Annotated in this window: 63 protein-coding genes (1 of these 63 running past the window's edge); 44 read left to right on the top strand and 19 right to left on the bottom strand. The window is 67.2% G+C overall.

From position 1 onward, the window contains the following. On the top strand, positions 1-243 hold the 3' end of the coding sequence (locus tag K5Q19_RS06115; RefSeq protein WP_292942216.1) for an amidohydrolase family protein. Its footprint begins 987 nt before the window's first position; the window shows 243 of its 1,230 coding nt (coding positions 988-1,230); its start codon lies beyond the left edge, outside the window; the stop codon is at positions 241-243. Positions 244-305: 62 nt separating this feature from the next. On the opposite strand, the gene K5Q19_RS06110 is transcribed toward K5Q19_RS06115, so the two are convergent. From K5Q19_RS06110 to K5Q19_RS06100, 3 genes are read right to left on the bottom strand one after another with little or no spacing between them, the layout of a single operon-like run. Continuing rightward, the gene (locus K5Q19_RS06110) at positions 306-1,658 is read right to left on the bottom strand and encodes an SPOR domain-containing protein (RefSeq protein WP_292942214.1); all 1,353 of its coding nucleotides are present in this window, start codon (positions 1,656-1,658) and stop codon (positions 306-308) included. A 29-nt stretch (positions 1,659-1,687) separates the two neighbouring features. Next, positions 1,688-2,209 (bottom strand): hypothetical protein, encoded by a 522-nt coding sequence (locus K5Q19_RS06105; RefSeq protein ID WP_292942212.1) that lies wholly within the window; start codon positions 2,207-2,209, stop codon positions 1,688-1,690. Positions 2,210-2,225: 16 nt separating this feature from the next. Then, positions 2,226-2,954 (bottom strand): ParA family protein, encoded by a 729-nt coding sequence (locus K5Q19_RS06100; protein WP_292942210.1) that lies wholly within the window; start codon positions 2,952-2,954, stop codon positions 2,226-2,228. Between the two features lie 293 nt (positions 2,955-3,247). On the opposite strand from K5Q19_RS06100, the gene K5Q19_RS06095 reads away from it, so the two are divergent. Further along, positions 3,248-4,363, top strand: coding sequence for an SPOR domain-containing protein (locus K5Q19_RS06095; protein ID WP_292942209.1), 1,116 nt, complete (start codon positions 3,248-3,250; stop codon positions 4,361-4,363). Between the two features lie 6 nt (positions 4,364-4,369). Beyond that, positions 4,370-5,629 (top strand): DUF418 domain-containing protein, encoded by a 1,260-nt coding sequence (locus tag K5Q19_RS06090; RefSeq protein ID WP_292942207.1) that lies wholly within the window; start codon positions 4,370-4,372, stop codon positions 5,627-5,629. Here K5Q19_RS06090 and K5Q19_RS06085 read toward each other — a convergent pair. Next, the gene (locus K5Q19_RS06085) at positions 5,574-6,257 is read right to left on the bottom strand and encodes a TIGR02281 family clan AA aspartic protease (RefSeq protein WP_292942205.1); all 684 of its coding nucleotides are present in this window, start codon (positions 6,255-6,257) and stop codon (positions 5,574-5,576) included. The two genes, K5Q19_RS06090 and K5Q19_RS06085, sit on opposite strands and share 56 nt — an antisense overlap. Before the next feature lie 96 nt (positions 6,258-6,353). On the opposite strand from K5Q19_RS06085, the gene K5Q19_RS06080 reads away from it, so the two are divergent. The 4 genes from K5Q19_RS06080 (at position 6,354) to K5Q19_RS06065 (ending at position 9,387) form a co-directional block, all read left to right on the top strand. Further along, a complete protein-coding gene (locus tag K5Q19_RS06080) occupies positions 6,354-7,148 on the top strand; it encodes a transglutaminase family protein (protein WP_292942203.1) in 795 nt (264 codons plus the stop codon). A gap of 135 nt (positions 7,149-7,283) precedes the next feature. Next, positions 7,284-8,018, top strand: coding sequence for a L,D-transpeptidase family protein (locus tag K5Q19_RS06075; protein ID WP_292942201.1), 735 nt, complete (start codon positions 7,284-7,286; stop codon positions 8,016-8,018). Between the two features lie 67 nt (positions 8,019-8,085). Next, on the top strand, positions 8,086-8,778 hold the full coding sequence (locus K5Q19_RS06070) for a VIT family protein (protein WP_292942199.1): 693 nt from the start codon (positions 8,086-8,088) through the stop codon (positions 8,776-8,778). After that, a complete protein-coding gene (locus tag K5Q19_RS06065) occupies positions 8,779-9,387 on the top strand; it encodes a LysE family translocator (protein ID WP_292942197.1) in 609 nt (202 codons plus the stop codon). Positions 9,388-9,510: 123 nt separating this feature from the next. Here the strand turns inward: K5Q19_RS06065 and K5Q19_RS06060 are convergent, their stop codons facing one another. Continuing rightward, positions 9,511-10,296, bottom strand: coding sequence for an SDR family oxidoreductase (locus K5Q19_RS06060; RefSeq protein WP_292942195.1), 786 nt, complete (start codon positions 10,294-10,296; stop codon positions 9,511-9,513). Positions 10,297-10,578: 282 nt separating this feature from the next. Between K5Q19_RS06060 and K5Q19_RS06055 the strand changes: the two genes are divergently transcribed. Further along, positions 10,579-11,025: a hypothetical protein gene (locus K5Q19_RS06055; protein WP_292942193.1), complete on the top strand. Its 447-nt coding sequence runs from the start codon at positions 10,579-10,581 to the stop codon at positions 11,023-11,025. A 103-nt stretch (positions 11,026-11,128) separates the two neighbouring features. On the opposite strand, the gene K5Q19_RS06050 is transcribed toward K5Q19_RS06055, so the two are convergent. The 8 genes from K5Q19_RS06050 to K5Q19_RS06015 form a co-directional block, all read right to left on the bottom strand. Further along, positions 11,129-11,860 carry a sigma-70 family RNA polymerase sigma factor gene (locus tag K5Q19_RS06050; protein ID WP_292942191.1) on the bottom strand — a complete coding sequence of 244 codons (732 nt, stop codon included), beginning with the start codon at positions 11,858-11,860 and terminating at the stop codon, positions 11,129-11,131. Beyond that, positions 11,857-13,950: a flagellar biosynthesis protein FlhA gene (locus K5Q19_RS06045; RefSeq protein ID WP_292942189.1), complete on the bottom strand. Its 2,094-nt coding sequence runs from the start codon at positions 13,948-13,950 to the stop codon at positions 11,857-11,859. The genes K5Q19_RS06050 and K5Q19_RS06045 overlap by 4 nt, the downstream gene beginning before the upstream one ends. 6 nt (positions 13,951-13,956) lie before the next feature. Next, a complete protein-coding gene (locus K5Q19_RS06040; protein ID WP_292942187.1) occupies positions 13,957-14,763 on the bottom strand; it encodes a lytic transglycosylase domain-containing protein in 807 nt (268 codons plus the stop codon). 65 nt (positions 14,764-14,828) lie between these two features. Next, complete coding sequence (locus K5Q19_RS06035) at positions 14,829-15,194, bottom strand: flagellar protein FlgN (protein ID WP_365758607.1); 366 nt, start codon at positions 15,192-15,194, stop codon at positions 14,829-14,831. Continuing rightward, entirely contained in the window at positions 15,191-15,496 is a 306-nt protein-coding gene (gene flgM, locus K5Q19_RS06030; protein WP_292942185.1) for a flagellar biosynthesis anti-sigma factor FlgM, read from the bottom strand. The genes K5Q19_RS06035 and flgM overlap by 4 nt, the downstream gene beginning before the upstream one ends. A gap of 161 nt (positions 15,497-15,657) precedes the next feature. Further along, entirely contained in the window at positions 15,658-16,164 is a 507-nt protein-coding gene (locus K5Q19_RS06025; protein WP_292942183.1) for a flagella basal body P-ring formation protein FlgA, read from the bottom strand. Between the two features lie 55 nt (positions 16,165-16,219). Continuing rightward, positions 16,220-16,651 carry a hypothetical protein gene (locus K5Q19_RS06020; protein ID WP_292942181.1) on the bottom strand — a complete coding sequence of 144 codons (432 nt, stop codon included), beginning with the start codon at positions 16,649-16,651 and terminating at the stop codon, positions 16,220-16,222. Continuing rightward, on the bottom strand, positions 16,648-17,316 hold the full coding sequence (locus tag K5Q19_RS06015) for a MotA/TolQ/ExbB proton channel family protein (RefSeq protein ID WP_292942179.1): 669 nt from the start codon (positions 17,314-17,316) through the stop codon (positions 16,648-16,650). The genes K5Q19_RS06020 and K5Q19_RS06015 overlap by 4 nt, the downstream gene beginning before the upstream one ends. A 202-nt stretch (positions 17,317-17,518) precedes the next feature. On the opposite strand from K5Q19_RS06015, the gene flgB reads away from it, so the two are divergent. From flgB to K5Q19_RS05950, 13 genes are read left to right on the top strand one after another with little or no spacing between them, the layout of a single operon-like run. Further along, complete coding sequence (gene flgB / locus K5Q19_RS06010) at positions 17,519-17,866, top strand: flagellar basal body rod protein FlgB (RefSeq protein WP_292942177.1); 348 nt, start codon at positions 17,519-17,521, stop codon at positions 17,864-17,866. 2 nt (positions 17,867-17,868) lie between these two features. Beyond that, complete coding sequence (gene flgC / locus K5Q19_RS06005; protein WP_292942175.1) at positions 17,869-18,282, top strand: flagellar basal body rod protein FlgC; 414 nt, start codon at positions 17,869-17,871, stop codon at positions 18,280-18,282. Then, on the top strand, positions 18,282-18,572 hold the full coding sequence (locus K5Q19_RS06000; protein ID WP_292942173.1) for a flagellar hook capping FlgD N-terminal domain-containing protein: 291 nt from the start codon (positions 18,282-18,284) through the stop codon (positions 18,570-18,572). The genes flgC and K5Q19_RS06000 overlap by 1 nt, the downstream gene beginning before the upstream one ends. 16 nt (positions 18,573-18,588) lie before the next feature. Then, positions 18,589-19,398, top strand: a complete 810-nt coding sequence (locus K5Q19_RS05995; protein ID WP_292942171.1) for a flagellar hook-basal body complex protein — start codon at positions 18,589-18,591, stop codon at positions 19,396-19,398. A 30-nt stretch (positions 19,399-19,428) separates the two neighbouring features. Then, entirely contained in the window at positions 19,429-20,169 is a 741-nt protein-coding gene (gene flgF, locus K5Q19_RS05990) for a flagellar basal body rod protein FlgF (RefSeq protein WP_292942169.1), read from the top strand. 32 nt (positions 20,170-20,201) lie between these two features. Then, positions 20,202-20,990 carry a flagellar basal-body rod protein FlgG gene (flgG, locus tag K5Q19_RS05985; protein WP_292942167.1) on the top strand — a complete coding sequence of 263 codons (789 nt, stop codon included), beginning with the start codon at positions 20,202-20,204 and terminating at the stop codon, positions 20,988-20,990. Between the two features lie 14 nt (positions 20,991-21,004). After that, on the top strand, positions 21,005-21,754 hold the full coding sequence (locus K5Q19_RS05980; protein ID WP_292942165.1) for a flagellar basal body L-ring protein FlgH: 750 nt from the start codon (positions 21,005-21,007) through the stop codon (positions 21,752-21,754). Between the two features lie 2 nt (positions 21,755-21,756). After that, positions 21,757-22,866: a flagellar basal body P-ring protein FlgI gene (locus K5Q19_RS05975; protein ID WP_292942163.1), complete on the top strand. Its 1,110-nt coding sequence runs from the start codon at positions 21,757-21,759 to the stop codon at positions 22,864-22,866. After that, positions 22,863-23,192, top strand: a complete 330-nt coding sequence (locus K5Q19_RS05970) for a rod-binding protein (RefSeq protein ID WP_292942161.1) — start codon at positions 22,863-22,865, stop codon at positions 23,190-23,192. The genes K5Q19_RS05975 and K5Q19_RS05970 overlap by 4 nt, the downstream gene beginning before the upstream one ends. Before the next feature lie 3 nt (positions 23,193-23,195). Further along, positions 23,196-24,536, top strand: a complete 1,341-nt coding sequence (gene flgK / locus K5Q19_RS05965) for a flagellar hook-associated protein FlgK (RefSeq protein WP_292942159.1) — start codon at positions 23,196-23,198, stop codon at positions 24,534-24,536. A gap of 7 nt (positions 24,537-24,543) precedes the next feature. Beyond that, entirely contained in the window at positions 24,544-25,467 is a 924-nt protein-coding gene (locus K5Q19_RS05960) for a flagellar biosynthesis protein FlgL (RefSeq protein WP_292942157.1), read from the top strand. 21 nt (positions 25,468-25,488) lie between these two features. Beyond that, on the top strand, positions 25,489-26,352 hold the full coding sequence (motA, locus tag K5Q19_RS05955; RefSeq protein ID WP_292942155.1) for a flagellar motor stator protein MotA: 864 nt from the start codon (positions 25,489-25,491) through the stop codon (positions 26,350-26,352). A gap of 2 nt (positions 26,353-26,354) precedes the next feature. Further along, a complete protein-coding gene (locus K5Q19_RS05950) occupies positions 26,355-27,194 on the top strand; it encodes a flagellar motor protein MotB (RefSeq protein WP_292942153.1) in 840 nt (279 codons plus the stop codon). Between the two features lie 171 nt (positions 27,195-27,365). Here the strand turns inward: K5Q19_RS05950 and K5Q19_RS05945 are convergent, their stop codons facing one another. Both K5Q19_RS05945 and K5Q19_RS05940 read right to left on the bottom strand, forming a co-directional pair. Further along, positions 27,366-28,403: an alcohol dehydrogenase catalytic domain-containing protein gene (locus K5Q19_RS05945; RefSeq protein ID WP_292942151.1), complete on the bottom strand. Its 1,038-nt coding sequence runs from the start codon at positions 28,401-28,403 to the stop codon at positions 27,366-27,368. A 242-nt stretch (positions 28,404-28,645) separates the two neighbouring features. Beyond that, positions 28,646-28,870, bottom strand: coding sequence for a 4-oxalocrotonate tautomerase family protein (locus tag K5Q19_RS05940; RefSeq protein WP_292942149.1), 225 nt, complete (start codon positions 28,868-28,870; stop codon positions 28,646-28,648). 98 nt (positions 28,871-28,968) lie between these two features. Between K5Q19_RS05940 and K5Q19_RS05935 the strand changes: the two genes are divergently transcribed. The 3 genes from K5Q19_RS05935 to alr all read left to right on the top strand — a co-directional run bounded on the left by K5Q19_RS05935 (position 28,969) and on the right by alr (position 32,540). Beyond that, positions 28,969-29,529: a TetR/AcrR family transcriptional regulator gene (locus tag K5Q19_RS05935; RefSeq protein WP_292942147.1), complete on the top strand. Its 561-nt coding sequence runs from the start codon at positions 28,969-28,971 to the stop codon at positions 29,527-29,529. A gap of 219 nt (positions 29,530-29,748) precedes the next feature. Continuing rightward, complete coding sequence (locus tag K5Q19_RS05930; protein ID WP_292942145.1) at positions 29,749-31,269, top strand: amidohydrolase family protein; 1,521 nt, start codon at positions 29,749-29,751, stop codon at positions 31,267-31,269. Then, positions 31,269-32,540: an alanine racemase gene (gene alr, locus K5Q19_RS05925; RefSeq protein WP_292942143.1), complete on the top strand. Its 1,272-nt coding sequence runs from the start codon at positions 31,269-31,271 to the stop codon at positions 32,538-32,540. Before K5Q19_RS05930 ends, alr begins: the two co-directional genes overlap by 1 nt. An 84-nt stretch (positions 32,541-32,624) precedes the next feature. Here the strand turns inward: alr and K5Q19_RS05920 are convergent, their stop codons facing one another. Beyond that, the gene (locus K5Q19_RS05920) at positions 32,625-33,506 is read right to left on the bottom strand and encodes a flagellin (RefSeq protein WP_292942141.1); all 882 of its coding nucleotides are present in this window, start codon (positions 33,504-33,506) and stop codon (positions 32,625-32,627) included. A gap of 232 nt (positions 33,507-33,738) precedes the next feature. Between K5Q19_RS05920 and K5Q19_RS05915 the strand changes: the two genes are divergently transcribed. The 19 genes from K5Q19_RS05915 to K5Q19_RS05825 all read left to right on the top strand — a co-directional run bounded on the left by K5Q19_RS05915 (position 33,739) and on the right by K5Q19_RS05825 (position 49,354). After that, entirely contained in the window at positions 33,739-35,028 is a 1,290-nt protein-coding gene (locus K5Q19_RS05915) for a sigma 54-interacting transcriptional regulator (RefSeq protein ID WP_292942140.1), read from the top strand. Further along, the gene (gene fliE / locus K5Q19_RS05910; RefSeq protein WP_292942138.1) at positions 35,025-35,393 is read left to right on the top strand and encodes a flagellar hook-basal body complex protein FliE; all 369 of its coding nucleotides are present in this window, start codon (positions 35,025-35,027) and stop codon (positions 35,391-35,393) included. The genes K5Q19_RS05915 and fliE overlap by 4 nt, the downstream gene beginning before the upstream one ends. 3 nt (positions 35,394-35,396) lie before the next feature. Then, a complete protein-coding gene (gene fliF / locus K5Q19_RS05905) occupies positions 35,397-37,130 on the top strand; it encodes a flagellar basal-body MS-ring/collar protein FliF (RefSeq protein WP_292942136.1) in 1,734 nt (577 codons plus the stop codon). Further along, the gene (locus K5Q19_RS05900) at positions 37,127-38,143 is read left to right on the top strand and encodes a flagellar motor switch protein FliG (RefSeq protein ID WP_292942134.1); all 1,017 of its coding nucleotides are present in this window, start codon (positions 37,127-37,129) and stop codon (positions 38,141-38,143) included. The genes fliF and K5Q19_RS05900 overlap by 4 nt, the downstream gene beginning before the upstream one ends. Then, positions 38,136-38,738, top strand: a complete 603-nt coding sequence (locus tag K5Q19_RS05895; RefSeq protein ID WP_292942132.1) for a FliH/SctL family protein — start codon at positions 38,136-38,138, stop codon at positions 38,736-38,738. The genes K5Q19_RS05900 and K5Q19_RS05895 overlap by 8 nt, the downstream gene beginning before the upstream one ends. Beyond that, positions 38,732-40,054: a FliI/YscN family ATPase gene (locus tag K5Q19_RS05890; protein ID WP_292942246.1), complete on the top strand. Its 1,323-nt coding sequence runs from the start codon at positions 38,732-38,734 to the stop codon at positions 40,052-40,054. The genes K5Q19_RS05895 and K5Q19_RS05890 overlap by 7 nt, the downstream gene beginning before the upstream one ends. Then, a complete protein-coding gene (locus K5Q19_RS05885; protein WP_292942130.1) occupies positions 40,051-40,482 on the top strand; it encodes a hypothetical protein in 432 nt (143 codons plus the stop codon). The genes K5Q19_RS05890 and K5Q19_RS05885 overlap by 4 nt, the downstream gene beginning before the upstream one ends. A 42-nt stretch (positions 40,483-40,524) precedes the next feature. Next, positions 40,525-41,841 carry a hypothetical protein gene (locus K5Q19_RS05880; RefSeq protein ID WP_292942128.1) on the top strand — a complete coding sequence of 439 codons (1,317 nt, stop codon included), beginning with the start codon at positions 40,525-40,527 and terminating at the stop codon, positions 41,839-41,841. Positions 41,842-41,871: 30 nt separating this feature from the next. After that, positions 41,872-42,477 (top strand): flagellar basal body-associated FliL family protein, encoded by a 606-nt coding sequence (locus K5Q19_RS05875; protein ID WP_292942126.1) that lies wholly within the window; start codon positions 41,872-41,874, stop codon positions 42,475-42,477. Between the two features lie 8 nt (positions 42,478-42,485). Then, positions 42,486-43,370 (top strand): FliM/FliN family flagellar motor switch protein, encoded by an 885-nt coding sequence (locus tag K5Q19_RS05870; protein WP_292942124.1) that lies wholly within the window; start codon positions 42,486-42,488, stop codon positions 43,368-43,370. A 27-nt stretch (positions 43,371-43,397) separates the two neighbouring features. Next, entirely contained in the window at positions 43,398-43,658 is a 261-nt protein-coding gene (gene fliN / locus K5Q19_RS05865) for a flagellar motor switch protein FliN (RefSeq protein ID WP_292942122.1), read from the top strand. Further along, entirely contained in the window at positions 43,658-43,927 is a 270-nt protein-coding gene (locus K5Q19_RS05860; protein ID WP_292942120.1) for a flagellar biosynthetic protein FliO, read from the top strand. Before fliN ends, K5Q19_RS05860 begins: the two co-directional genes overlap by 1 nt. 58 nt (positions 43,928-43,985) lie before the next feature. After that, entirely contained in the window at positions 43,986-44,723 is a 738-nt protein-coding gene (fliP, locus tag K5Q19_RS05855; RefSeq protein ID WP_292942244.1) for a flagellar type III secretion system pore protein FliP, read from the top strand. After that, positions 44,723-44,995: a flagellar biosynthesis protein FliQ gene (gene fliQ, locus K5Q19_RS05850; RefSeq protein ID WP_292942118.1), complete on the top strand. Its 273-nt coding sequence runs from the start codon at positions 44,723-44,725 to the stop codon at positions 44,993-44,995. Before fliP ends, fliQ begins: the two co-directional genes overlap by 1 nt. Positions 44,996-45,005: 10 nt before the next feature. Then, a complete protein-coding gene (gene fliR / locus K5Q19_RS05845) occupies positions 45,006-45,797 on the top strand; it encodes a flagellar biosynthetic protein FliR (protein ID WP_292942116.1) in 792 nt (263 codons plus the stop codon). Then, on the top strand, positions 45,790-46,923 hold the full coding sequence (locus tag K5Q19_RS05840; protein WP_292942114.1) for a flagellar type III secretion system protein FlhB: 1,134 nt from the start codon (positions 45,790-45,792) through the stop codon (positions 46,921-46,923). The genes fliR and K5Q19_RS05840 overlap by 8 nt, the downstream gene beginning before the upstream one ends. A 111-nt stretch (positions 46,924-47,034) precedes the next feature. Continuing rightward, complete coding sequence (gene fliD / locus K5Q19_RS05835) at positions 47,035-48,474, top strand: flagellar filament capping protein FliD (protein ID WP_292942112.1); 1,440 nt, start codon at positions 47,035-47,037, stop codon at positions 48,472-48,474. Beyond that, the gene (locus K5Q19_RS05830) at positions 48,453-48,851 is read left to right on the top strand and encodes a flagellar protein FliS (RefSeq protein ID WP_292942110.1); all 399 of its coding nucleotides are present in this window, start codon (positions 48,453-48,455) and stop codon (positions 48,849-48,851) included. Before fliD ends, K5Q19_RS05830 begins: the two co-directional genes overlap by 22 nt. Positions 48,852-48,991: 140 nt before the next feature. Further along, positions 48,992-49,354 (top strand): hypothetical protein, encoded by a 363-nt coding sequence (locus K5Q19_RS05825; protein WP_292942109.1) that lies wholly within the window; start codon positions 48,992-48,994, stop codon positions 49,352-49,354. A 50-nt stretch (positions 49,355-49,404) separates the two neighbouring features. Here K5Q19_RS05825 and K5Q19_RS05820 read toward each other — a convergent pair whose 3' ends face one another. The 3 genes from K5Q19_RS05820 to K5Q19_RS05810 all read right to left on the bottom strand — a co-directional run bounded on the left by K5Q19_RS05820 (position 49,405) and on the right by K5Q19_RS05810 (position 52,621). Continuing rightward, positions 49,405-50,298, bottom strand: a complete 894-nt coding sequence (locus tag K5Q19_RS05820; protein ID WP_292942108.1) for a cobalamin B12-binding domain-containing protein — start codon at positions 50,296-50,298, stop codon at positions 49,405-49,407. 242 nt (positions 50,299-50,540) lie between these two features. After that, complete coding sequence (locus K5Q19_RS05815; protein WP_292942106.1) at positions 50,541-51,464, bottom strand: sensor domain-containing diguanylate cyclase; 924 nt, start codon at positions 51,462-51,464, stop codon at positions 50,541-50,543. Between the two features lie 506 nt (positions 51,465-51,970). Beyond that, complete coding sequence (locus tag K5Q19_RS05810) at positions 51,971-52,621, bottom strand: helix-turn-helix transcriptional regulator (RefSeq protein ID WP_292942105.1); 651 nt, start codon at positions 52,619-52,621, stop codon at positions 51,971-51,973. Between the two features lie 649 nt (positions 52,622-53,270). Between K5Q19_RS05810 and K5Q19_RS05805 the strand changes: the two genes are divergently transcribed. Continuing rightward, on the top strand, positions 53,271-53,714 hold the full coding sequence (locus K5Q19_RS05805) for a P-loop NTPase fold protein (protein WP_292942104.1): 444 nt from the start codon (positions 53,271-53,273) through the stop codon (positions 53,712-53,714). Positions 53,715-53,717 lie beyond the last annotated feature (3 nt).

Genomic DNA, 53,717 nt, shown 5'->3' with positions numbered 1-53,717 from the left:
GGCCGCATCGATCTGGCCCGCGCTTTCGCACTCCTCGCGGGCAATCCTGCCGCGCTGCTCGGCGTCCCCGCCGGGCGGCTCGAAGTGGGCCTCGAAGCCGATCTTGCGCTGGTCGAGCCGGAACGGCCATGGATCGTCGATCGCAGCAAGATGGCGGCCACAGCGGGCAACACCCCGTTCGATCGCCGCCCGGTCGAAGGCCGCGTCACCGCCCTGTTCAAGGGCGGCAGCCGCATCGCCTGAAACGAGACCGGCCCGCCTCCCCCCGAGGGAAGCGGGCCAGCATCAACGCAAAGGCCTGAAGATCAGCGCTGCGCCATGCGCGTCGGCATCGGGCGACCCTGCGGGCTTGTCATCGCCGGATCGGCCATCACGAGGCAGACGCCGCCCTTGGCCTTGACCGACCGGCACATCTGCCGCGCCGAAGCGAAGCCGTTGAAGCCCATGGCCTGAACGCGCCAGAACTGGCGGCCGTTCACCGCAACTTGCGTGATCTGGCTGTGATAGCCGGCAAGGCTGCGGTTGCGCGCGGTGAAGTGCCGCCAGGCGCGCTGTGCGCCCTCGTTCGAGGCAAACGAGCCGAGCTGGACGACATGGTTGCCGCGCACACCGGCCGCAGCCGCAGGCTGCGCGCTGCGCGCACCACGCACCGGCTGGACGACCGGCTGTGAAACCATCGCTTGCACTGCCGGAGCGGGAGCGGCAGCAGCCGAAGGCGCCACGTCGATCGCGGCGATCTTCGCCTCGGTCGGCGCGCTGGAAGCATCGGCCAGCGCCGGCTGGGGTGCTGCGGCATCGGTCTGGGGGGCAGGCATGGCCGTTGCGGCCGCCTTGGCGAGTTCCGCCGCGTCGCCGCTGGCTGCCTGCTGCGTGGCGGACATGGCCACCGCTTCCTCTGCCAGCTGCGCCGGTGCGGGGAAGTTCGCCAGCGCCAGCGCGGTCGGCTGGCCGCCATCGGCATTGGCCGGCGCGCCGAGCAGGCTCGCAACGCGGCGGCGGGTGTCTTCGGGCCGCGCCATGAATGCCCAGGTCTGCAGGCGCTCGGCCAGCTTGTCCGCCGGGACATCCTGCTGCGCCATCAGCTTGGCTTCGCTCCAGCTGCCATCAAGCGCATAGGCATAGGCGAGGTTCTGGCGCACTTTGGGGGTGTTTTCGCCACCCCGCAGCGCGTCGGTCAGTGCGGCGATGCCGGTCTGGGTCTGTCCAGCCATCGCCATGGCCAGGCCGTAGTCCGAAGCGGGAATGCTGTCGCGATAGGTGTTGAGCGTATCGATCGCTGCGTTGCCATGCCCGAGCGCGATATCGGCAAGCGCGAGGCTCAGCGCGGCCTTTCCGCCGTCCTCGCCAAGCTGCATCGCCTCATCGAACGCCTGACGCGCCGCTTCGAAGCGGCCTGCGCGCAAATAGGCCGAGCCGAGCAGCGTGCGGTATGCGGCATTGCGGGGGCTGGCGAGCACAGCCTGCTCCGCCAGCGCGATCGCCTTGTCCGGGCTGCCCTTGCCAAGCGCTGTCTGCGCATTGGAGGCGAACTTGGCATGGTTCGGCCCGCCCGCAGCGCAACCGGAGAGAAGACCGGCCGCCAGCGCGGTGGTCAGGCAGATCCGGGCGAGCCGGTAGGCGGCTTTCCGGTCAGTCTTGCTGTCGAGTGCGGTGGTCATGGCATGAAGTCCCGGTTGATAGGCTTGCATCAGGAGCGAAGGGCGCGGCGAGCAAGGTCGTCGAGACCGGGCCTCGCTTCGAGGAAACGGTCGAGAGCTTCGACCACGAGTTGTTGGGCGCTGCGGTTGTCGAGCGTGCAGGCAAGGCGCAGGCGCAGATGGCGCGACGAGTCCAGACGGAGCGTGAAGGCCGCCTTGCGCCCTTCCTTGAGCGCGGTGCCCCGCTCGCGGCGGTTCAGCGACGCGGCCGGGGCCGGGACCTTGAGCACATCGGCCAGCGATTCGATCTGCCGCAGCACTTCCGGCTGGGCCGGTTCGGGCAGCGGGTCCGCCGCAATCGCGATGACATCGGCAGCAGGCGCCGCCTGAGCCAGGTCTTCGCCATGGTCGTTCCAGCCGAGGTCATCGGCATCGACGGCCGGGCCAAAGCCCATGCGCTGGCGGTCTTCGGCGGTCAGGGGGATCAGTTGCGGGCGCATCGCCGGACGGGCCGCACCCTTGCGGGCGAGCAGGCTCGGGCTCAGCGAGGCGAAAGGCTTGGGTTCGCTCATCATCGGCGTCCTTCGCTCAGGAGCCGATCACGCGGCGGCCGAAGCCGCCTGCGCCGCGCGGTGCGCCGGGCATGGAGGGCACGGCATGGCCGGGCTGCGGCACCGCGAACACGGTGCGGCGGAAATTCTTCTCGAGCCGCTCGGAAACATAGGTCCACAGCGCCGCAACTTCGGCAGCGGACTTGCTCGAGGGATCGACTTCCATCACCGTGCGGCCATCGATCATCGATGCGGCAAAATCGGTGCGGTGGTGCAGCGTGATCGGCGCGACGGTGCCGTGCTGCGAAAGCGCAACCGCGGCTTCGGAGGTGATCCGCGCCTTGGGCGTCGCGGCATTGACCACGAAGATCAACGGCTTGCCCGCGCGCTCGCACAGATCGACCGTGGCACCCACGGCGCGCAGGTCATGCGGGCTCGGACGCGTCGGCACGACAATGAGTTCGGCGACCGAGATCACCGACTGGATCGCCATGGTGATCGCGGGCGGGGTATCGATCACGGCCAGCTTGAAGCCCTGCTGGCGCAGGATGGCGAGATCGCTGGCAAGGCGCGCCACGGTGGTCTGCGCAAAAGCCGGGTATTCCGCCTCGCGCTCGTTCCACCAGTCGGACAGCGAACCTTGCGGGTCGATGTCGATGAGAACGACCGGGCCGGCGCCCGCGCGCTGCGCCTGAACGGCAAGGTGACCGGACAAGGTCGTCTTGCCGGACCCTCCCTTCTGCGATGCCAAAGCCAGTACGCGCAAAGTAACCCCCCTATGGGCGAGACGAAAAAACCGAATGGTGTCTTGCAGGGGGATCGCAGAAGACCCTCAAATTTTGGTTAACATCCACGCGTCCGGTGCAGGTGATTTTGCGCAATGGGGGTCTGAACCCCGCGCCAAGATCCTGTCTTTTCGGCATTAACCATCTGCGCTAATCACCTTGGAGCTTGTGAGGCGCATTGGGCATGCGCAGATGTCCTTGCGCACTGCAGTGCAGCACGGCAGGGTTAACCCTGCTTTTCAGGCAATGGGTTCCACAGGAGAATCGACCGGACATGCGCGGACTTGCTCTCCTTGTGGCGGCGTCGCTCGGCGTTTCGGGCATCACGCAGCCGGTTTCGGCCGCGCCCGGCGCGCAAGGCGTACCCACACCTCCCGATGCGGCGACCGCCGCCGCAGTGCGAACCGGGGTCGATGCGTGGTCCGCCGGAAACTACGAGGCCGCGGTCAAGGCGTGGCAGGCCCCTGCGGCCAAAGGCGATGCCGATGCGCTGTTCAACCTTGGCCAGGCCTACAAGCTCGGCCGCGGCGTCCCCAAGGATCTCGTCAACGCCGAAGCCTACTTTGGCAAGGCCGCCCGGCTCGGCCATATCGCGGCGGCAGACAATTACGGCATCCTGCTGTTCCAGACCAATCGCCAGCAGGCCGCGATGCCCTGGCTGCAATCCGCCGCCGACCGGGGCGAGCCGCGCGCGATGTATGTGCTGGGGATCGCATCCTACAACGGCGATTATACGCCCAAGGATTGGGTGCGCGCCTATGCCCTGATCACGCGCGCCGCCGCCGCAGGCCTCCCGCAGGCGACCGGCAGCCTCGCCACGATGAACCAGACAATCCCGCTCGCGCAGCGCCAGATGGGCGTCAGCCTCGCCAGCGAACTGGACCAGAAAGCCGCCGAAGCCCGCGGCCGGGAACTGGCTGCGGCAGACCTTGGCGGGCAAGGCGCGCCGGTGCCGACCGCTGCAACGGCCAGAACGCCGCCGGGCGCGCTCGAGAAAGTCGATCTGCCGCCATCCGGCCCGTCCGAACCCGCCGTGGCCTATCAGCCGCCGATGAACCCTCCTGCCCCGCCCAAACCGAAACCGGTGCCGGTGAAGCCTGCCACGCCCAAGCCCGCTCCGCCCAAAGCGGCCCCGGCTCCCACTGCCGTGGCGACGACCAGCCGCAGCGGGGCCTATCGCATCCAGCTCGGCGCGTTCGGCGTAAAAGCCAATGCCGATGCGCTCTGGGCGCGCGTGCGTTCCCGGCCCGAAATCGCCGGTCATGCCCGGCAGGATGTGCCCGGCACCGTCACGCGTCTGTTTGCCACAGGCTATTCGCAGGACGGCGCGCAGCGCGCCTGCGCCGCGCTCAAGGCCGGGGGCCTGGCCTGCCTCGTGGTGGCGCCCTGACGTCACATGTCCGCCCCCAAGCCGGAACGCATCGGCGCGCTTGATTTCGTGCGCGGGGTTGCCGTGCTCGGCATTCTAGCGATCAACGTGACCGGGTTCTGGGGGCCGCTGCTCGCCACCTTCAGCCCCGCGCTGCCCCGCCTCGAATCCGGCCCGGATTTGGGCGGCGCGCTGTGGTTCGCCGCCGCCTACGTCCTGTTCGAAGGCAAGATGCGCGGCCTTTTCACGCTCCTGTTCGGAGCAAGCATGATGCTGTTCGCCGATGCGGCCGAGCGGCGCGGCGCCAATGCAGACCTCATGCAAGTGCGCCGCCTGCTCCTGCTGATGCTGTTCGGCTATGCGCACTACGCGCTGCTGTGGTGGGGCGACATTCTCTTCCCTTACGCCGTCTGCGGCATGCTCGCCTTCGCCCTGCGCCGCCTCGCGCCCGAACCACTCGCCGCTGCCGCGCTGCTGCTCTTCCTTGCCAGCCATGGCCTTGAAATGATCGGAGATCTCGCCGCCATCGCCACCGAAAGCCGCGTGCTCGCCGGACACGGCACTCCCGCCGAAGCCGCCGAACAGACCGCCATGATGGGCCGCATCGCCGCCTCCATCGCAGCCGACAGCCGGGTGCTCCACGCCCCCTTCCTCGAAGCCGTCCGGATCCGCCTGACCACCGCGCCCCTGCTCCCGCTCGAAACCCTCGGCGCGACCTTCTTCGAGACCTTTCCGCTCATGCTGCTCGGCATGGCGCTGCTGCGGATGGGGCTGTTCACCGGCGAGTGGGAGCCTGCAACCCTGCGCCGCATCGCGTGGATCGGCATCGCCGCCGGCGGCGCGATGAGCGCCGCGCTGATCGGCTGGGCGGCGCTGCACCGGTTCCCGCCCGGGGCGATGTTCGCGGTCATGGGTTCGCTCGCCGCGATCCCGCACCTCGCCATGACGCTCGGCTATCTGGCCGCGCTGCTGCTGCTCTGGCCACGCCTGCAAGGCAGTCCCTTAGGCACGCATCTGGCCGCTGCCGGGCGCTGCGCCTTCACCAACTATCTCGGCACCACTGTCGTGATGATCGCACTCTTCGCCGGCTGGGGCCTCAGCCTTGGCGGGGTGCTGCCCCGCGCCGCGCTTCCGCTCGTCGTCCTTGGCGGATGGGCACTGATGCTGGCCTGGCCGCGCTGGTGGCTCGCCCGCTTCGGTCAGGGCCCGCTCGAAGCCCTGTGGCGAAGGCTCACCTGGCTGGGAGTTCCCCGCTTGCCGCCTCCACTTGCGGACGGTGCGGTGTAAGGATCAGCACGCCATCTTCCACCCGCCAGCCCTTGAGGCGGGTCAGGAAATTCATCCCAAGCACGTTGGGCCCACCCTCCGCAGGCAGCACGATCGCATCGAGATCGCGCGCCACCACCGATCCGAAGCGCAGTTCGTCGATCCGCGCCGGAACCGCCGACACGCTGCCATTCGCGGTCTCGACCGTGGCGTCCGGCCGCATGCCATCAGGTTCCACCCCGGCTGCCTGCGCCACGTCGCCCGATAGCGCCGTCACCGTTGCGCCGGTATCGACCATCAGCCGCAGCGGCACCCCGTTGAGCCTTGCCTTGATCCAATAGTGTCCGTCGGCGGCCAGCGGAATGCGCGTCTCCCCGCCCGAAACGGTCTGCGCCGGGCCGCCAAGGCTGTGGAGCGCCGCATCGAAACTCGGGTCCATCCGCACGAAACGCAGGACCGCAAGGCCGAACACCGCCAGCATCAGCAGGTTCCCGGCAAACCGCACCGCACCCCCGGACCGCCGCCCGCGCCCCGCCAGCGCGCCGCCGATGACCACCAGCAGCAGCGCCAGACACGTCGCGGCAAACAGCGGCGAAAGCTGCCCCAGCCACGGGGCGCCGCTTTCCAGCCAGGTATAGATCTGCGTCATGAGCGACCCTCTAGCCACGCGAACCTTTCATCGTGCTGAAACCCGTCCTATCCACCATTGCGCAGCGGCCATCACGGCCTCCGCCCCGGGCAAACCATGCACCTTTCCATCACGACCCGTCTGGTCTGGCACTGTGCCGAGCCGACCGACATCCTCCTCCAGATCGAAGTCGCGGCAACGGGAGGCCAGCGGCTCCTGACCAGCGCGCTCGATAGCACACCTTCGGGCCATTTCACGCGAGTACCCGCGCAGGACGGGATTGGCGAACGGATCTGGCTGCATCAGGAAGGCGATTGCGCGGTTACTTATGCGGCGCAAGTCGAGGTGCTTGGCCGGACAGAGCCGCTCGAAACCCTCGCCGCACTGCCGCCGCACCGCCTGCCGGGCGAGACGGTGCCCTATCTGATGGATTCGCATTATTGCCCCGCCAACCGCTTCTCGCCCTTTGTCGACGAGGAATTTGCCGCGTTCGAAGGCGGCGCAAAAGTGGCGGCAATGCGAGACTGGATCGCGGCGCACTATCGCTATGTGCCCGGAGTAAGCGATGCCTCGACCACCGCGATCGACAGCTTTGTCGAACGCCGCGGCGTCTGCCGCGATTATGCGCACACGCTGATCTGCTTTGCCCGCGCCGCCGCGATCCCCGCGCGGTTTGCCAGCGGCTACGGCGCCAAAGTCCATCCGCAGGATTTCCATGCGGTGGCCGAAGTGTGGCTGACGAGTGCCGAGGGCGTGGGTGGCTGGCATATTGTCGATGCGACCGGCATGGCTGATGCTGCCTCGTTTGCGCGGATCGCGGTGGGCCGCGATGCGGCAGACACCAGTTTCCTGACCAGCTTTGGCCAGGCCGACCTGCGCGAGCTGGCGATCGAGGTACACGAAGTCGCCTGAGCTCAGCACCCGCATTAACCATCCGGCTTAAGGATCGGAGCCCGCCCCGTCCCTTGCCGGGACGCGGCCCGAATGCCGCTCGCCAACCCTTTCGTTTACGCTACTCTGCAAGCGAAAGGAGCGTCCAGAATCGCCATGTCCGGCCTCAAGTCCCCCCTCGATCTTGTCCGCTCCCGCTGGGTCACCGCGCCGCTCGGCTTCATCGCCATGTCGCTCGGCTGTCTGCTGGCGTTCAACGTCGGCAAGGATGTCGCGCAAGTCCTGTTCGGCGGTTCGCAGGCCGAAGCCCATGTCGCCCCCGCCATCAAGCCGCTCGCCAAGCCTGCCACGCTCACACCGCCCGCGCCTCCCGCCAACAGCCCCTTTGTCGTCAAGTCGATCCTCAAGATCGATGAACCCATCAAGTTCGGCCAGTTCTTCTGGGACGAAAGCGCCGCCGCAACCGGCCCCATCGTCGTGACGGTCGATCTCGAAGCCCGCACCATCTCGGTCTTCCGCGACGGGCACGAGATCGGCGCCGCCGCCATCCTCAAGGGCTATGGCAGCAAGCCCACCCCCACCGGCATGTTCCCGATCAGCCAGAAGGACGCCGACCACGTCTCCAACATCTACGATGCACCGATGCCCTGGATGCTGCGCCTCACCAATGATGGCGTCTCGATCCATGGCAGCAAGGTGGAGCGCGGCTATGCCACCAACGGCTGCATCGGCGTGCCGGACGAGTTTGCCAAGCGCCTGTTCGGCGTCGCCAGCCTGGGCGACAAGGTGATCGTCACCGATGGCAAGCGCCTCGGCGTGGGCCAGCCGATCATCGAGAACCACGCCCCCGCACCCACCGGCCCCGCCGTCCTCGCCCAGCAGGATTCTTGATCTGGATCGTTTTTCCGCTGTCCCGCGCGTGCCATGAAGCCCATGGACGGGATGAGGAGAACACCGGATGCGACCCCACGATGAACGCCACCTCGTCAGCCGCATCGGCTGGCTGCGCGCTGCGGTCCTCGGCGCGAACGACGGGATCGTCTCCACCGCCAGCCTGATCCTCGGCGTCGCCGCCTCGGGCGCGGAGCGTCAGGCCCTGCTCGTCGCGGGCGCGGCGGGCCTTGTCGCGGGCGCGATGTCGATGGCGGCGGGCGAATATGTCTCGGTCTCCAGCCAGTCCGATACCGAAGCCGCCGACCTCGCGCGCGAACGCGCCGAACTCGCTGCCGATCCGGTCCACGAAGCCGCGGAGCTCGCCGCGATCTACGAGGAACGCGGCGTCGATCCGGTGACGGCCAAGGAAGTCGCCCGCCAGATGATGGCCAAGGATGCGCTGGCCGCCCACGCGCGCGACGAGCTGCACCTCAACGAAACGACCGCCGCCCAGCCTGTCCTCGCCGCGATGGCCTCCGCCGCCATGTTCACCGGCGGCGCGTTCCTGCCGCTGCTGCTGGCCGCCTTCCTGCCGCTGGGGCTCATGGTGACCGGCACGGCGGTCGGCTCGATCCTCTTCCTCGCCCTCCTCGGCGCCTTCGGTGCACGCGCGGGCGGCGCGGCGATGGGCAAGCCGGTGCTGCGCGTCGTCGTCTGGGGAGCGCTGGCCATGGCAATCACCGCTGGCATCGGCCGCATGGTGGGAACCGCCGTCTAGGTGGCAGGCGAACTCAACCTCACCGGCTTTGCCCTCGCGGTCCTGCTGATCGAGCTGACGCCCGGGCCGAACATGGCCTGGCTCGCAGGCCTCGCCGCCACCGAAGGCAAGCGCAGCGGCCTCTCCGCCGTCGCCGGCGTAGCGCTTGGCCTGCTGGCCAACGGCGTGCTCGCCGCGCTCGGCCTTGCCACCCTGCTGACCGCCATGCCCGCGCTGCTCCATGGCCTGCGCCTTGCGGGCGCCGCGATGATGGTCTGGCTCGCCATCGAGGCATGGCGCGGCGCGGAAAAGGCCCCGCCGCCCACCGCCACCCGCCGCGCCTTCGCCACCGGCGCGCTGCTCAACCTCTTGAACCCGAAGGCCTACCTGTTCTTCGTGGTCGTCGCGCCGGAGTTTCTGGGTGGCCGCACGCTGGGCCTCACCGAAGCGCTCACCCTCGCGCTTGTCAGCACCGCCATTGCCACCGCAATCCACCTCGCCATCGTGCTCGCCGGCAGCCGCGCGCAAGCCTGGCTGGCAGACCCCGCCCGCACCAAGTGGGTGCGCCGGGGCTTCGCCGTGGTCATGCTCGGCGTCGCCGCCTCGTTCCTCGCGATCAAGACCGGCTAGGCACTCACAACCCCAACGCCCCCTACACGTCGCCCCGTGCTTGACACGGGGCTAGGCTTTTCTCCCAGCGCAGCGCCAACAAAGAAAAGCCAAGGCCCGTGTCAAGCACGGGCCGACGATGCCTCAACGCGGCGCCATCCGAATCCCGCCATCCAGCCGGATCGCCTGCGCATTGAAATAGGAATTACGCACCAGTTCCATCGCCAGGCTGGCAAACTCTTCCGGCAGCCCTAGCCGCTTGGGGAACGGCACCGAGGCGTTCAGCCCCGCGCGCACCTTTTCCGGCACGCGGCCCAGCAGCGGCGTATCGAAGATGCCCGGCAGGATCGCATTCACGCGGATGCCAAGGTCCATCAGATCGCGCGCCATCGGCAGCACGAGGCCAACCACGCCCGCCTTCAGCGAGCCATAAGCCACCTGCCCGATCTGCGCATCCTGCGCCGCGACCGAACCCGTCAGGATGATCGTCCCGCGTTCGCCATCTTCCTCAAGCGGCTCGGCATGCGCCATGCCCAGCGCCGAAAGGCTCGCCACGCGGTAGCTCGCGATCAGCACGCCGTTCGCGGCGAAGGCATAGTCCTCGGTCGAAAGCCGGGTGAACTCGCCCGTCTCCTTGTTGCGGCCCACGGTCTTGCCCTTGCGGTGCACCACCGCGCAGTGGACGGTGATCCGCTCCTGCCCATGGGCGGCGCGCGCCTTGGCAAAGCCCTCGACCACCGACTCCTCGCTGGTGATATCGACATGGCAGAACAGCCCGCCAATCGCCTTGGCGACTTCCTCGCCCGCCTCATCATTCACATCGAAAATCGCAACCTTCGCCCCCGCCGCCGCGAGCGCATAAGCCGTCGCCCGCCCCAGCCCCGAAGCCGCGCCGGTCACCACGGCCGCCATACCCTGTTCGATCTTCATGGCATCTCTCCTTTAACCGCGCGATTAAGCCGGAGGAGGATCGGGTGCAAGTGGCACAAATGCTAAAGGCCTTTGTCGCAGCTCATCCCGGATTTGGCGAGGGACTTGGGAGAACCCATCGGATCCGCTGTAATTTTGGCAGCTACTCAGCATTAGTCGGTGAAAGCGGAATATCGGCGATCAACTCAATACCCGCCATTGAGCCCACTTCACCGACAGAATTTGACACAAAGGTGCTAGATCACCAAGAATGTCCCCGCTGTCGACTGTGAGGGAGGGGTCATGACGGAAGTGCCTGAACCGGAAGCGGGTTCAACAAACGATACGATTCGTTGGGCTTGGGACATCCACAAGGACGCGGATGCGCTACTGCACTCCCGCCTTCAAGGCTTCATGGCCTTCAACGCTATCCTAGGAGGCGGTTACTTTCTCTCTTCTAGAATCACTCAAGCTCCACCAGATGAAATTATGCGGTTCATTCCGCCGATAATTGCATTCTTTGGGTTATGCCTTGGGCTCGTTTTCATCACCTACACTCGCAGGATAGTGCAAGGCATCAAGCGCCTAAAAAGCAATTATTTGCTTCATGACCCCGTGTACAAAATATATTACGGCGACTATCCGACGGAGGATGGCGTGAAGTACTGGTTCGCGCATGGAATGCCGTCGGCACTTATTGCGCTTTGGGTCATACTGCTAGCGATAGGTTCGCTATTGGCCACGCGTTGATAGTGAAACGGATAACGGTGTAGGTGCATCCGGACTTTCCGTTCCCCCCGATCTCGGTCGTTGAACCTAGTTTGGCAGTCCACCAAAAGCAGCCCTCACCCCCCTAAAGCACATCAAACTCATCCCCAAGCGCGCTGCGCAGTTTGTCCAATGCCTGCGCCTTCAGCTGGTGCACACGCGGCACGCTGACCGACAGCACTTCGGCGATTTCCGCCAGGTTCAGTTCCTCCACGAAATAGAGCTGGATCACCCGCTGCAGCCGCTCCGGCAGGCCGGCAATCGCCGCCACCACTTGCGTCCGCGATTGCTCGTCGGCCAGCAGTTCGAAGCTGTCCGGCCGGTCGTCGGCGAAGGCCATGTCGCTGTCCGAATAGGTATCGTCGATGGGCTCGAAGCGCATCGGCTCGCTCGAGGCGCGCAGTTCGCTTAAGCCGGCGGTGGTCATGCCCATCGCTTCGGCGAGTTCGTCCTCGCTCGGCGCGCGGCCCAGCGTGGCGGTGAGGGTCTGCGCCGCGCCCGCCAGCAGCTTGCGCCGGTCGCTCGCGCTGCGCGATAGCGGGGTGGAGCGCCGCACCAGATCGACCATCGCGCCGCGCACGCGCAGCTTGGCATAGGCGGCAAAGCCGTCCTCGGTCGGCGCATTGTGCTTCTGCGCGCATTCGGTGAGCGCGACGAGCCCGGCCTGCACGAGGTCTTCGACTTCGATGCCCGCCCGGCCCGATCCGTGGACGTGCCAGGCAAGGCGGCGCACCATCGGCAGGAAGCGGCGGATGCGGTCCGCCGTCCCGCCCTGATAGGCGCGCGCGGCGGCAAAGCTGCGGTGATCATGGTTCATGCGGCAAGATCCTGTGGGCCGGAGTCCATCTGGTCAGGGTTTCCGCCCACCACCTCGATCACTTCGATCGGCTGGCTGGGCGGCAGTTCGGAAATCGAAAGCACCGCGCATTGCGGCGCACGCTGGCGCAGCAGCGCGGCAAGGGCGCGGCGGGCGCGCGGCTGGACGATGAGGGCAACCGGGGCAGCGGCAGGCCCGCGCTCGGCAATGATCGCGGCAATCCGCTCGCCGATGGAACGCGCGAGATCGGGCTCGATCACCGGCTGTCCGGTCACGGGATCGTGCATCCCGCCCACGATCATCTGCTCCAGGGCGCCATCCAGCGTCAGCACCGCCAGCCGTTCATTCGGCCCGCAGATGCGCGAAACCAGCAGCCCGCCGAGCGACGCGCGCACCAGATCGACCAGCTTGTCGTGGTCATTGGTCTGCAGCACCGCTTCGGCCAGCGCGGAAAGGATCGGCAGCGGATGCGCGATGCTCACCCCGTCTTCCAGCAGCGCGTGGAACAGCCGCGTCATCGCGCCCAGCGTGATCGGCTGCGGATGGACGGTCTCCACCAGCCCCGGCGCACGATCCCGCACGCCATCAAGGATCGCGCGGACTTCATCCGGGCCAAGCAGCGCCTGCGGCCGTTCGCCGAGCACCTGGTTGAGATGGGTGGCGACAACCGTGGAGGCGTCCACAGTCAGGAACCCTTCGGCAATCGCATGGTCGCGCTGCCCCGGTTCGATCCAGATCGCCGGGCAGCCGAAGCTCGGGTCCACGGTCGCCTCGCCGCGCAGGGAATGATCCGGGTTGGCCTCGCCCGCATCGATGGCGAGCACTTTCTCTGCCTTGATGCTCGCCCCGCCCAGCGCCACGCCGCCCAGCACGATGCGATAGGCATCGGGCATCAGGTCCAGACTGTCGCGCACGCGGAACTGCGGCACCACGAAGCCGAAGCTCTGCGAAAGCTGCTTGCGCACGCCGGTGATCCGCGCAACCAGCGGCGCCCCGCGCTTCTCGTCGACGAGATGCACCAGACCATAGCCCAGTTCGATGGTCACGAGCGTGTGGTCGGAAACCTCCTCCAGCGTGATCTTCGCCGGATCGACCTGCTCCACCACCACTGGCGGCGGCACGGCAAGCCGGGCCTCGCGCTTTCTCAGGCTCCACCAGATCCACCCGGCCATGGCGGCAGCGGGCATGAACACCATCTGCGGCATGGCCGGGATCATCCCGATCACGCCGAGGATCACCGCCACCGGCAGCCACGTGCCGGGGGAGGCAAACTGCCCGCCGATCTGCCCCGCAAGGTCGCGGGTATCCGAAACGCGGGTCACGATCACCGCCGCTGCAATCGAAAGCAGCAGCGAAGGCACTTGCGCCACCAGCGCATCGCCCACCGCCAGCGTGATGTAGCGGCTCGCCGATTCCTGCGCGGTCAGCCCATGGCTCAGCATGCCAAGGCAGAAACCGGCGATGATATTGACGCCAAGGATCAGCAGCGCAGCGACCGCGTCGCCCTTCACGAACTTGCTGGCACCATCCATCGAGCCGTAGAAATCGGCCTCGGTCGCCACTTCGCGGCGCCGCGCCTTGGCTTCGTCCGCCGTCAGCAGGCCCGCCGCCAAGTCCGCGTCGATGGCCATCTGCTTGCCCGGCAAGGCATCAAGGGTGAAGCGCGCCGAAACTTCCGAAACGCGCCCCGCGCCCTTGGTCACGACCATCAGGTTGATGATCATCAGGATCATGAAGACAAACAGGCCGACCGCGAAATTGCCGCCGATCAGGAATTCGCCGAAGCTTTCGATCACATGCCCCGCCGCCGCGCCGCCTTCGTGGCCATTGACCAGCACGATGCGCGTGGAAGCCACGTTGAGCGCCAGCCGCAGCAGGGTGGCGAAGAGCAGCACCGAAGGGAACGAGGAGAAATCGAGCGGCTTCAGCGCATTCATCGCCGCCATCAGGATCGCGACCGAAAGCGCGATATTGAGGACGAAGAACCCGTCGAGCAGAAACGCCGGGATCGGCATGATCATCAGCGCGATCAGGATCAGGATGCCGCCGGGCAGCGCCAATGCGCCGGGAGAGCCGAAGCGTTTCAGCATGGCGCGTCAGACCCCCAGTGCCCGCAGCTGGCCATAAGCCGCGCGGACATGCGCCGGGGCGGCGCCGGGCTGGCCGAGCGCAAAGGCATCACGCAAGGTATCGGCCATCGAGCGCGCGGGCGGTGCATCGGGCGCATTCGCCGCCGCGTTGAACGCCTGCTGGATCGGCCCTCCCTGCGGCGTTGCCGCAGCATAAGTCGGCAGCGGCGCATCCGGCGCGTTCATGGCGCTCGCCATCCGCCCGCGCAGCAGCTCCATCACCTCACCCACCGAGCGCGCACCGCCAGCGCCAAAAAACACGCCGCGATTGGCCGCCGCCGCCTTGGGCAGCAAGGCTGCTGCGCTTTGCGCCGGATTGCTGCCGAGCGCGCCAAGGAAGCGACCGGCCCCTTCCGCACCCAGAAAGTGCGCGAGGTAGAGTTCGCTCGGATCGGGATCGCGCCCGAGAATGCCGGAAAGGAAATCGCGGTTGTCGTTCGCCAGTTCCCCGGCCATCAGCGCGGACAGCTCCGGGTCCGACCGCAGCGCGAGGAGCTGCCCGCGCGAGGCAGCGTCGCTCCCGCCGGGAAGCCCATAGGCCGCGCCATGCTTGTCCAGCATCGAAAGCCAGGTCTGCCCGGTAAACTGATAGAGCCCCGTCGCGCTCGAAGTCGCTGCACGTGCCTGCGGGTTCAGACCGGATTCCAGCCGCGCCTGCGCCATCAGATACGAAAAGTCGGTGCCGGTCGCCGCCGCCGCACGCGCAATCGCGCCCCGCACATCGGGCGCGGGGCGCGGTACTGGCGATGCAGCAATCGTTGCAGGTTCGCTCACTTGGGTCCCTTTCCAAGCCTCCGCCAAGCGGGGGCCAGAAGGGCATCAGCAAGCAGCGTGCCAAATCAGCGCGCGCGGCCGATCCGGGCATGCGGGGCCTGCGCCCGGTAGAGCGCCGGCTGGCCGGTCAGCGCATCGAGACGCGCGGAGACATTGGCCGCAATCAGGTTGCGCACGCGGCGATTTGCCTCGTTCACACGGCGCGCGGCCTCCAAAAGCCCGCGGCATTCCTCGTCGATGGCTTCGGGCGCAGTCGTATCGAGCCGGCCGCACAGGGCATTCTTGTCCACCGCGCAGCCCATGATCGCGTCGACGTCGAGCCCGGCAAGCGCCTGCCGCTCGTCTTCCAGAACGGCCAGCATCTGCCGCAAGGTATCGCGCAGCTGCGTGGGGCGGCGGATCGGCTCGACGGTGTTCATGGCAGCGCTCACTTGGGGGTCCTCAGCAGCATCCCGGCCGCGATCATCGCATCGGCGATCTTGGTCGGAAGCACGGGGTATGTGCCTTTTTCGATGGCGTGGCGGATCGTCTGGACCCGCTCCTGATCGACCGGGGCGGCGCCTGCCTTCACCGCATCGCTGGTTTCCACCTGCGGCGCGGCAGCAGCAGCCTGGGCCGGAGCCTTCTGCGTTTCAGACGTGGTTTCGGTCTGGACAGGCTTGCTGCCGGTCCCAACTGTAGTGACCTGCACCGCGCTGACCGGGCGTGGTGCACCGATTTCAAAGGATGACATGGTCCGCTCCTCGCGTTTCCTGCAAACTAGTACGGTGTATGCAGACGGAGTTTAAGCGGGGGCGGAAATAATTTGCCGCAAACGGCAGCAGGCCGCAAGGATTTGCCGGTTGCGGCCTTAGAGCCTGTCCTGATGAGGCCTCCACCTCATCAGGACAGGCTCTAGTCCACCGGCAATTCGACCAGTCCGGGGCGCACCACGCGGGCGCGCAGCGGATCGGCCTTCGCGGCGGTCTTCACGCGGATCCACGCGCCCACCGCTCCTGCATCGAGCGCTTCGCCCGGCTGCGAGACCGAGAAGCCTGCGCCCGAGACCATGACCGTCACGCCCTCGCCGCGCGCCACGGCCATCACGGCGGGAGCGACTGTTGGCACGGCCCGCTCCGCACTCACCGGCACGAACACGCGCCAGCCGCCCGCATCGGGGCAGCGCACCAGCACGCTCGTCTGCGCATTGCCATACCAGGAAAGCGCCAGCGGGGCATTGCAGGCCACAAGGCGGAGCCGCCGATCCACCGGCTGCGCTGCGCCGCCCGGCACGCCGATCTGCTGCCCGGTGAAGGCCGCTACGGCGCGGTCGATCGCGGCCAGATCGGTGAGCGGCGCGGCAAAGGCCGGCAGCGGGGCGAGCGACAGCGCAAGAGAGAGATAGTGGCGAAAAGCAGGCATGGCACAGCGCTTTCGTAAAAGGAGGCAACCGCCGCACTGCAATCATTGTGCCACCTCACTCGGCGTCATAGGCAAGGACGACGCTCGCGGCATCCTCCCGCCCCGGCTCGATCACGATCCGGGCAGACGCGCCGCGCGGTCCGGCCGCTGCCACCAATGCCTGCGTGCGGGCGAATGCGGCGGCTTCATGGCCTTGCACATGACGCACCAGGATCGAGACCCTCAGCCGCGGGTCGCGCGCCTGCTGGGCCAGCCATTCGGCCAGCTTGGGCATGCCCGGCCCTTCGCGCCAGACTCCGACCGGCTCACCTCGCGCGGAGGGCGCTTGCGGCGGAGCCTTCGGTGCGCTCGGCAGCAATGGGCCATTCGGCGCCGAGGCGAGTGCGGCAGCTGTCATCAGGAACAGGATCAGTGCGAGGTCGGCGAGAATTGTCTGCCAAGGCATGGCAATCGGCGCACCATAGAGACCGTGTGGCGGAACGCTCATGGCACCTCGCGCAAGTAGGCGCGGCGAACCGCGCTTCCCGCCGCCTGCACCGGCGGACAGACCGGCCCCAGCTTGGCGATCAACCAATCGGCGATTTCCCGCCTTGCCGCTTCCTCTGCCTCTACGCGCCGTTCGACCGCGCGCGAGAGCGGCGCCAGAATCAGGTTGCCAAGGAGCAGGCCATAAAGCGTCGTCAGCACCGCCATCGAAATGGCCCCCATGAAGGCCCCGCGCGCAAGACCCTCTACCGGCAACTGGCTCAGCGAAATGAGCGTGCCCGCAAGCCCGAACACCGGCGAGAGTTCCGCCCCCAGCGCCAGCGTGCGCACTGCACGCACGGAACGGGAAACGCGCGCTTCGCGGGCAGCATCGTCGCTGTTGACAAAGGCGGCGAGGCTGCGGGTCTGGATCAGGACACCGAGGGCGGAGTCGATGGTAGCATCGCCGCTCGGGCGAAGGTTTGCCCGCAACAGTCCCTCGCGTTCGGCCTGCGCGACCATCGGTGCCAGCGCGCCGCGCACTTGGTCCGCGCGAAACCGGCGCTGCACCAAGGCACCCAGCGCAGCGCCGCAGTCCGCCAAGCCGCTGCGCAGCGCCGTAGCGCCCAGGGTTCCACTGATGACAATGCTCGCCGCAATCGGGTCGAACATGCGTGCAAAGTCCATCGCTGCAGTGCCTCGCTCTCTGACCTCCTAAGAACGGCAGCATGCAAGCAACCTTCAGAGGCGGCGGAAGGAATTTGCCGCGACCCGGCAAGCGCTTGCCGGACGAAACCCGGCCGTGGACTGCAATCCCCCGCATTTCAGCGCTTGGCACGCCCCTTGCTGATCACAAGGCAGGAAAAACCGTCTTTCAAGGCCACGATCCATGAGTGACTCTCTTTTCGGCATCCACGGCGCGGCACTCGAACTGCGATCGCAGCGCATGGGCCTGCTCGCCTCCAACCTCGCGAATGCAGGCACGCCGGGCTACAAGGCGAAGGACATCGATTTCGCCGCCGCCCTCAAGGCCCGCACTGCCGGTGCGAGCGAGGCCCAGGCGATGTCTGCTGCCACACGCTACCGCATGCCGGTCATGCCCAGCCTCGATGGCAACACCGTCGAGATGGCGACCGAGCAGACCGCCTTCGCCGAAAACGCCGTGGGCTATTCCGCCACGCTTTCGTTCATCCGCGGCCGGGTCGAAACGCTCACCCGCGCGATCAAGGGCGAATGAGCATGGCTGGCGGCAATCAACCCCTCTCGCTGTTCGACGTTACCGCGCGCGCCATGTCGGCGCAGCTGGTGCGGATGAACGCCTCGGCTTCCAACCTTGCCAATGCCGGCAACATCGCCGCCAGCAAGGACGCCGCCTACCGCCCCTTGCGCCCGGTCTTTGCAGAAGAGCTCGATCGCACCTCCGGCCTCGCCACTGTGCGCGTCGCCGGAGTCTATCGCAGCGAGGCAGCGCCGGTGCGCATGCACGATCCCGATCACCCGCTCGCCGATGCCAACGGCGATATCTGGGAGGCCCCGGTCGATGAGAACGCCGAGCTGGTCGAGATGATGGAAAGCGCCCGCCAGTACCAGAACGTGGTCGAAGCGATGCAGACCGCCAAGCAACTGATGCTCGAAACGATGAGGATGAAGTGATGATCCCGATCAATCCCAACTCGGCGGCGGCTGCCGTCTCGACCGCCTCCTCCGCTGCCAAGGCTGTCACGTCCACCGCGAAGAGCGCGTGGGGTTCCTTGGGCGCCAACGATTTCATCAAGCTGCTCACCGCGCAGCTGCAGAATCAGGACCCGACCGAGCCGGTCGACAACAGCCAGATGATCGCCCAGCTCGCCCAGTTCTCCAGCCTGTCGGCGGCGAACAGCACCTCGGACACGCTGAAATCGATCGAGGCCAAGCTCGATAAGCTCACCGGCCTGAATATCTGAGAAAGGACCCCCAGACATGTCGTTCTACACTTCGCTCAACGGCCTCAAGAACGCCCAGACCGACCTTGGCGTGATCAGCAACAACATCGCCAACGCCGAAACCAACGGGTTCAAGAAGAGCACCGTGGCCTTCTCCGATATCGTCGCGGGCAGCGCCTTCACCAATCCCAAGCTTCTCATCGGCATCGGCTCCACGGTCGAGGCCGTGAACCAGAACTTCAAGCAGGGCCCGGTCGAGCAGACCGGCAATGCGCTTGATCTTGTGGTCAACGGAGACGGCTTCTTCACCACGCGTTCGGCGGTCACCGGCGATACGCTCTACACCCGCAACGGCGCCTTCGAGATCGACGATAACGGCTATCTCATGCGCGGCGGCAATCGCCTGCAGGTCTTCCCCACCGATGCAACCGGCGTTGTGTCAGGCACCACGCCGCAATCCGCCCAAGTTCCGGCGACCAATGCCGCCGGGGCGCAGTTCGCCGGGGTCACGGTTGGCAAGAACGGCGTGATCACCGCCTCCTATGCCGATGGCACCAATACGGCGATCGGCATGGTCGCACTCGCCACGTTCATCGCCCCCGGCGGTCTGCGCCAGGAAGGCTCGGCCAACTGGAGCGCCACCGGCCTCTCTGGCGTCGCCACATATGGCCAGCCCGACGAAGGCTACTACGGCAGCATCCTCTCTGGCGCGCTCGAACGCTCGAACGTCGATCTCTCAGAGGAAATGGTCGGCCTGATCACCGCGCAGCGCAATTTCCAGGCCAATGCCAAGGCTATCGATACCGCCACGCAGATCTCGCAGACCATCATCAACCTGCGCACCTGAGCCACCTTAACCTGAGGCTGACATCCCGCCATGGACCGCCTGATCTACACCGCCTACTCCGGCCTCACCGGCTCGATGGTCACCCAGCAGGTGATCGCGAGCAACATGGCCAACGCGCAGACCATCGGTTTTCGCGCCGAGATGCTGAACGCCGATCCGATGACCTTGAAAGGCCCCAGCATCGAAGCGCGTGCGATGACGCGCGGCGAAGTGCGCGGTGCCAACATGAAGCAGGGCACCCTGATCGAAACGGGCAATCCGCTCGACATTGCGCTGAGCGGGCGAACCATGCTGGCCGTGCAGGGCGCGGACGGCGAAGAAGCCTATACCCGGCGCGGCGACTTGTCGGTCGATGCGACGGGGTTGCTCACCAATGGCGATGGCCGGCCGGTCGTCGGCGATGCCGGGCCGGTCACGGTGCCCCCCGGCGCGAGGATCACCATCGCCCCCGATGGCCGCGTGCTCGCCGCCGCGCCGGAGAATCCGGACCAGCCGCCGCAGGAAGTCGGCCGGATCAAACTCGTCAGCACCGCCGGCTCTGCCATCCAGAAAGGGCTCGACGGTCTGTTCCGCGTGGCCGGAGGCGGCGCGCTGCCCGCTGACGAGGAAGCCCGGCTCCAGCCCGGCAGCCTTGAGCAATCCAATGTCGAGCCAACCCGCGTGCTCGTTGAAATGGTCGAGGCCCAGCGCCTGTTCGACATGCGCACCAAGCTCATCTCGACCGCGAAGGAGCTCGACGAAGGCGGCTCCGGTCTCATGCGCCTCACCTGATCTGACCCCATTTTGCCAAGGACCTGATCCCCATGCCCTCTTCCGCCCTTCACGTCGCCCGCACCGGTCTCGAAGCACAGGACACGCGGATGCGCGTGATCGCCAACAATCTCGCCAACGTCGGCACCACCGGCTTCAAGCGGGATCGCGCCAACTTCGCGACCATGGCCTATCAGGATGCGCGCACAGCAGGGCAGCAGTCCTCGGGCGAAACCGCTTATGCCACCGGGCTCAACCTCGGCACGGGCGTCGGCATCCAGTCGACCACGCGGATCACCACGCAGGGGCCGATGCAGACCACCAGCAACGCGCTCGATCTCGCGCTCGATGGCGACGGCTATTTCCAGGTCACACTGCCCGGAGGCCAGCTCGCCTATACCCGCGCGGGCAATTTCAGCCGCTCGGCGGAAGGTCAGCTCGTCACGGCCCAGGGCTTCGTCGTCCAGCCACCGGTCGTCATCCCCGAAGGCGCAACCTCGATCACCATCGCGCCCGATGGCACTGTCTCTGCCACGCTCCCCGCAACGGCCGAGCCAGCGCAGCTTGGCCAGATCACCATCGCCAGCTTCGCAAATCCGGCGGGCCTTGCGGCGGGCGGGGACAACTTCCTCACCGAAACCGCCGCCAGCGGCGCCGCGCAGATCGGCATCGCGGGCGAACTCGGGCGCGGGCGCATCCGGCAGGGCTTCCTCGAAAGCTCGAACGTCAATGTCGTCGAGGAACTCGTCGACATGATCGAGACCCAGCGCGCCTACGAGGTCAATTCCAAGATGATTTCGGCGGTCGACGAAATGCTCAAGAACGCCAACCAGACTCTTTGACGGAAGCCCACCCCATGATGGATTCCCCCTTCGAAGCCGGCTTCCGCGCTTCCGCAAACGGCCCGATCGACGGCAGGCCGCTCGGCCTCAAGCTGCTCGTCTGCCTGCTTGTGCCGCCCGCCGTGGTCCTCGCCGCCATTGTACCCGCCAGCCACGCGCATGGCCGCCCCACGCGTCCTGAGCAAGGCTTCGGCGCAGCGCTGCCGCCTGCTCCTGCACCGCGCCCCGCAGACGGCGCGATCTTCAACGCCTCGACCGGCTACATCGGCCTCGCCGAAGGCCGCCGCGCGCATGCGGTGGGCGATCCGCTGACGATCATCCTCACCGAAAACCTCAATTCCTCGAAGACAGCGGCTTCCAGAACGCAGAAGGACGGCGGCTTCAACATTGTGCCGCCCACCGCCGGGCCGCTCTCCTTCCTCGATCCCAACGCCCTTAAAGCTTCGGGCGGATCGTCGTTCAACGGACAGGGGAATGCCACGCAGACGAGCACGCTCGGCGGCGAGGTTTCCGTCACCATTGCCGAAGTGCGCCCAAATGGCACGGCGCTCGTCGTAGGAGAAAAGCGCTTGCTGCTGAGCCAGGGCCAGGAATGGGTGCAGTTTTCCGGCATCGTCCGCCTCGGCGATATCGATGCGGACAACCGCGTGCGTTCCACGCAGGTTGCCGATGCGCGCATCAACTACACCGGCAACGGTTCGATCGGCCGCGCCAGCCGCGAAGGCTGGCTCTCGAAGTTCTTCAGCATGATCACCCCGTTCTGACCATGGCCCGCACTCCCCTCCTGCGCGGCCTCATGGCCCTTCTCGCGGCGCTGGCCCTCACACCCACCCCCGCGCATGCCGACCGCGTGCGCGATCTCGGCGCGTTCCAGGGCGTGCGCACCAACCAGCTCACGGGCTACGGCGTCGTCGTCGGCCTCCCCGGCACGGGTGACGACAACCTCGAATACATCACGCAGGCGATGCGCGGCGTTTCGGGCCGTCTCGGCGTGCAGCTGCCGCAGGGCATCGCGCCGGGGCTCAAGAACGCTGCCGCCGTGCTCATCACCGCCGATCTCCCCGCCTTCGCCAAGCCCGGCCAGCGCATCGACGTTACCGTCTCGACTATCGGCAAGGCCAAGTCCCTGCGCGGCGGCGCGCTCATCCTCGCCCCGCTCTATGGCGCGGACGGGCAGATCTATGCGATGGCGCAGGGCAATCTCGCCGTCGGCGGGCTCGGCATCACCGGCAGGGATGGCAGCCAGCTCACCGTCAACGTCCCCACCGTTGGCCGCATTGCCGAAGGCGCCAGCGTCGAGCGCGCGGTCGCCACCGGTTTCGACAGCAGCGAAGTGCTGCGCTGGAACCTGTTCAAGGCTGATTTCCTCACCGCCAGCCGCGTCCGCGATGCCGTCAACGTCCGCTTTCCCGGCGCCGCGACGGTGGAAGACGGCATCACCCTTGCGATCCGCCTGCCCGCCGCGACCGACACGCGCGCCACGATGATGGCTTCGATCGAGATGATCGAAGTCACCCCGGCCGAAACCGCCGCCAAGGTCATCGTCAACAGCCGCACTGGCACCGTCGTCATCAACAGCGCCGTGCGCCTCTCGCCCGCGGCAATCAGCCACGGCAAGCTTGTCGTGAAGATCGACGAGAAGCCGCAGGTCTCGCAGCCCGGCGCGTTCAGCCGCGGGCAGACCGTGGTCACTCCGGCGAGCCAGATCAGCGCCGAGGAAGGCCAGGCCCATGTCGCGCTGTTCAAGCCCGGCGCCTCGCTCTCCAGCCTCGTCGATGCGCTCAACAAGCTCGGCGTCACCCCGTCCGATCTCGTCGCCATTCTCGAAGCGCTCAAGCAGGCCGGCGCTCTGCGTGCGGAGATGGAGATCATATGAGCCCGCTCACGTCCTCCGCTGTGCCCATGCTGGCAACCAGCCCGCAGGCCCCCTCCGCCGCTGACCGCGCCGCGCTCAAGAAGGCGGCGCAGGGCTTCGAGGCGATCTTCGTGCGCCAGATGCTCGCCGCCGCGCGCGCCACGAGCCTTGCCGGCGATGATCCGATCTTCGGCGGCCAGGCGCAGCAAACCTTCACCCAGATGCGCGATGAACGCTTCGCGGACATCGCCGCCGAAGCGGGCACCTTCGGGCTGGCGAAGCAGCTTGAAGCGCAGTTCGCAAAACTGCTGCCCGCCGCGCCGCCCGCTGCTGCAAAGGAGGGATAAGCCATGGCTTCCGATCTCCTCTCCATCGGCCTCTCCGGCGCCAAGGCGGCCCGCATCGGGCTGGATGTCACTGCGCAGAACATCTCGAACGCGGCGACCGACGGCTATGTCCGCCGCACCATCGGCCTCACCGAAGTCGCCTCCACCGGCTACAACCAGAGCGTGCGCGATGTTTCGCTTTCGGGCGTGCGGGTGGAAAAGGTCGTGCGCAACGCCGATGCTTTCCGCCAGAGCGAAGTGCGCCGCACCGGCTCCGACTCGGCGCGCGCCGATACCGAAGTGAGGGGCCTCGGTTACATCGAATCCGCGCTCGAACAATCGGGCGTATACCCTGCGATCACCGGCTTCGAATCCGCGCTGCACAAGCTGAAGGAAGACCCGGTCGATACCTCGCTGCGCGCCTCGGTGATCGAAGCCGCGCGCACGATGACGGCCACCTTCCAGATCGCCTCCAAGGAAATGGACGCGGTCGGCAAGGGCCTGCAGTTCGAAGCCTCCAGCGGCGTCACCCAGATCAATCGCATCGCCGGCGAACTCGCGCGCACCAACTTGCGCCTCGCCCGCGCGGCAGATGCCAGCTCCGACCAGACCGCCCTTCTCGACCAGCGCGACAAGCTCCTCGCCGATCTCAGCCAGTACGGCGATATCGGCACCACGCTGGCGCAGGACGGCAGCGTCACCGTCACGCTCGGCAGCACTGCGCCTGCCACGACGCTCGTTAACGGCGGCAGCACCGCCACGCTGGCGATGACGACCGCCGCAGATGGCACGGTGGATTACACGCTCGGTGGCAACGCGCTGGCCTTGTCAGGCGGCTCGCTCGCCGGCCAGCAACTCGCGCTCGGCAAGCTCGCCCAGCTGCAGGACGATCTCGATGGTCTTGCCGGCACCATCGTCACCACGGTCAACACCGCACAAGGCGGCGGCACCGACCGCGATGGCGCCGCCGGCACGGCGCTCCTTTCGGGCAACACCGCGGCGACCATCGCGCTTGCCACCAGCGACCCCGCGAAGATCGCCACCGCCCCCTCCGGTGCGCCGAAGAACAGCCGCGACGCCGGAAACCTCGAAGCCCTGCGCAGCGCACTTTCCACCGCCGATCCCGCCGGCAAGATGGACGCGATCCTGTTCGATATCTCGGCCTCTGTTTCGGGCCGCACCGTCACCCGCGATGCGCTCGCCACGATCTCGGACGCGGCAAGGACCGCGCTCGCCGCCCAGACCGGCGTCAATCTCGATGCCGAAGGCGTCAATCTCGTCCGCTACCAGCAGGCGTTCCAGGCCTCGGGCCGGGTCATGCAGGTAGCCGCGTCGATCTTCGATTCGCTGCTCCAGATCCGGTAGGCATGTCATGAGCATCTTCGCCACCAGCACTTCGGCCTTCTACGAACGCTCGACGCAGAACCTTTCGGCGCTGCGCGGGCAGGCGGAGGAGCTGCAGAATCAGATCAGCTCGAACAGCAAGATCACCAAGTCGTCCGACGATCCGCTCGCCGCCTCGCAGCTGCGCGCGCTGGCGCGTGCCGAAAGCATCGGCGCGATCGACATCGACGCAACCAACCGCGCCATGGTCGATCTCAACCTGACCGACACCGCGCTGGGCCAGTTCGCGACTTACGTCTCCCGCGCGCAGGAACTCACGACGCAGGCTGCCTCCACGCTGCTGCCCCCCGCGCAGCGCGCCAGCATCGCGTCGGAACTCGCGCAGATCCACCAGGGCCTTGTCGGCCTTGCCAACACGCGCGACAGCGCCGGCCACGCCCTGTTCGGCGGTGACAGCCCCGGCGATGCTTACCAGATCAGCGCCTCGGGGCAGGCGCAGTACATCGGCAGCGGCAGCGCCGGGCAGCTGTCCCTGGGCGACGGCCAGACCGTCAGCCGCAGCCTGACCGGCCCCGAATTCCTCTCGTTCAAGGACCCGGCCGGCAACCAGACCGATCTGATGACGGTCATCAAATCGCTGTCCGATGCGCTCGCCTCCGGCGCCGCCAGCACCGCCGCCACCGCGCAGGCCGCGCTTGGCACGCTCGCCAACGGGCTAGACGCCATCACCACCGCGCAGACCGTGGTTGGCTCGCGGCTCAGCTGGATCGATCTTTCGACCGAGCGCCAGCAGACGATGAGCGAGGCCCGCGCCTCGCAGCAGGAGGATATCGGCGCGCCCGAACTGGGCTCCGCGCTGGCCCGCCTGCAGCAGCTTTCCACCGTGCTCGAAGCGAGCCAGGCCAGCTTCACCAAGCTCGCCAATCTCTCGCTGTTCGATTTCCTGCGCTGACCCTCCGGGATACTCCTCACCATGTATGCTGCCATCGGTATCGTCATTCTCCTCGTCATGGTGTTCGGGGGCTTCGCCATCACCGGCGGCGCGCTCGGCCCGGTCATGGAGGCCATCCCGCACGAAATGCTGATCATCGGCGGGGCCGCGCTGGGCGCCGTCGTCACCGGCAATTCGCTGCATGAGATCAAGGCCATCGGCGGCGGGCTCGGAAAAGTCTTCAAGGGGCCGAGGCACACCAAGCAGGATCATGTCGATGCCATCGTGCTGTGCACGCGCCTCATGAAGATCCTGCGCAGCGATGGCCCGGTCGCCCTGGAAAGCCATGTCACCGATCCCGCCAATTCGCCGATCTTTGCCGAGTTTCCCAGGATCCTCGCCAACAAGCCGCTCGTCGCGCTGATCTGCGATACGCTCACCCTCATCGTCGTCTCCTCCGGCACGCTCGAAGTCCACGCCGTCGAGGACGTGATGGACCACGCGATGAAGACCCATTTCCACGAAATGAGCGAGCCCCAGCACGCGCTCCAGAACCTTGCGGACGCGCTCCCCGCGCTCGGCATCGTCGCGGCGGTGCTCGGCGTGGTGAAGACCATGGGCTCGATCGACAAGCCGCCCGCGATCCTCGGCGCGATGATCGGCTCGGCGCTCGTCGGCACGTTCATGGGCGTGCTGCTTGCCTATGGCATCGTCGCGCCCTTGGCGGGCCGCCTCAAGCAAGTGCTCGATCAGGACGAGATGATCTTCCAGGCGGTCAAGCAGGTGATCATCGCGAGCCTCCACGGCTGGCCGCAGCCCCTCGTCGTCGAAAGCGCGCGTTCGGGCCTTGGCCACTCGTTCCGTCCGGGTCTCTCGGAACTCCTTGACGCCTTGCGCGGGAGGTAGGCTTGGCCAAGTCTCCAAAGGGCAAGAACGAACCCGTCCGCCCGATCATCGTCAAGAAAGTCACCGTCGTCGAAGGCGGCCACCACGGCGGCGCGTGGAAGGTCGCCTATGCCGACTTCGTGACCGCGATGATGGCGTTCTTCCTGCTCATGTGGCTGCTCGGCGCGACCACCGAAAAGCAGCGCAAGGGCATTGCGGACTATTTCACCCCCACGCTGGTCAAAATGAAGGAAGGCAGCGCCGGCTCCTATGGCCTCCTCGGCGGCTCCTCGCTCACCGATACCGACAGCTACCAGTACCGCGCCGGGCAGACCGGCACCAAGACGCTGACAATCCCGCGCGATGCCACCGGCGGGGCCAAGGATGGCGGGAGCAAGGCCAAGCGCACCGCCAGCCTGCAGCGGCGTCTGCAGGAAAGGTTCGCCAAGACCGAGACCTTGCGCAAACTCGCCCGGCAGGTCCGCGTAACGCAGACGCCCGAGGGCATCCGGCTTGATCTCATGGACGACGCCAAGTTCTCGATGTTCCGCCTCGGCACCACGATCCTCACCCCCGAGGCCGCAGAACTCGTCCGCGCCATCGGCCAGGCGATCGGCCCCGATGCCTCGGGCCTCACCGTGCGCGGCCACACCGATGCGCTGCAATGGCGCCCGGGAGACCCGGCCAACAATTGGTCCCTCAGCGCCGGCCGCGCCGAAGCCACCCGCCTCGCCCTGATGCGCAGCGGCGTCGCCGAAGGCCGCTTCCGCCGCATCGAAGGCGTCGCCGATCAGGAACCGCTGATTGCGGACAGCCCGACGGACCCGCGCAACCGGCGGATGAGCATTCTTTTGATGAACTGAGGCTCCTCCCCCGAAACGGGGGGGGGAACCGCCGCGGAGCAGTGGTGGAGGGTTCCATGCGGCGGCTGCGGTTGGAATGATAGCTGAGCGCCGGATTGGGACGAGAGCAACTCTTCCGAAGACGACCCCCACGCGGCCAAAGGAACGGAACGAACGCTGGAGGTGAATGCGCTACCAGCTGACTTCGGGCCGAAACTCCTGGGGGCGGACCAGAACCGGCTTCAACGACGCTTCCGCAACGACGGATGGAGCATCGTCGAAAGGGGCAATGCACGAGTTAACGGGCGCCGGATCGACTCGTCCATCCGCCACCCACGCCAAAGCTGCCGCCACATTGGGGCCGCCGCGCCCGCGCCCCGTGTAAAACCGGACGCCGCGCCGATACATCTCGAACAGCGGCAAGGCGACGTCGACAAAGTGCCCGCCCACGGAGGAAACGATGCCCTCCGGAGCTACGGACCGCAAGGCGCACAGCAGCGAGGCCTGATTGGCGCTCGCATCAATGACGATCGGGAACTCCCCGGCCCGCCTCGGAGGCGGCCCTTCTACGGCATGCGCGCCGAGACGCTCTGCAATTGTCAGCCTGCTGCGGTCCGAGTCGTGATACTGGACCCGTGATGCCCCCGCCGCAGCCGCAAACATGACGGCATAAAGCGCAATTGATCCGCAGCCTCCCATGACCAGCACGTCGGCTCCGGGCGATTGTTCCAGATACGGTACGGTGAACTCCCACCCGAAGGGCAGGTTGTCGGCTGCGCTTGCGACCAGCGCAGGATCGATCCCTTCGGGCACGGCTGTCAGGGCAAAATCGGCCTGCACCACCCGCAAAAGATCCGAAAACGTGCCGCCCCAATCGCCCAGTCCTGGCAGCCCATACATCGCGCCCGGCGGGTGGCTGCGGCAGGCATTCGGACGGCCACCTGCGCAGTGATCGCAATGCGCGCAGGAGATGTGCCAGTTCACCACCACAAGATCGCCGCGCCGGAACCGGGTAACGTCCTCGCCCACGTCGACCACCTCGGCCACACATTCATGACCGATGGCGAAGGGCCCGGCAAACGGTGCCTCGCCGCGAACGATCAGACGGTCGAGATCGCAGGTCGTGGCCGCAACCGGCCTCACGATCGCATCGCTCGGCAGTTGGATCCGCGGTTCGGCGGCTTGCCGCCATTCCAGCTTTCCGGGTGACAGGAACACCAGTTCACGCATCTGCAAAAACCCCTCTAGACCGGATGTCCGATCCGGATCCGGCAGCCACTGCGGGAGCAGCGGCGATCAAGCGATGACGCAAGCCGGGCTTGGCCTCGCCATCCTCCACGACAGCTAGACGATGACCGGGCATGACCGACGTGCCTGCCCAACGGCGCCCGCCGGCAGCTCAGGGGCCAAGGCCGCTGCGCTGCTGGCGAGCATGGCGCGACGAGACACATGCACGTGCTGCCGCATGGCCATCAGCGCTGCGGAGCCATGGCTGCCTTCATATGTTCGAGCGTGAGCGCCCGGCCAGCCATGCCCCATCCGCCGTCGGGCACTTCGTTGATGTGCACCCAGGTGAACTGGCGCACCGCCGGAACGCCTTCAGCCTCGACACAGGCATCGGTCACCTTTGCAACCATCAGCGCCTTCTGTTCGGGGGAGAGAGATCCTTCGGGGATCGAGATCTGGACTAGCGGCATGTCTGGGTACCTTTCATGAGAGCGCCACTTTAGTATGGCGATCACCATACTATGTCGATTGCCATAGATATGTCAAGCGCGATCTGTTAGAGGGGCCTATGGCACGCACATCCGACGCCCGGGGCAAGGCCCTTGCTACCGCCGAGACCCTCTTCCGCCGCCAAGGCTTCGCGGCCACCGGGCTGGCGCAGATCATCGCTGAAAGCAGCGCGCCCAAGGGCTCGTTCTATTTTCACTTCCCCGGCGGAAAGGATCAGCTCGCAGCAGAGATCATCGCCAGCTTCAGTGCGCGCGGATTGGCAGGAATCGCTGCGGCGGCGCGGGCCACGCCGGGCGATGCTGCCGGTTTCATCGAATTGCTGTGCGCTGGCATCGCAGCCGAAATGCGGCGTTCCGACTACACCCTTGGCTGCGCCTTGCAGAACATTGCCGGAGAGCGCGCACCGGATGACCCGCACCTGACCCCGCTGCTGCAGGACGGGTTCGAGACGTGGGTGAGTGCCGTGACGAACCATCTGAGTGCCTGCGGCATCGCCCAACCGCAAACGCTGGCACAGGCGCTGATTGCCGCACTCGAAGGCGCCCGCAGTCTGGCTCGCACCAGCCGCAGCGACGCGGTGTTTGCAGCCGTTGCCGCGAGTTTCACGGCGATGCTTTGAGGTGGAAACCGCATTTGGCAATCGGCGCTATCGCCGAATAGTCATTTGCCACGCAGGAATGCCGCCAATCGAATAGCAGAAATCCAGCGAACTGCTGCCATACTAGAGCATCTCCTGCCCCCCAAGAACCGCCATTGCGTTTCGGCCCCCAAACCCCTTGCACCCCTGCCCTCACCCCGCCTAGCCTGCGCCGGGGATCAGCAAGGGGGGAACAGGGCAATGCGGACAAGTCTTGCAGGATTGGCGGTCGCGGCCTCACTAGCGCTCACCGTGCCCGCTGCGGCCTCCACGCTCATCACCGACGCCGAGGTCTATGATGGCACTGGCGCCCCTGCCACCAAGATTGCCGTCCGTATCGAGGGCGATCATATCCAGGCCATCGGCACGCTGAAGCCGCGCAAGGGCGAGACCGTCATCGCGGCAAAGGGCCTCGTCCTCGCCCCCGGCTTCATCGATGCGCACAGCCACCACGATGTCGGGGACTACAAGGATCGCAGCATGCCGCTGCTCCTCGCGCAGGGCGTCACCACCATCGTCGTCGGGCAGGACGGCGGCAGCCACGGCCCCTTCGCCGAACTCGCCGCGAAGTACGCCGCCCGCCCCGCCGCGATCAACGTCGCGGCCTATACCGGCCACGGCTGGCTGCGCGATTCCGCCATGGGTGCGGATTACAAGCGCGTCTCCACCCCGGCTGAACTCGCGAAGATGCAGGCGCTCCTCGCCGCCGACATGAAGGCAGGCTCACTCGGGCTTTCCAGCGGCCTCGAATACGATCCCGGCATCTATTCCGATCACGCCGAACTCGTCGATCTTGCCCGCACCGCGGCGGCGGGCGGCGGGCGCTACATCAGCCACATGCGCAGCGAGGATGTCGCCTTCGATGCCGCGCTCGATGAACTGCTCGATATCGGCGAGAAGGCGAAGCTGCCGGTGCAGATCTCGCACATCAAGCTCGGCATCGCTGACCGCTGGGGCGAGGCCAAGGCCGTGATCGCCAGGCTCGATGCCGCCCGCGCGCGCGGCATCGATGTCACCGCCGATATCTACCCATACGAATACTGGCACTCCACGCTGACGGTGAATTTCCCCAAACGCGATTTCACCGATCTCGCCGCCTCCCGCTTCGCGCTGGCGCACATGACTCCGCCCGAAGGCATGCTGCTTGATTACTACGCGCCCGAACCCGCGTTCGAGGGCCAGACCATCGCCCGGATCGCCGCCGCGCGGCAGGAGGAGCCCGCCGTCACCTACCTCTGGCTGATCAACCGCGCGCTCGATTGGGAGAAAGCGCACCCCGATGCCCGCGGCGGCGAATCCGTGATCGGCACCGCGATGGCCCCGGCAGACATCGCCGATTTCCTCGCCTGGAAGCACACTGTGGTCTGCTCGGACGGCATGATCGGCTCGCGCCACCCGCGCGGCGCGGGCGCCATGGCCAAGATCCTGCGCTACTATGTGCGCGAGCAGCATGTGCTGACCTTGCCCGAGGCCATCCACAAGATGACCGGGCAGACCGCCGCGCAGCTCGGCCTTGCCGGGCATGGCCTGATCAAGCCGGGCTACAAGGCCGATCTCGTGCTGTTCGATCCGGTGACGATCACCGATCACGCCAAGGTCGGCGATTCCGCCGCGCTCGCCACCGGCGTCTCGCGCGTGTTTGTCAGCGGCGCGCTTGTTTACGCCGATGGCAAGCCCACCGGCACCTGGCCTGGCCGCTTCCTCAAGCGCGGAGAACCTTGATGCACCGCCGCACGTTCCTTGCCGCTGGCGCTGCTGGGACCGCGCTCGCCGCCGCCCGTGCTGCTGCCGCTCCCATCCTCTCCGCCACCAATTTCGGCCTCACCCTTGCGCAGGCACAGCGCCGCAACGGCTGGATCGAAGTCGATGCCGCCGCGTTCGAGGCCAATATCGCCACGCTGCGCCAGATGGTCACGCCCTCGCGCATCTGCGCGGTGATGAAGGCAGACGCCTATGGCAACGGCATCGCGCTGCTCATTCCCTCGGTCATCAAGGCCGGGATCACCGATGTCGCGATCACCTCCAACGACGAAGCCCGCGTCGCCCGCCAGCTGGGCTATCGCGGCAGGCTCTACCGCATCCGGCTCGCCGCGCCTGAGGAAATGGAAGACGCCATGGGCACCGGCCTGGTCGAACTGATCGGCAATCCCGAAGCCGCTGCCCGGCTCGAGGCACAGTGGCTCAAGCGCCGCCCGCGCTTCCCCCGCCCCGTCCACCTCGCGCTCAACGCAGGCGGCATGTCGCGCAACGGGGTCGAGCTTTCGACCGACTACGGCAAGGCCGATGCCCGCGCGATGCTGGCGCTGAAGGGCCTGCGCATCGCCGGCGCGATGACGCACTACCCCAGCGAGGAGGCACCCGACATTCTCGGCCAGCTGGCGCGCTACAAGGCGGATCTCGCCTGGCTGCAGGGCGAAGGGCTCAAGATGGACGGCGTCACCCGCCACACCGCCAATACCTTCGCCACCCTCACGCAAGCTGAAACCCGGCTCGACATGGTCCGCGTCGGCGGCGCACTCTATGGCGATCCCGGCTCGGTCAAGACCAGCGCCTTCATCCCCGTCCCCACGATCAAGTCGCGCGTCGCGGCGGTGAACCACTACCCTGCCGGGCAGACGGTGGCCTACGACCGCACCTTCCGGCTGGAGCGCGAGAGCTGGCTGGCGAACGTGCCCATCGGCTATTCGGACGGCGTGCGCCGCGGCTTCAGCCATGCCAACCGCCCCGAATTTCCGGCCGAAAGCAAAAACCGCACCGAAGTCCTCATCCGCGGCCGCCGCGTGCCCGTTATCGGCCGTGTCACCATGAACACCCTGATGGTCGACGTCACCGATCACCGCGACGCGCGCCTCGATGACGAGGTCGTCCTGTTCGGTGCGCAGGGCGGGGACCGGATCACCCAGGCCGAATTCGAAGCCAACTCCAGCGCCTACGCACCCGAAATGCTCGCCGTGCTCGGCGCCGCGCTGCCCCACGTGCTGAAACCGCGCTGAAACCAAAAACCCGGCGATCCGTGGATGGATCGCCGGGCAGTGGTGCCAGCCCGGTGGAGAGCGGGCTGCAGGGGGAGCTCGAACTTAGCGCAGCAGCGAGAGCACGTTCTGCTGGCTCTGGTTGGCCTGCGCGATCATCGCGGTCGAAGCCTGGCTCAGGATCTGGGCCTTGGCCATCGCGGTCGTTTCAGCCGAGTAGTCGGTGTCCTGAATGCGCGAACGGGCGTCCGACAGGTTGGTGATGTTGTCGTTCAGGTTGTTGACGGCCGATTCCAGACGGTTCTGGCCGGCACCGAGCGTCGCACGGGTCGAGTTGACGTTGGCAAGCGCGGCATCGACGTTGTCGATCGTGGTCGAAGCCTTGGACGCGTCGGTGACGTCAAGCGCCTGCGTCGTCGAAGCGGCATCGTAGGCCGTGTCGGTGCCACCGAACAGCTTGGTGCCGTCGAAGGCCTTCGACACGATGTCAACGGTGTCGCCGGTGTTCGCACCGGTCTGGATCGAGAACTTGACGTCGTCCGAACCGTCAGCCGCCGGCGCAGCGCCGACGACGCCGAACACCGCGTTGCCGTTGAACTTGGTGTTGTTGAGCACGTCCGAGATCTGGGCATTGAGGTTGCCCACTTCCGACTGCATCGCGTCGCGGTCGGACTGCTGGTAGGTGCCCGACTTCGACTGCACGGCCAGTTCGCGGACGCGCTGCAGCATGTTGGTCACTTCGTTCAGCGCGCCTTCCGCGGTCTGCGCAAGGCTGATGCCGTCGTTGGCGTTACGCACGCCCTGGCTCATGCCCTTGATCTGCGAGGTCATCGTCGTTGCAATGGCGAGGCCTGCCGCGTCGTCCTTCGCGCCGTTGATACGCTTGCCGGTCGAGAGGCGTTCCATTGCCTGGCTCGCCATCTTCGCTGCGGAGTTTGAAGCATTGGCCGCCTTGATGGCGCCGATGTTGGTATTGATAACCGCCATGGTTTGTCTCCAGTGAGAGGGGTCGTTCCCCGGTTGACGCCGGTCGGGGATCGACGCGGCAGCCACGGCAAAGACCGGCAAAAGCCTGCCGGGTTTAAGGGGGGGGTCGGCAGCGATCTGCCGCATGCACGTATTAGCCCTTAGGGTGTACACGGAGCTTAAAGTTTCGGCACGCTTGACGTTTTCGCGCGAAAAACAGCCTGTCTCGATGGTTAAGACAGGGCAAAACATTATGAACACGGATCAGGCAGTGCGCACAATGGGAGGAAGCGCCGCCACCCCCGCCTCGCCGCATGCGGCCTTGCTCGCAAGGGCCCGCTCTGTTCTGGGTGGCTTCACCCCCGCCGGAACCTACACCTTGCGCGGCGCGGAAGAGCCGGCTGCGCCCGGCCTGTTTGATCGCACCGTGCTGCTGTCCCGCGCCGCCACCAATGCCATCGCCCGCAGCCATGGCGGTCGCCACGATCTGTCCTATGCCGACAGCGCCGATCCTGCCGTGCTCGCCGCACTGGTCGCCTGCGCCGCGCCTGCCGGCAGCCCTGTTGCCGCCGATCCCGAAACGCTTTCCGTCCTCGCGCTGGCCGAACGCCTCGCTGCGGCCGAAATCCCCGTCCTCATCAACGGCCCCACCGGCACCGGCAAGGAAGTCCTCTCCCGCTTCATCCACATGCGCTCGCCGCGCGCCGAGGCGCCGTTCATCGCGATCAACTGCGCTGCGATGCCCGAAACCATGCTCGAGGCCATGCTGTTCGGCCACCAGAAGGGCGCGTTCACCGGCGCCAATGCCGCATCCGAAGGCTTCTTCCGCGCGGCGCATGGCGGCACCCTGCTGCTCGACGAGATCGCCGAAATGCCGCTCGCGCTTCAGGCCAAACTGCTGCGCGTGCTGCAGGAAGGCGAAGTCATGCCGATCGGCGCCACCAAGCCGGTCAAGGTCGATGTCCGTGTCATCGCCTGCGCCAACCGCGACCTCCCCAGCGAAGTCGAGGAAGGCCGCTTCCGCGCCGACCTCTATTACCGCCTCAACGTCTTCCCGCTCGAACTCGCCGCGCTGCGCGATCGCCCGGCAGACATCGCCCCGCTCGCCTTCGCCATGGTGCTGCGCCACGTGCCGCAAGGCCGCGCCGTGCCGTGGATCGGCGAGGCCGCGCTCGCCATGCTCGAAGCCCACGCCTGGCCGGGCAATGTGCGCGAGCTTGAAAACGTGATGCGCCGCGCGCTGCTCCTCGCAGGCGATGCGCCCGAGATCGGCTTGCAGCATGTCGTGTTCGATCGTCCGGTGCGCGCCGCGGGCGAAACCGTCGCCGCCGATCCCGCTGTCAGCATGACGACAATCCCCGGCGGCAAGCTCTCCAACATCGTCCAGCTATCCGAAACCCGCGCCATCCTTGCCGCGCTCGACAGCTGCGGTGGCAGCCGCGTCGCCGCCGCGCGCAAGCTCGGCATTTCCGAACGCACCTTGCGCTACCGCCTCGCCGAATTCCGCGAGAACGGCATCGCCGTGGCCGGTAGCCGGCGATGAGCGGGATCGGGGGCATCGGAGGCGGCGCAGGCGGCCTCCAGCAGATCATGGCGCTGCGCCAGCAGATCATCGATCGCTCGCAGCTGCTCCAGCAGGTCCGCACGCCCGCTTCGGGCGCAGCCGAAGCCACGCCCGAAGCGCCTGCAGGCGGCTTCACCAGCGCGCTCAAGTCCGCGCTCGATAATGTGAACGCGGTGCAGGAAAACGCCTCGAAGCTGAGCGAAGGCTACGACAAGGGCGAGGTTACCGACATCGCCAAGGTCATGCTCGCCCGGCAGGAAGCCGGCGTCGCGTTCGAAGCCACGCTGCAGGTGCGCAACAAGCTGCTCACTGCCTACCAGGACATCATGAGGATGGAGGTCTGATAAATGGCTGATCCTGCTGCTCCTGCGCCCAGCCTTTCCATCTTCGCTCCGCTCACCGATGCCGCGGGCGGCAGCCTGCTCGCACGGACGGGCGCGTTCATCGCTCAGCCCCCGGTGCGCCGCGCGCTGCCGTGGTTCGCGGGCGTTTCTGCAGCGGGCCTCACAGCGCTGCTCTATCTCGCCATGGCCCCCGCCCCGCAGCGCATTCTCTACAGCGACCTCAGCGACAGCGAGCGCGCCGAAGTCGTCGCCGCGCTCGACAAGGCCTCGATCAGCTACACCATCGACAACGCCACCGGTGCCGTCACCGTGGGCGAGAACGATCTCTACAAGGCCCGCATGGTCGCTGCCTCCGATGGCGCACTCGCCACGCCGGAAACCGGCGCGGAGATGCTCGACAAGCTGCCGATGGGCGCCAGCCGCACGCTCGAGGGGACACGCCTCCTCGCCGCACGCGAGCGCGAACTCGAACTGACGATCATGCAAATCGACGGCGTCGAGGCCGTGCGGGTCCACCTCGCCGAGCCGGAAAAGTCCGTCTTCGTGCGCGAGAATGCCGCCCCTACCGCCTCGGTCATGGTCAAGCTCGCGCGCGGGCGGCAGCTGGCAGACAGCCAGGTCAGCGCCATCGTCAATCTCGTCGCCGGCTCGGTCCCGTCGCTTTCCGTCGATGCGGTCAAGGTGATCGACCAGCACGGCCGCCTGCTTTCCTCCGCGCGCCCCGGCGATACCGACCGGCTCGATCTGCAATCGCGCATGGAGGAAAAACTGCGCAGCCAGGTCTCCCAGCTGCTCACACCCATGCTTGGCGAGGGCAATTTCTCCAGCGAGATCCAGGTCGATCTCGATATGGACCAGCTCACCTCCGCGCGCGAAAGCTATGACAAGCAGGGCGTCGTCCGCAGCGAAACCCAGTCCGCCTCGCAAGGGACCGGCCCCGGCAGCGCCGTGGGTGTCCCCGGCGTCCTTTCCAACACCCCGCCGCCCCCCACCACCGCGCAGCCCGGCGCCCCCGGTGCCCAGCCCACCCCCGGTGCCCAGCCCACCCCCGGCGCCACGCCCAGCCCTGCCGCCACGCCGACCACCACCGGCGAAAGCTCCTCCGCGCGCACTTACGAACTCGGCCGCGAGGTCGCCGTCACCAACCAGACCCCCGGCAAGATCAAGCGGCTTTCCGTGGCTGTCGCGCTGTCCGGCGCGATCATGGCCAAGGCCAAGCCCGCCGAGATCGACCAGATCAAGCAGCTCGTCGCCGCCGCAGTCGGTGCCGATACCGCGCGCGGCGATCAGGTTGCAGTTGTCGTGCGCAATTTCAGCCCCGTCGCGGTCACCCCGCCCGCCTTCTGGGAAACCCCGTGGTTCGCGATGATCGTGCGCAATGCCGTCGCGCTGATTGCCGTGCTCCTCACCCTGCTCCTCGGCGTGCGTCCGCTGATCAAGGCGCTGAAGCGCGATCCGGCGCCCGCTGTCGCGGCGACCAATGAAGCCGCCTCGGCCGCAGAGGATGACGAAGCTCTCGAAGAAGGCGAGGATGGCGCCGAAGGCCCCGTCCGCCGCCGGCGCAAGAAGATCCAGCGCATCGAGCCGATCATCGATCCTGAAACCGGCGAGATCGATCCCGATGCGCTCAACCGCCAGGTCGGTGTTGCCCAGCGCATCGTCGTCGAACAGCCCGACAGCGCGCTCAACGCCCTGCGCCAGCTCCTCAACGAACCCGCGCCCGAGGGAACGGAATGACCACCGAGGCTCCACCGGAAATCAGCGGCCCCATCCGCGCCGCCGTCATGATGATGCTGCTCGACGACGACCACGCCGCCGCGCTTCTTTCGCAGCTCGAACCCGCCGAGCTGCGCCTGCTCGGCGCGAAGATGTGCGAGATCGGCGAGATCGATGCCGAAGCGATCACGCAGGCCCTGCAGGGCTTCGTCGACAACGCCGCGGCCGTCACCATCGGCGCCAATGACCGGGTCGTGCAGGTGCGCCATCTGATGACCCACGCGGTGGGCGATTTCAAGGCGGACAACCTCATGCAGCGCATCGCCCCCGATGCGCCGCGCCCCGGCTCCAGCCTCGAACTCGCGCGCTGGCTCACCCCGCATGCGCTGGTCCCGCTGGTGCAGGGCGAGCATCCGCAGGCGCTTGCCGTGCTGCTTGTCCAGCTCGATCCCGATGTCGCCGCAGGCGTGCTCCATGCCCTGCCCGATGCGCTCCAGCCGCAAGTCATCCAGCGCATCGCCACCTTGGGCCCCGTCGCGCCCGAAGCCATCGCCATGCTGGAAGACCTCCTCGCCCAGCGCATCACCGAATGCCACGGTAGCGCCGCGCTCACCATGGGCGGCCCGCGCGAGGCGGCCGATATCATCAACGCCTCGGTCCGCGCGGTCGAGAAGCGCGTCATGCCCGAGATCGCCAAGCAGGACAAACAACTCGCCAAGGCCATCGAGAACGAGATGTTCAAGTTCGAGCACCTCTTCGTGCTAGACTCCAAATCGATGGGCTCGCTTCTGCGCGAAGTCGATTCCGATACGCTCATCGCCGCGCTCAAGGGCATCGCGCCCGACGCCCGCGAATGCTTCTTCAGCGCCATGTCGAGCCGCGCGGCGGAAGGCGTGCGCGACGAGATCGAGTCGCGCGGCCGCATGAAGATGGCCGAAGTGGTAGAGGCGCAGAAGGCCGTGGTCACCGCCGCCCGCCGCCTCGCCGCGGAAGGCGTGATCGTGTTCGGCGCGGGCGACGACGACTATGTCTGAGCCCATCCGCGCGCTCTCGCTCGCCGAACTCGGAGGCGGCAGCACCGGCTTCACCCGCCGCGATAAATGGGGACAGTCCCCATTTATCGATCCAGCACCCGAAGTCCCCCCCGCCGAGCCGGAGGAAGCCCCCGAGACTCGCGCCTTTGCCGCCGGCTACGCACAGGGCGCCGCCGATGCCGAAGCCGCCTTCTCCGAAGCCATCGCCGCCCAGGACGCCGCCCGCACCAAACTCGAACTTGCCTTCGGACGCCTCGACGCCGACCTCACCCGCGAACTCGAAGCGCGCCTTCGCGATACTGTCCTCGCGCTCTGCGCCCCGCTGCTCGCCGAATACGCCGCCGATCCGGAAGCCCTCGCCGCCCGCGTCCGCATCGCCGCCGCCATGCTCGCCCGCGCAGGCGACGAACGCGTGATCCGCCTCCACCCCGAAGACCTCGCACTTCTCGCTGCCCGTCTCCCTGAAGACTGGCACTTCGAACCCGACCCCGCCCTCGAACGCGGCGCCCTGCGCATCGAAGGCACCGCCGGCGGCGTCGAGGATGGCCCCGGCACATGGCAACGCGCCCTCAGCGATGCACTCTCGGCATGCTGAACACCGCGATCCCCCTCCTCGCCCGCTGCGAGGATGCCCAACCCGATTTCGCCCCGCGCCGCTATGGCCTCGTCACCGCCTGCGATGGCGGCCTGCTTGAAGTCAGCGGCCTTTCGCTCCCCATCGGCGCGCAGTGCCGCATCGCCCATGGCTCAGGCTCATTGCTCGCCGAAACCATCGGCTTTCGCGCCGGGCGCATGCTGATGATGCTGCTCGGCGATACCGTGCTCCTCCGCCCCGGCGCGCGCGTCCGCCCCGAAGGCAAGCCCGGCATGCTCCCCGTCGGCGAGGCTTTCCTTGGCCGCGCGGTCGATGGCGAGGGCCTCCCCATCGATGGCGGCCCGCCCATCGCCGCCCGCGCTGAATGGCCTTCGGGCGGCATTCGCGGCAGCGCGCTCGACCGCGCCCCCGTGCGCGAACCCTTCGACGTCGGCGTGCGCGCGCTCAACGCGCTCACCACCTTCGGCGTCGGCCAGCGCATCGGCGTGATGGCGGGCTCGGGCGTCGGCAAGTCGGTGCTGCTCGACATGATCGCCCACGGCACCGAAGCCGAAATCGTCATTGTCGGCCTGATCGGCGAACGCGCGCGCGAAGTCTCCGATTTCGTCGAGAAGCACATGTCCGGGCCCCGCCGCGCGCGCTCCGTGGTGGTCGCCGTCCCCGCCGATCACGCCCCCAACTTGCGCATTCGCGGCGCGATGCTCGCCACCTCCATGGCCGAATACTTCCGCGCCGCCGGGCATCAGGTCCTGCTGATCATGGACAGCCTCACCCGCGTCGCCCACGCCGGGCGCGAGATCGCGCTCCTGCTCGGCGAACCCGGCGCGGCACGCGGCTATCCGCCCTCCGCGCTCGCCACGATCACCAAGCTGGTCGAACGCGCGGGCAATTCGGCGGCCAGCGGCGGCTCGGTCACCGGGCTCTACACCGTGCTGGCCGACGGCGACAATCAGGACGACCCCGTCGTCGATACCGCCCGCGCCATCCTTGATGGCCATATCGTGCTCAGCCGCGATCTCGCCCAGCGCGGCCAATATCCCGCGATCGACATCGCCGCGAGCCTCAGCCGCGTGATGAACGATATCGTCGATCCGCTCCACCAGGCCGACGCCCGCGCCTTCCGCGCGCTCATCGCCAATTACGAAGCCAACCGCGATCTCGTCCTCATGGGCGCCTACCGCGCCGGCGCCGATCCGCAGCTCGACCGCGCCATCGCCATGCACGGCGCGCTCACGCAGTTCCTCAGCCAGCCCCAGCGCGAAGTCGTGCCGATGGACCGCAGCATTGCTGAACTCGCCGCGCTGATGGCTGCATGAGCACGGACAAGACCAAGCTCAAGCGCCTGCGCCGCCTCGAGCGCCTGCGCGGAATCGCCCGCCAGACCGCGCTCGCCGAAGCCGCCCGCGCCGAGCAGACCCTTGCACAGGTCGCCAATCTCGAAGCCCGCACTGCCGCCCTCATCGAAGCCTATCGCCTGCGCCGGGATGCCCACACCGGAGCGGACCTGCGCCAGACCCGGCAGTTCGTTTCCGGCCTTACCCGCATCGCCGACCAGACCGCCGCCGATCTCGTCCGCGCGCGCCAGGCCGCCGATGCCCGAGCCGCCGAAGCTGCCGAGGCCGAACGCCGCCGCGCCGCAGTGGACGAGCGGATCGAGGCCGCGCAGCAGCGCATCGCCCGCAAAGCCGCAGAAAATACGCATCCGGCAAAACCATCGAGCCCGCTTGGCACGCCTCTTGAATAGCAGCCGTTAACCACACCTGCCCGCCAAGGACCGCTGCCTGCCATGACCGCGCCTGCCCCCGCCCTGCTCCCCCGCACCGCCGCGCCCGATCGGACGCGCGATGCCGCGCCTGCACCGGCGGCGAATGGCCCGCGCGCATCCGATACCCCCGGATTTGCGGCCCATCTCGCGCGGGAAGCCCCCAGCGCGGACGAGGCTCCGCGTGATCCGCAAACCCCGCAAGCCGCGCCCTCGGCCAAACCTGATGCCGCACCTGTCGCCACCGATGCGCCAGAAGCCGCTGCCGATACCGGCAAGACCTTGCCGCCCCACCGGCAAAAGTCTGCCGCAACGCCTGCCGCCCTTCTCGCGCTGGCCATCGCGCAGGCCGTGAATGACGCCGGCAGCGAGCACGATGAAACTGCCGCACCTGCCGTGACCCCCGCCGATGGGGAGCCCGAGGCGGCCATCGCGCTGGTTGCGCTATCCCTGCCCAGCGGCGCCACGTTGCCCTTGCCTGCGCCCACCGCCACCACCGCGCGGACCGGGGCGCCCAGCTCTCCCACACCCGCTCCCACGACAGGGCCCGCCACGCCGCGCGCGCCCGAAGCCGCTGCGCCCGCCGTGCAGACCGCGCACCCCGCCGCTTTCGCCGTCGCCGCGCTCGTACTCGAACGCGAGGCGGCAGCCGAACCCGCGGCGCCGACCGCCACGCCCGAGGCAGTCGCGCCCGATACCGCCACGCAGACCGCCGCCCGCGCGCAGCCTTCCACGCTCGCCGCGCTGACCGGCACGCCCACCGCTGATCGTGCCGCCCCGCGCAAGCTCCGCGTCGAGGCTGATCGCACGCTCTCCGCCGCGAACGGCGCCGCGCTGCCGGTTCCCGAAACAGCCGGTGCGCTCGGGCAGGCCCAGCAGTCCCTCGCCCCCGCGACCACGCCAGCCGCAACAGCCTCCGCTGCGCCTGCACCGCAGCCGATCAGCTTCGATCAGCTCGTCGATTCCATCGCCCGCGCGCGCGATGGGCTGGAACCCGCCGGCCCGGTTTCCGTCGCCATGCATCACGCGGAATTCGGCCGCATCTCGCTGCGCATCGAAGGCGATGCCGCCGGCCTTTCGGTCGCGATGGCGAGCCCCGATCCGACCTTCGCCCCTGCCGTCGCTGCGGCACACGCCGCCGCGACCTCGGAACCCGCACGCATGGCCCCTGCTCCCGAAACGCCAGGCCAAAGCTCCGCGCAAGCCCAAAGTCAGGGCCAGAGCCAGCCCGGCACCGGCCAGCAGCGCCACGGCGCCGCCGCACCCGCTTCCCAGCCCGCCGCCAACCCGGCCCGCCCGTCCGCGCCCGCTGACGAGCGCCGCGGCGGCATCTTCGCCTGACCCCATTTTCGAGACCCGTAAGGACCCCCGATGAGCGACAAGAAGGACAAGGACGCCAAGCCCAAGAAGAAGGGCGGCGGCATGCTGCTCAAGATCGGCGCGGCGGCCGCGCTGCTCGGCGTCGGTGGCGGCGGGGCCTATGGCCTTGTTGCTGCCGGGATCATCGGCGGCGGCGCGCACGGCGAAGGCCATGAGGACAAGAACCCCAAGCTCATCAGGAAGGGCGAGGAGGACCCTTACGCTCCCGCCCCCAAGGAAGGCGGCCACGGCGAGGAAGGCGGCGGCGGTCATGAAGTCGATGGCGAGGGCGGCAGCGAATACCGCACGGCCTATTTCAGCTTCTCGGAAGACTTCACCTCGAATCTCAAGGATTCGGACCTGCTGGTGCAGGTCAGCCTCGCCTGCTCCACCCACCGCGATTACCGCGTGATCATGTGGCTGCAGAAGCACGAGCTTGCCATTCGCTCCGCCTTGCTCACCGCCATCGCCGATACGCCGGGTGAGGAAGTTCAGTCCGCCGAGGGCAAGACCCGCCTGCAGAAGCGCCTCGTTGCCACGATCAACAAGGTGCTCACCGATTCCGAAGGCTTTGGCGGGGTGGATGCCGTCTATTTCAAGACCTTCATCGTCCAGTAAGCCACCCGATGAAGCCCGAGCGCTCCCTCATCGCCCAAAGGCCGCTCGCCCGCCACAGCGCGGCGCTGCTCCGCCCGGCCCCCGCCGCGGCCGAGCTGCTGCCTGTACTCGCGCGCGCGGGCGAGCAACTGGCGCGCAAGCTGCGCCTCGCGCTGGCACCAGTCCACGGCGGCGAGGCGGCGATGGTCGAGTGCGGTGCGCCGGAAGAATTGACTGCGGCGAAGTTCGCACCGCCCGGCCTCGTCTCGATCAGCCTCCTCTCGGCCAATGCCGATGCCCAGCCGCTGCTGGCCTGCGTCGAGGGCGAGACTGTGCTGCGTCTGCTGGACCGCGCCTTCGGCGGCCCGGGCGAAGCACCCTCCCCGCTCCCGCGTGAACTGCCGCTGTCCGCCGAACTCATGGTCCAGCGCATCGAAATGCTGGTCGGCCCGCCGCTTGCCGCCGCGCTTGGCCTCGATGGCCCGATCCGCGCGCTGCGCCGCGCCGCCTCGATGGCCGAACTGGCCGCTCTGACCGAAAACACCCAGCTCGCCGCGCTCAGCTTCACGATCCGCGAAGGCGCGCGGCCGGCATGGACCCTGCGGCTCGGCTTTCCTCTGGCCGCGCTCGCCGAACTTGTCGGCGCCGCGCGCCCCGCGCCCAAACCGGTCCGCGCAGCAACGCCCGCCGATCCGCGCACGCCCCCCTTCGCCGACATGCCGCTTCGCGTGCGCGCCGTGCTCGTCGATGTGCCGCTTCCGCTCGCCACGCTTTCGGCGCTCGAAGTCGGGCAAGTCCTCGCCGTCCCCGTCGCGCGCAGCGTGCCCTTGCGCATCGGCGAAGCGCTCGTCGGCCACGGCAGCGTCGGCGCGGTGGATGATCGCGTCGCCCTTCAACTCACCCAGCTCGCCTGATCCGGCGGCCCATCCCAGGATGCCAACATGACTTTCCAGACCCGCGGCCTCGAATTCCTCAAGGATGTCGACGTGCGCCTCACTGTCGAACTTGGCCGCACCGAAATGAAGCTCAAGGACGTGCTCTCGCTCACCGAGGAAAGCGTCGTCATACTCGACCGGCTGACCGACGAGCTGCTCGACGTCATGGTCAACGGCAAGCTCATCGCGCGCGGCGAAGTCGTGGCGCAGGGCGAGCGCTTCGGCCTGCGCATCGTCGAGCTCGTCGGGCAGGAAGGGCAGGGCTGATGCTCTGGTACCTGCTCAAGCTCGCCGTCGTCCTGCCGCTGATCGCAGGCCTTGCCTGGGCCAGCCTCAGGTTCGCGAAGCGGATGGAAAAGCGCTTCAGCCCCACTGGCGGTGTAAAGTCGGTGAAGATCATCGAAACGCAGTGGCTCGGCCCCGGCCAGCGTATCGCGGTGCTCGAATTCCGCGGCCGCGAGATCCTCGTCTCGGCCACCAGGCAGGGCCTCGTCCGCCTCGCCGAAGTGCCCGCCCGCGTTGGTGCCGAGGACTGATCCGGTGAAGCTCAAACCCCTCCTCGCCATTGCCGGATTCCTGGCGCTGGCCATCGCGCTGCCCGCCCACGCCGCCGATCTCGCCCCCGCCGCCGCCCCCACCGGTACCGCCATCCCCGGCGCGCTCGACCGCGCCTTCGGCCAGATCGCCGGTGCGCAGTCGAACGGCTCGCTCTCGCTCTCGCTCCAGCTGCTCCTCATCATGGGGCTGCTCACCATCCTCCCCAGCCTCGTGCTGATGATGACGAGCTTCACCCGCATTCTCGTCGTCCTCGCGATCCTGCGGCAGGCACTCGGGCTCCAGCAGTCGCCGCCCAATCAGGTGCTGATCGGCCTCTCGCTGTTCCTCTCGCTGTTCATCATGGCCCCCACGCTCGACAAGGTGAACGCCAACGCGATTGCGCCCTATTCCGCCGGCACGATCAATGCCGAGCAGGCCATCGCGTCTGCCGGCACCGAATTCCATGCCTTCATGATCCGCCAGACGCGCGAGCATGATCTCCAGATGTTCGCCACGATGGCCAAAGCCCCCAAGTTCGCCCGCACGGCGGACGTCCCCTTCTCGATACTCCTTCCCGCCTTCGTGACGAGCGAACTCAAGACCGCGTTCCAGATCGGCTTCATGCTGTTCCTGCCGTTCCTGGTGATCGATCTCGTCGTCTCCTCGGTGCTGATGAGCCTCGGCATGATGATGATGTCCCCCACGATAGTCTCGCTGCCGTTCAAGCTGCTGCTCTTCGTCCTCGTCGATGGCTGGGCGCTCCTGATGGGCAGTCTTGCCGCGAGTTTCGGCTGATGAACGATACCTCCGCCCTCCTCGCGCTGGCTGATCGCATGCTCTGGGTCACCGCGCTGGTCGCCGCGCCGGTCCTGCTCGCCAGCCTTGCCGTCGGCCTTGTCGTCGGCGTGGTGCAGGCCGCCACCTCGATCAACGAGCAGACGCTCACCTTCGTCCCCAAGCTCGCCGCCATCGCGCTCGTGCTGGTGCTGCTGGGCGGCGCGATGATGGGTCTGATCGGCGATTTCCTCGTCGAAATCTTCGCCCAGATCGCACAGACGGGGAAATGAGGACCGCGCCATGATCGCCCTCCACTTCGGCTTCGGCGCGCTGGAGGCCGAGTTCTGGCGCATGCTTTTCGTCATGACGCGCATCGGCGCCGCGCTGCTTGCCGCCCCACTGTTCGGCGCGAATTCCGTACCCATGCAGCTGCGCGTCAGCCTCGCGGGCGCGGTCGCCATCATGATCTGCGCCTGGACCCCGGTCGCCGCTCCCCCTGCGCTGTTCACGCTTTCGGGCCTGCTCATCACCGCGCAGGAGATCCTCATCGGCCTGTCGCTCGGGTTCGTCCTGCAATGGAGCTTCGCGGCCCCGCTCATGGCTGCCGAGGTCATCGGCGGCTCGATGGGCATGAGCATCGCCGCCACCGCCGATCCCGTCAGCGGCGCGCATTCGCCGGTGATGGGACAGTATTTCTCGGTGCTGCTCACGGTGCTGTTCCTCGGCCTCGGCGCGCACCTCACCTGGTTCGCGCTGATCGTCGAAAGCTACAGCGCCTTCCCGCCCGGCGCCGCGTGGTTCACGCCCGATCGCATGATGCTGGTCGCCGGGTTCGGCACGCAGATGTTCACCGCCGCCATCGCCATCGCGCTCCCCGTCACGCTGCTCCTGCTGCTCGTGCAAGTGATGACCGGCGTGATCAGCCGCTCCGCCCCCAGCCTCAATCTCTTCGCGCTCGGCCTCCCCGCGGGCGTCCTTGCCGGGATCGCCGCACTGATCCTCACCGCGCCCTTGCTCACCGACAAGCTCAGCGACATCTCGCTCGCCGCCGTGTCGCAGGCCGCCCAGCTCGTAAGGCCCGCAAGTGGCTGAGGAAACTCCGGGCGAAAAGACCTTCGCCCCCACCGAAAAGCGCCGCAAGGACGCCGCGAAGAACGGCGATGTCCTGCGCCCGCGCGAACTCGGCATTGCGATCAGTGTGCTCGGCGGCGCGGCATGGCTGCAGTTCGCCGGCCCCTGGCTGCTCGACAGCCTCGGCCGCACCGCGCGCACCGGCCTGACGTGGGACCGCGCCAGCCTCGACCGCTTCGATGCCGCCCCCCTCATCTACGCCGCACTGCTCACCGCGCTGCCGCCCGTGCTCACTCTCGGCGGCCTGCTCATGGCCGCTGCGCTGATCTCCCAGCTCGGCCTCGGCGAGGGCCGCTGGGTCGGCGACAACCTCGCACCCAAGGCTTCGCGCCTCAATCCGCTCTCCGGCCTCAAGCGCATGTTCGGCCCGCAAGGCTGGATCGAGCTCGCCAAGGGCCTCGCCAAGCTGCTGCTTCTCGGCACCATTGCATACGTCTGGGTCAAGGGGCGCCTCGCCGAAATCGTCGGCCTTGGCGGCGGAGAACTGCGCGGCCAGCTTGCCTACAGCTGGGACGCACTGCTCGCGCTGCTCTATGCACTCGGCGGCGGGCTCGTCGTCATCGCGCTCGCCGATTACCCCGTGCAGTACTTGCGCCGCATGATGCGCCTCAGGATGTCGCTGCAGGACCTCAAGGACGAGAACAAGGAAAGCGAAGGCTCGCCGGAACGCAAGGCCGCGATCCGCCAGCGCCAGCGCCAGATCGCCATGGGCGGCCTCGCCTCCGCCATGAAGGAAGCCCAGTTCGTCATCACCAACCCGACGCACTATTCCGTCGCGCTCGCCTACGATCCGGAAGAGGCCCCCGCCCCCGTGGTGCTTGCCAAGGGCCGTGGCGAAAAGGCGCTCGCAATGCGCGAAATGGCCGCCGAAATGGCCGTCCCCACGCTCTCCTCCCCCGCGCTCGCCCGCTCGGTCTACTTCACCACGCGCGAGAACCAGATGATCCGCGAGGAGCTCTATGCCGCCGTCGCCGCCGTGCTCGCCTTCGTTCTGGCGCTGAAGCGCGGCGATACCCCGCCGCAGCCGCAAGTCGATGTCCCGCTCGAACTGCGTTTCGACGCCGAAGGTCGGCCCGAGGCAGCGTGATTCCGATCGCTCCGCCTTCCCCCGTTCGTCCCGAGCGAAGTCGAGGGACAAAAGTCGAGAACTGGTACAGCCGCCCCTAAACCCCGCTGAGAATCCGCCGTTCTGGAAAGCATGGCCAGCACCTCCGCCACCTCTTCGACTTCGGCCACCGCCAATCTGGTGTCGACGCTTGGCGCGGGCAGCGGCATCAACATGTCGCAGCTGGCGGAACAGCTCGCCGCCGCACAATTTGCCGCGCGGCTCGATCAGATCACCGCGAAGTCTGACAGGATCACCAGCCAGATCTCCTCGGCCTCCACGCTCAGGAGCATGATCTCCAGCCTCGCCTCCTCGCTCGGTGACCGCGTGCGCACCGGCGATCTTGCCGCCACGCCGCAGATCACGAACGCCAGCATCGCGCAAGTCAGCAAGGGCGCCGCTACCGGTCGCGGCACCAGCACCCTCGAAGTCACCTCGCTGGCCAAGGCACAGACACTGGTCTCCCCCGCGCTCGCCAGCGAGACCACACCGGTCGGCGCGGGCACGCTCACGCTGCGCTTCGGCACCGTCGTGGGCAACACCTTCACGGCAGATGCATCGCGCGCGCAGGTCGATATCACCATTGCCGCCGGCGCCACGCTCGATGACGTCGCCAGTGCGATCAACGCCAGAGGCACCGGCGTCACCGCCTATGTTGCCCCCGGCGCCAGCGGCCCGCAGCTCGTGCTGAAGGGCGAGGATGGCGCCGCCAACGGCTTCAAGCTGGAAGCCACCGAAGATCCCGCAAACCCAGGGCTTGCAGCACTGGCGTGGGATCCGGCAACCAACCTCACCCGGCTCAAGACGCCCGCCACCGATGCGGCCTATATCCTCGATGGCGTTGCGCGCACCTCGAAGACCAACACCATCACCGATGCCGCGCCCGGCCTCTCGCTCAAGCTCACCGGCACCAATCCCGGCGCCCCCACCACGATCAGCTACAGCGATCCGGGCGCCGCCATCACCAGCGCGATGCAGGACCTCACCTCCGCGCTCAACGAGATGGTCTCCGAACTCAACAAGGATACCAACCCCACCACCGGCGCGCTCAGCAACGATCCCGGCGCGCGCGCGTTGCGCCGCCAGCTGACCACGCTGGCCAGCGCGCAGGTTATGCCCGCCAACACCACCGGCGCCCCCACCACGCTGGCCGACCTCGGCCTCAGGACCAATCGCGACGGCACGTTCACGCTCGATGCCGAGCGGCTCGCCGCCACGGTGAAGCGCGATCCGATCGGCACCGGCGCCATGTTCACCACCGGGCTCTTCGGCGTCTACGCCACCTTCGACAAAATGGCCCGCAGCGTCTCGTCGAGCAGCGACCCATCCTCGCTCGGCGGAACGATCGCCCGGCTCACCAAGCTGCAGACCACGCTCGGCACGCAGAGGACCACGATGGAGACCAAGCAAGAAGACTTGCGCCAGCGTCTCGTCTCGCGCTTCGCCAAGCTCGATACGAACATCAGCGGCTCGAAATCGACGCTGTCGTTCCTGCAGGCCCAGATTGATGCATGGAACGGGAAGAACAACTGATGCTGCTGCGCCGCGATCCCGGAGAAACCTACCGCCGCGTCGATTTCGATGCGCGCGTCAAGGGCGCCAGCTCGCTGCAGCTGGTCGCGCTCTGCCTCGAACAGGCCGCAGGCTCGCTTGGCCGCGCGATCTATGCGCAGGAGCATGGCGACAACGCCGCCAAGAGCGCCGCGCTCACCCGTGCCGTCGCCGCGATCACCGCGCTCGAACTCGGCGTCGATTCCACCAACCCCGTCGGCGCCCCGCTGCTCCAGCTCTATCAGGCCGCGCGCCGCAGCATCCTCGACAACGCCCTGCGCTTCGATGCGCCCCAGCTGGAAACGATCCGCACCGATCTGCTGGACATCCGCGAGGCGATGCTGGGCACCGCGAACTGAGCTCCGCACCCTCAAACTCGCAACCTGCGAACTTTGGATCGGTATAGCAGGGACAATGACCCAAGTTTATCTCTGGTCAGGACTGGATTTGCGCGCGAGGGCTGAGTTAGCTAGGCGCGCAACCTGATAGGACTTTATGAATGGCGTGGACCGCAGCTTTGGCATCCGTTCCTTGGGCAAAGGTTCTGGAGCAGGCTCCAAAGCTTGCAAGGAGCGCATCAAGCCTGGTTCGGTCCATCAGGGGGCCACAGAACGCAAAGGCTCTCGTCACGACAGCAAACGGTGACGGCGATGACGTTGCTAGACTTGCCCGGATCGAAACCGATATTCTCAAGAATGGGGAGAACATCTCCCAGATCGCCGGTCTGATCGAAGAACTGACGGCGTCGCATACCGCAGCTGCCCAGCGCGTGGCCATTCACCAGAAGTGGTTGATTTCGCTTACCGCACTTTTAGGAGTGTCCGTAGCGCTCAACATTCTGGCACTGATCAGAGCAGCCTGACATCGGCCCATCTTGCTGCAGGCCAGCAGTCCGAATGCTGCGAACTGACCTCAGTCCGCGATCTTCAGCGCAATCTCGTCGAACAGCTTCTGCGCCATCAGCACCGCTGTCGGCGCATTGGCCGCCGTGCCATCGGCGCCCACTTCCAGCGCCAGCGCGGGGTTGGCGGTGAACACCGGGCCGCCCACCATCACGCCGATCATCTGGTTGCGCGATTCCCGGCGGATCAGCCGGATCGTCTCCTCCAGCGCGGGGAGCGAGCGCTCAGAGCCGACTGTAAGCCCTGCCACGGCATACCACTGCGCGCTGGCTGCCTTGGCGATTTCGGCGGCGCTGCGGTCGAACGCGGATGTCACGTCCCAGCCCGCGCCTTCCAGAAAGCGCCGCACCATGCTCGCGCCGAACGAGTGCTGGTCCCCCGGCGTCATCGCCATCAGCACCTGCCGCCGATTGTCGAGACCGGGCAGCATGTGCGATCCGTTGAACGTCGCCAGCAGCTTCTGCAGCCGCGCCACGCCCAAGGTCACGTCGATGAAATCGCATTCATCCTTGTCCCACAGCTGGCCCAGATAGCGCGCGGCAGGTTCGAGCAGTTCGACGAACAGCGTTTCCAGCGAAAGCCCGCGGTCGCGCAGCACCAGCACGTAGGAAACCGCCGCTTCAAGGTCGCTCCCCAGCACGATATGCGCCAGGCCCGAGATATCCGCACTGCTCGGCGCCAGTGCTTCGACTACCAGTTCGACCGGCGGGGCATCGGGCAGGATATCGCTATGGAGCCGCAGCAGCTGCGGAATGATCCGCTCCGCCACCACCTCGGCCAGCCGCGCCTGGCGCACGGCCACATCATCCCGGCGATAGACTTCGGGTGAGACGAAATGCGTCTCCAACCTCTCCAGCCCTCTCCGGTCAACCACCGGCATCGCAACCCTTGCCGCCCGTCCCATGGCGAAAATCTCCCAACGCTCGCAAATGTTTACGAGTCGTTAGCGCAAAAACACCACATCGGACCCACCCTGTCGAGCGCTGTTTCCCGGAATATCCGCTGCCCTTTATGCCGCCGCGCCGCAGGCCGCGGATTTCTGCGGCCGGAGGGAGCGGGCGCCGCGCGGTGGCAATGAAAAATAATGCGCCAGCCCTCGCCGGACGGGCCCGAGGCCCCATCCTGCGGGGTCTGGACCGGCGCGCCTCAGCCCGGCGGCAGACTGCGCATGGCGCCGCCGCCCGCGCCCCTCGCGCTCGTCTCGATCCGCGATCGCCCTTTGGCCTTCGCCAGAAACAGCGCCAGCTCGGCCTGCCTGACCGTGTTGTCCGCCGATAGCGCGATCCCCGCGATCCCCACGCTGGTTGAAACCGCACAAGTCCCGCCCAGCGTCGCCCGCCCCGCTTCGGCAAAGGTGTCCACGATCGGCATGCAGGCCGCCGCCGCCTCTTCCGGCAGCAGCCCCGGCATGATCACGCCAAAGCGCTCGCCCCCCACGCGCGAGATGATGTCGTCGCTGCGCGTCATCGCCCGCAGCAGCCCGGCGAAGGCCACCAGCAGGTCGTCCCCCGCATTCTGCCCAAAGCGCATGTTCAGCCGCATGAAGTGATCGATATCGAACAACGCCAGCGCCGCCCGATGCGGCCGCGCCACCAGATGGTCGAGCATCGCGACAAACGCGATCCGGTTGGTCAGCCGCGTCAGCGGATCGGTATACTCCGCCGCAAACAGCCGCTCCTCCAGCGACTTGCGCCTCGCAATGCAGCGCATCACCACCAGCGCGCCGTCGATCTGCCCGCTCTGATCGGGCATCGGCCGCACCTGAAACTCGAACCACGGCCCCTGGCGCCCCTCGTGCGCGGTGCGGATCTCCAGCCAGTCCTCGCTGCCCTCGCCCGCCAGCGCATGAGAGAGCTCCTCCTCGATCAGCGCGCGCCAGGCGGGGTGGACAAGGTCGCGCACATGCGGCCCGATCAGCATCGCCCCCGGCGCCAGCCCCAGCGCCTCCAGCGCCGGCGAGGCCGCGAGCACAAAGCCCCGCCCATCGGTCTTGAGGATGATATCGGTCGAGCGGTTGGCCAGCAGGCCATAGGCCGCCAACCGCTCTCTCGTCGTGAATTCCGCCCGCATGCACCCTTGCCCCGTCAGGACCGCCCCCCGGCCGCGCCGCCAAGCACCCCTTGACCCGCCCGGACGAAACGATCGCCACACGCCATGAACCGCCCCTTGCCGAGCGGGCGACCAAAGTTAGGCAAGTTAGCTAACAGGACTAATTTTTGGCCGCTATTTCAAAGGGATAATAGCGAATCACCACGATGAAAAGTGGTTAATTCGGGGTGAAGCGATTCTCCGGCGGCCGTGTTGTTTCTAGAGCCTGTCCTGATGAGGTGGAGGCATCGGCACGGAGCCGATTTTGGCCCAGCGCGAGGCGAGAGGAGGGAGCTATGCTGGCCCATAGTGACCGACGATCAACGCTGCGATGGGCCAAAAGCGGCCCGCCCCTTCGGGGTCGCGTCAGGAAGCCCCTCGGACAGCGTCGCGCCGCTGGCACGGGCTACCAGCCCGCACTGCGCGGCGCTCCTTGCCGAGAAGCTTCCTGACGCGATGACGATGCCTCCACCTCATCAGGACAGGCTCTAAAGCTCGATCGAGACCTTCACCCGCCCCGGATCGACGCCGAACGCCTCCGCCACCACCCGGCGCGCCTGGTCCAGCGCCTCGGCCAGCGCGTGGCCATCGCGCCCGGTGAGGAGTTCCTCCTCCTCCACCCCCAGCAGCTTGGCGAGCGCGGCGATCCGTTCGGGAGTCGGCCGCGATTTGCCCTGCTCCCACGCCCAGACCGTCGGCTTGCTCACGTTCACCAGCGCCGCCAGCGCGTCGAGCGTCAGCCCCTGCTCCTTGCGCAGCCGCGCGATCCGCACCGGCAGGGTATCCGCCGCTTCGCCCGGAGGCGCACGGCTGATCACCCGCGAATAGAGCTCCAGCGTATCGAGCGCGCTCGCCGGCAGCGGCATCTCGAACCGGCAGCCATAGAAGCTCTCGCTCATCCACACGACATGGGCCATGGCCTGGCCCACGTCCGGCAGGACCAGCTCGATCCGCTCCTCCTCCGCCAGCGCGACCCCGCTTTCGATCAGCAGCCCGGTGGTCGACACATTGTGGATGAGCACCCGCGCCGACTGGCCAGAGGCCGTCGCCCCCTCCGCCTCCAGCCGCAACTGCCGCCGCACCGCGCGCGGGCGAAGCGGATCGATCGGAAGGTCTGCAAAATGGGCAGGAATCGGCATGACAGGGGGCACTCTCCTCATGCCCCAGATCGCTGCCAAAGCCGTTAAGATCGCGTTACCACCGCCCCGCGATGCGATGTCCCGCGCAACATTTGGGGTTTACCGGATGGGTGCTGAGATGCCCCACAACACCGACCTCGCGCGTGCTTCTGGGCGCGCCTTCAGGAGGCGGGAAGGAAGGCAGAACAGCAGGGGCCATCGCCCCTGCACCCAGGAGGTTTGATGGGCGTGGGGCGATGACGGGTTGCGACCAGACCCGGCCGTTGAGATTGGCCAACGCGAACGTCATCTCGAGACAATAGCAGTCATTCGGGTCGCAACAGTCCGTAGGGCGGGACGCGCCGATACAGCGGACGCTCTCTCGGCGATTGGGAGCGCCTGAAAGCTGCCGCAAGTTCATCAAGTTTTACTGGGCCACTTTATGTGACAACGGCGATCCTTCGAAGAGGTTCGCTAGCTTGCCGGATTGTCCACAGCGACTCATGTTTTGTGGCATGATCAACTGCATTGGCCACGAATGCGCCCCCATGCTGAAACGCCAAGTGAAAACAGATATGAAATTGGTTAACGATCGATCAGTGGAAAGGGCATACAAGTGAATTGGCTACCCAAATTCCGGCTCTTCAAGGCAGTGTCGAATAGTCATCCGATGAAAAAGCCCGGTTCTGTGCTCGACATTCCCGGCTCGATGGTGACGATGCCTGGAGCGGTTGATCCCAATCGCCACATTCGAGAATATCTGCGCTACTACCTTAGCCTTACGAGTCCGCCAGGCTACGCGGTGATGATCCGCGGACCTTGGGGTATCGGCAAGACGTTCCTGATACGTCAAATCCTCACCCAGCTCTTCGATGACGAGAAAGCATATATCTACGTCAGCCTCTACGGCGTTGATGCCCCCTCTGAAATTGACACGGCTATCTTTGCCGCGACCCATCCGATCCTGGGGTCGAAGGCTGCTAAAGTTGTTGGACGGGCGCTGAACGCAGGCCTGAAATTCAAGGGGATTGAAAACCCGATTGAGAACACCGGGAATAAAAGGGGCCACGGATCGGCCGGTAGCACCGGATTAAAAATGGGCCAGTCCTGCTAGACC

This window comes from Novosphingobium sp. (genome assembly GCF_019748365.1).
Taxonomy (GTDB): domain Bacteria; phylum Pseudomonadota; class Alphaproteobacteria; order Sphingomonadales; family Sphingomonadaceae; genus Novosphingobium.
The sequence above is the reverse complement of the archived record's forward strand: the minus strand, read 5'-3'. Positions and strand labels throughout refer to the sequence as shown.

Bases quoted from the DNA above. Each gene is read 5' to 3' on its own strand.
- K5Q19_RS06110 (WP_292942214.1), bottom strand. From the start codon at position 1,658: ATGACCACCGCACTCGACAGCAAGACTGACCGGAAAGCCGCCTACCGG.
- K5Q19_RS06105 (WP_292942212.1), bottom strand. From the start codon at position 2,209: ATGAGCGAACCCAAGCCTTTCGCCTCGCTGAGCCCGAGCCTGCTCGCC.
- K5Q19_RS06095 (WP_292942209.1), top strand. From the start codon at position 3,248: ATGCGCGGACTTGCTCTCCTTGTGGCGGCGTCGCTCGGCGTTTCGGGC.
- K5Q19_RS06090 (WP_292942207.1), top strand. From the start codon at position 4,370: ATGTCCGCCCCCAAGCCGGAACGCATCGGCGCGCTTGATTTCGTGCGC.
- K5Q19_RS06085 (WP_292942205.1), bottom strand. From the start codon at position 6,257: ATGACGCAGATCTATACCTGGCTGGAAAGCGGCGCCCCGTGGCTGGGG.
- K5Q19_RS06080 (WP_292942203.1), top strand. From the start codon at position 6,354: ATGCACCTTTCCATCACGACCCGTCTGGTCTGGCACTGTGCCGAGCCG.
- K5Q19_RS06075 (WP_292942201.1), top strand. From the start codon at position 7,284: ATGTCCGGCCTCAAGTCCCCCCTCGATCTTGTCCGCTCCCGCTGGGTC.
- K5Q19_RS06070 (WP_292942199.1), top strand. From the start codon at position 8,086: ATGCGACCCCACGATGAACGCCACCTCGTCAGCCGCATCGGCTGGCTG.
- K5Q19_RS06060 (WP_292942195.1), bottom strand. From the start codon at position 10,296: ATGAAGATCGAACAGGGTATGGCGGCCGTGGTGACCGGCGCGGCTTCG.
- K5Q19_RS06055 (WP_292942193.1), top strand. From the start codon at position 10,579: ATGACGGAAGTGCCTGAACCGGAAGCGGGTTCAACAAACGATACGATT.
- K5Q19_RS06050 (WP_292942191.1), bottom strand. From the start codon at position 11,860: ATGAACCATGATCACCGCAGCTTTGCCGCCGCGCGCGCCTATCAGGGC.
- K5Q19_RS06045 (WP_292942189.1), bottom strand. From the start codon at position 13,950: ATGCTGAAACGCTTCGGCTCTCCCGGCGCATTGGCGCTGCCCGGCGGC.
- flgM (WP_292942185.1), bottom strand. From the start codon at position 15,496: ATGTCATCCTTTGAAATCGGTGCACCACGCCCGGTCAGCGCGGTGCAG.
- K5Q19_RS06025 (WP_292942183.1), bottom strand. From the start codon at position 16,164: ATGCCTGCTTTTCGCCACTATCTCTCTCTTGCGCTGTCGCTCGCCCCG.
- K5Q19_RS06020 (WP_292942181.1), bottom strand. From the start codon at position 16,651: ATGAGCGTTCCGCCACACGGTCTCTATGGTGCGCCGATTGCCATGCCT.
- K5Q19_RS06015 (WP_292942179.1), bottom strand. From the start codon at position 17,316: ATGGACTTTGCACGCATGTTCGACCCGATTGCGGCGAGCATTGTCATC.
- flgB (WP_292942177.1), top strand. From the start codon at position 17,519: ATGAGTGACTCTCTTTTCGGCATCCACGGCGCGGCACTCGAACTGCGA.
- flgC (WP_292942175.1), top strand. From the start codon at position 17,869: ATGGCTGGCGGCAATCAACCCCTCTCGCTGTTCGACGTTACCGCGCGC.
- K5Q19_RS06000 (WP_292942173.1), top strand. From the start codon at position 18,282: ATGATCCCGATCAATCCCAACTCGGCGGCGGCTGCCGTCTCGACCGCC.
- K5Q19_RS05995 (WP_292942171.1), top strand. From the start codon at position 18,589: ATGTCGTTCTACACTTCGCTCAACGGCCTCAAGAACGCCCAGACCGAC.
- flgF (WP_292942169.1), top strand. From the start codon at position 19,429: ATGGACCGCCTGATCTACACCGCCTACTCCGGCCTCACCGGCTCGATG.
- flgG (WP_292942167.1), top strand. From the start codon at position 20,202: ATGCCCTCTTCCGCCCTTCACGTCGCCCGCACCGGTCTCGAAGCACAG.
- K5Q19_RS05980 (WP_292942165.1), top strand. From the start codon at position 21,005: ATGATGGATTCCCCCTTCGAAGCCGGCTTCCGCGCTTCCGCAAACGGC.
- K5Q19_RS05975 (WP_292942163.1), top strand. From the start codon at position 21,757: ATGGCCCGCACTCCCCTCCTGCGCGGCCTCATGGCCCTTCTCGCGGCG.
- K5Q19_RS05970 (WP_292942161.1), top strand. From the start codon at position 22,863: ATGAGCCCGCTCACGTCCTCCGCTGTGCCCATGCTGGCAACCAGCCCG.
- flgK (WP_292942159.1), top strand. From the start codon at position 23,196: ATGGCTTCCGATCTCCTCTCCATCGGCCTCTCCGGCGCCAAGGCGGCC.
- K5Q19_RS05960 (WP_292942157.1), top strand. From the start codon at position 24,544: ATGAGCATCTTCGCCACCAGCACTTCGGCCTTCTACGAACGCTCGACG.
- motA (WP_292942155.1), top strand. From the start codon at position 25,489: ATGTATGCTGCCATCGGTATCGTCATTCTCCTCGTCATGGTGTTCGGG.
- K5Q19_RS05945 (WP_292942151.1), bottom strand. From the start codon at position 28,403: ATGCGTGAACTGGTGTTCCTGTCACCCGGAAAGCTGGAATGGCGGCAA.
- K5Q19_RS05940 (WP_292942149.1), bottom strand. From the start codon at position 28,870: ATGCCGCTAGTCCAGATCTCGATCCCCGAAGGATCTCTCTCCCCCGAA.
- K5Q19_RS05935 (WP_292942147.1), top strand. From the start codon at position 28,969: ATGGCACGCACATCCGACGCCCGGGGCAAGGCCCTTGCTACCGCCGAG.
- K5Q19_RS05930 (WP_292942145.1), top strand. From the start codon at position 29,749: ATGCGGACAAGTCTTGCAGGATTGGCGGTCGCGGCCTCACTAGCGCTC.
- alr (WP_292942143.1), top strand. From the start codon at position 31,269: ATGCACCGCCGCACGTTCCTTGCCGCTGGCGCTGCTGGGACCGCGCTC.
- K5Q19_RS05920 (WP_292942141.1), bottom strand. From the start codon at position 33,506: ATGGCGGTTATCAATACCAACATCGGCGCCATCAAGGCGGCCAATGCT.
- K5Q19_RS05915 (WP_292942140.1), top strand. From the start codon at position 33,739: ATGAACACGGATCAGGCAGTGCGCACAATGGGAGGAAGCGCCGCCACC.
- fliE (WP_292942138.1), top strand. From the start codon at position 35,025: ATGAGCGGGATCGGGGGCATCGGAGGCGGCGCAGGCGGCCTCCAGCAG.
- fliF (WP_292942136.1), top strand. From the start codon at position 35,397: ATGGCTGATCCTGCTGCTCCTGCGCCCAGCCTTTCCATCTTCGCTCCG.
- K5Q19_RS05900 (WP_292942134.1), top strand. From the start codon at position 37,127: ATGACCACCGAGGCTCCACCGGAAATCAGCGGCCCCATCCGCGCCGCC.
- K5Q19_RS05895 (WP_292942132.1), top strand. From the start codon at position 38,136: ATGTCTGAGCCCATCCGCGCGCTCTCGCTCGCCGAACTCGGAGGCGGC.
- K5Q19_RS05890 (WP_292942246.1), top strand. From the start codon at position 38,732: ATGCTGAACACCGCGATCCCCCTCCTCGCCCGCTGCGAGGATGCCCAA.
- K5Q19_RS05885 (WP_292942130.1), top strand. From the start codon at position 40,051: ATGAGCACGGACAAGACCAAGCTCAAGCGCCTGCGCCGCCTCGAGCGC.
- K5Q19_RS05880 (WP_292942128.1), top strand. From the start codon at position 40,525: ATGACCGCGCCTGCCCCCGCCCTGCTCCCCCGCACCGCCGCGCCCGAT.
- K5Q19_RS05875 (WP_292942126.1), top strand. From the start codon at position 41,872: ATGAGCGACAAGAAGGACAAGGACGCCAAGCCCAAGAAGAAGGGCGGC.
- K5Q19_RS05870 (WP_292942124.1), top strand. From the start codon at position 42,486: ATGAAGCCCGAGCGCTCCCTCATCGCCCAAAGGCCGCTCGCCCGCCAC.
- fliN (WP_292942122.1), top strand. From the start codon at position 43,398: ATGACTTTCCAGACCCGCGGCCTCGAATTCCTCAAGGATGTCGACGTG.
- K5Q19_RS05860 (WP_292942120.1), top strand. From the start codon at position 43,658: ATGCTCTGGTACCTGCTCAAGCTCGCCGTCGTCCTGCCGCTGATCGCA.
- fliQ (WP_292942118.1), top strand. From the start codon at position 44,723: ATGAACGATACCTCCGCCCTCCTCGCGCTGGCTGATCGCATGCTCTGG.
- fliR (WP_292942116.1), top strand. From the start codon at position 45,006: ATGATCGCCCTCCACTTCGGCTTCGGCGCGCTGGAGGCCGAGTTCTGG.
- fliD (WP_292942112.1), top strand. From the start codon at position 47,035: ATGGCCAGCACCTCCGCCACCTCTTCGACTTCGGCCACCGCCAATCTG.
- K5Q19_RS05830 (WP_292942110.1), top strand. From the start codon at position 48,453: ATGGAACGGGAAGAACAACTGATGCTGCTGCGCCGCGATCCCGGAGAA.
- K5Q19_RS05825 (WP_292942109.1), top strand. From the start codon at position 48,992: ATGGCGTGGACCGCAGCTTTGGCATCCGTTCCTTGGGCAAAGGTTCTG.
- K5Q19_RS05820 (WP_292942108.1), bottom strand. From the start codon at position 50,298: ATGGGACGGGCGGCAAGGGTTGCGATGCCGGTGGTTGACCGGAGAGGG.
- K5Q19_RS05815 (WP_292942106.1), bottom strand. From the start codon at position 51,464: ATGCGGGCGGAATTCACGACGAGAGAGCGGTTGGCGGCCTATGGCCTG.
- K5Q19_RS05810 (WP_292942105.1), bottom strand. From the start codon at position 52,621: ATGCCGATTCCTGCCCATTTTGCAGACCTTCCGATCGATCCGCTTCGC.
- K5Q19_RS05805 (WP_292942104.1), top strand. From the start codon at position 53,271: ATGAAAAAGCCCGGTTCTGTGCTCGACATTCCCGGCTCGATGGTGACG.